The organism is Helicobacter valdiviensis (genome assembly GCF_003245365.1).
GTDB classification, from domain to species: domain Bacteria; phylum Campylobacterota; class Campylobacteria; order Campylobacterales; family Helicobacteraceae; genus Helicobacter_D; species Helicobacter_D valdiviensis.
In genome coordinates this window covers 1-57,671 of record NZ_NBIU01000010.1, presented here as the reverse complement: position 1 = coordinate 57,671, position 57,671 = coordinate 1, and the positions used below count along the sequence as shown (strand labels likewise).

General features: G+C 32.1%; 57 protein-coding genes (1 of these 57 running past the window's edge). 23 read left to right on the top strand and 34 right to left on the bottom strand.

The annotated features are described in order from the left end of the window. A protein-coding gene (gene cmoB / locus B6S12_RS04990) for a tRNA 5-methoxyuridine(34)/uridine 5-oxyacetic acid(34) synthase CmoB (protein ID WP_111229711.1) crosses the window boundary here: on the top strand, window positions 1-607 show its 3' portion. 311 nt of this gene lie to the left of the window's left edge; 607 of the gene's 918 nt are visible here — the last part of the coding sequence; its start codon lies beyond the left edge, outside the window; the stop codon is at window positions 605-607. Between the two features lie 3 nt (window positions 608-610). Here cmoB and B6S12_RS04985 read toward each other — a convergent pair whose 3' ends face one another. Next, complete coding sequence (locus tag B6S12_RS04985) at window positions 611-1,378, bottom strand: complement resistance protein TraT (RefSeq protein ID WP_111229710.1); 768 nt, start codon at window positions 1,376-1,378, stop codon at window positions 611-613. A gap of 86 nt (window positions 1,379-1,464) precedes the next feature. Between B6S12_RS04985 and B6S12_RS04980 the strand changes: the two genes are divergently transcribed. Next, window positions 1,465-1,866 (top strand): hypothetical protein, encoded by a 402-nt coding sequence (locus tag B6S12_RS04980; RefSeq protein WP_111229709.1) that lies wholly within the window; start codon window positions 1,465-1,467, stop codon window positions 1,864-1,866. 208 nt (window positions 1,867-2,074) lie between these two features. Here the strand turns inward: B6S12_RS04980 and ychF are convergent, their stop codons facing one another. The 16 genes from ychF to B6S12_RS04900 form a co-directional block, all read right to left on the bottom strand. Then, window positions 2,075-3,181: a redox-regulated ATPase YchF gene (gene ychF, locus B6S12_RS04975; protein ID WP_111229708.1), complete on the bottom strand. Its 1,107-nt coding sequence runs from the start codon at window positions 3,179-3,181 to the stop codon at window positions 2,075-2,077. Further along, window positions 3,181-4,605: a leucyl aminopeptidase gene (locus B6S12_RS04970; protein WP_111229707.1), complete on the bottom strand. Its 1,425-nt coding sequence runs from the start codon at window positions 4,603-4,605 to the stop codon at window positions 3,181-3,183. Before B6S12_RS04970 ends, ychF begins: the two co-directional genes overlap by 1 nt. Then, on the bottom strand, window positions 4,602-5,192 hold the full coding sequence (locus B6S12_RS04965) for a DedA family protein (protein ID WP_111229706.1): 591 nt from the start codon (window positions 5,190-5,192) through the stop codon (window positions 4,602-4,604). Before B6S12_RS04965 ends, B6S12_RS04970 begins: the two co-directional genes overlap by 4 nt. A 62-nt stretch (window positions 5,193-5,254) precedes the next feature. Next, window positions 5,255-5,608, bottom strand: coding sequence for a methionine-R-sulfoxide reductase (locus tag B6S12_RS04960; RefSeq protein WP_111229705.1), 354 nt, complete (start codon window positions 5,606-5,608; stop codon window positions 5,255-5,257). A 55-nt stretch (window positions 5,609-5,663) separates the two neighbouring features. Beyond that, window positions 5,664-6,335 carry a YggS family pyridoxal phosphate-dependent enzyme gene (locus B6S12_RS04955; RefSeq protein ID WP_111229704.1) on the bottom strand — a complete coding sequence of 224 codons (672 nt, stop codon included), beginning with the start codon at window positions 6,333-6,335 and terminating at the stop codon, window positions 5,664-5,666. A 9-nt stretch (window positions 6,336-6,344) separates the two neighbouring features. Then, the gene (gene rseP, locus B6S12_RS04950; RefSeq protein WP_111229703.1) at window positions 6,345-7,415 is read right to left on the bottom strand and encodes an RIP metalloprotease RseP; all 1,071 of its coding nucleotides are present in this window, start codon (window positions 7,413-7,415) and stop codon (window positions 6,345-6,347) included. Window positions 7,416-7,423: 8 nt separating this feature from the next. Beyond that, window positions 7,424-7,969, bottom strand: coding sequence for a CDP-diacylglycerol--glycerol-3-phosphate 3-phosphatidyltransferase (gene pgsA / locus B6S12_RS04945; RefSeq protein WP_111229702.1), 546 nt, complete (start codon window positions 7,967-7,969; stop codon window positions 7,424-7,426). Further along, entirely contained in the window at window positions 7,970-8,752 is a 783-nt protein-coding gene (locus B6S12_RS04940) for an enoyl-ACP reductase (RefSeq protein ID WP_111229701.1), read from the bottom strand. Beyond that, window positions 8,746-9,663: a 4-hydroxy-tetrahydrodipicolinate synthase gene (dapA, locus tag B6S12_RS04935; protein ID WP_111229700.1), complete on the bottom strand. Its 918-nt coding sequence runs from the start codon at window positions 9,661-9,663 to the stop codon at window positions 8,746-8,748. Before dapA ends, B6S12_RS04940 begins: the two co-directional genes overlap by 7 nt. A gap of 7 nt (window positions 9,664-9,670) precedes the next feature. Beyond that, window positions 9,671-10,942, bottom strand: coding sequence for a M16 family metallopeptidase (locus tag B6S12_RS04930; protein WP_111229713.1), 1,272 nt, complete (start codon window positions 10,940-10,942; stop codon window positions 9,671-9,673). Between the two features lie 41 nt (window positions 10,943-10,983). After that, a complete protein-coding gene (locus B6S12_RS04925) occupies window positions 10,984-12,039 on the bottom strand; it encodes a quinone-dependent dihydroorotate dehydrogenase (RefSeq protein ID WP_111229699.1) in 1,056 nt (351 codons plus the stop codon). A 765-nt stretch (window positions 12,040-12,804) separates the two neighbouring features. After that, on the bottom strand, window positions 12,805-13,227 hold the full coding sequence (gene nusB / locus B6S12_RS04920; RefSeq protein ID WP_111229698.1) for a transcription antitermination factor NusB: 423 nt from the start codon (window positions 13,225-13,227) through the stop codon (window positions 12,805-12,807). Then, window positions 13,228-13,698, bottom strand: coding sequence for a 6,7-dimethyl-8-ribityllumazine synthase (gene ribH / locus B6S12_RS04915; protein WP_111229697.1), 471 nt, complete (start codon window positions 13,696-13,698; stop codon window positions 13,228-13,230). It abuts the gene before it with no gap. Window positions 13,699-13,701: 3 nt separating this feature from the next. Further along, window positions 13,702-14,502 (bottom strand): 3-deoxy-8-phosphooctulonate synthase, encoded by an 801-nt coding sequence (gene kdsA, locus B6S12_RS04910; RefSeq protein WP_111229696.1) that lies wholly within the window; start codon window positions 14,500-14,502, stop codon window positions 13,702-13,704. Between the two features lie 3 nt (window positions 14,503-14,505). Then, window positions 14,506-15,126 (bottom strand): carbonic anhydrase, encoded by a 621-nt coding sequence (locus B6S12_RS04905; RefSeq protein ID WP_245892531.1) that lies wholly within the window; start codon window positions 15,124-15,126, stop codon window positions 14,506-14,508. Window positions 15,127-15,150: 24 nt separating this feature from the next. After that, window positions 15,151-15,924, bottom strand: a complete 774-nt coding sequence (locus B6S12_RS04900; RefSeq protein WP_111229694.1) for an OmpA/MotB family protein — start codon at window positions 15,922-15,924, stop codon at window positions 15,151-15,153. 91 nt (window positions 15,925-16,015) lie between these two features. Between B6S12_RS04900 and B6S12_RS04895 the strand changes: the two genes are divergently transcribed. After that, complete coding sequence (locus B6S12_RS04895) at window positions 16,016-16,615, top strand: DedA family protein (protein WP_111229693.1); 600 nt, start codon at window positions 16,016-16,018, stop codon at window positions 16,613-16,615. Here the strand turns inward: B6S12_RS04895 and asnB are convergent. The 7 genes from asnB to B6S12_RS04860 all read right to left on the bottom strand — a co-directional run bounded on the left by asnB (window position 16,608) and on the right by B6S12_RS04860 (window position 22,799). After that, the gene (gene asnB, locus B6S12_RS04890; RefSeq protein WP_111229692.1) at window positions 16,608-18,437 is read right to left on the bottom strand and encodes an asparagine synthase (glutamine-hydrolyzing); all 1,830 of its coding nucleotides are present in this window, start codon (window positions 18,435-18,437) and stop codon (window positions 16,608-16,610) included. The genes B6S12_RS04895 and asnB overlap by 8 nt on opposite strands. 1 nt (window position 18,438) lies before the next feature. Further along, the gene (locus tag B6S12_RS04885) at window positions 18,439-20,538 is read right to left on the bottom strand and encodes an STT3 domain-containing protein (RefSeq protein ID WP_181450956.1); all 2,100 of its coding nucleotides are present in this window, start codon (window positions 20,536-20,538) and stop codon (window positions 18,439-18,441) included. Continuing rightward, a complete protein-coding gene (gene rpsI, locus B6S12_RS04880; RefSeq protein ID WP_111229690.1) occupies window positions 20,477-20,866 on the bottom strand; it encodes a 30S ribosomal protein S9 in 390 nt (129 codons plus the stop codon). The genes B6S12_RS04885 and rpsI overlap by 62 nt, the downstream gene beginning before the upstream one ends. A gap of 9 nt (window positions 20,867-20,875) precedes the next feature. Further along, window positions 20,876-21,289 carry a 50S ribosomal protein L13 gene (gene rplM, locus B6S12_RS04875; RefSeq protein ID WP_181450958.1) on the bottom strand — a complete coding sequence of 138 codons (414 nt, stop codon included), beginning with the start codon at window positions 21,287-21,289 and terminating at the stop codon, window positions 20,876-20,878. Window positions 21,290-21,401: 112 nt separating this feature from the next. Continuing rightward, on the bottom strand, window positions 21,402-21,779 hold the full coding sequence (locus B6S12_RS04870) for a hypothetical protein (RefSeq protein ID WP_111229688.1): 378 nt from the start codon (window positions 21,777-21,779) through the stop codon (window positions 21,402-21,404). Continuing rightward, window positions 21,769-22,557 carry a hypothetical protein gene (locus B6S12_RS04865; protein WP_111229687.1) on the bottom strand — a complete coding sequence of 263 codons (789 nt, stop codon included), beginning with the start codon at window positions 22,555-22,557 and terminating at the stop codon, window positions 21,769-21,771. The genes B6S12_RS04870 and B6S12_RS04865 overlap by 11 nt, the downstream gene beginning before the upstream one ends. Continuing rightward, window positions 22,554-22,799, bottom strand: coding sequence for a prepilin-type N-terminal cleavage/methylation domain-containing protein (locus tag B6S12_RS04860; protein ID WP_111229686.1), 246 nt, complete (start codon window positions 22,797-22,799; stop codon window positions 22,554-22,556). Before B6S12_RS04860 ends, B6S12_RS04865 begins: the two co-directional genes overlap by 4 nt. Before the next feature lie 101 nt (window positions 22,800-22,900). Here B6S12_RS04860 and B6S12_RS04855 point away from each other — a divergent pair, with 101 nt between their 5' ends. Genes B6S12_RS04855 through B6S12_RS04825 form a run of 7 tightly spaced genes read left to right on the top strand, consistent with a single transcriptional unit; the run spans window position 22,901 to window position 29,432 of the window. After that, a complete protein-coding gene (locus B6S12_RS04855) occupies window positions 22,901-23,959 on the top strand; it encodes a hypothetical protein (protein WP_111229685.1) in 1,059 nt (352 codons plus the stop codon). After that, entirely contained in the window at window positions 23,956-24,510 is a 555-nt protein-coding gene (locus tag B6S12_RS04850; protein ID WP_111229684.1) for a hypothetical protein, read from the top strand. Before B6S12_RS04855 ends, B6S12_RS04850 begins: the two co-directional genes overlap by 4 nt. Next, the gene (locus tag B6S12_RS04845) at window positions 24,507-24,776 is read left to right on the top strand and encodes a hypothetical protein (protein WP_111229683.1); all 270 of its coding nucleotides are present in this window, start codon (window positions 24,507-24,509) and stop codon (window positions 24,774-24,776) included. Before B6S12_RS04850 ends, B6S12_RS04845 begins: the two co-directional genes overlap by 4 nt. Continuing rightward, complete coding sequence (locus tag B6S12_RS04840) at window positions 24,776-26,218, top strand: pilus (MSHA type) biogenesis protein MshL (RefSeq protein WP_111229682.1); 1,443 nt, start codon at window positions 24,776-24,778, stop codon at window positions 26,216-26,218. Before B6S12_RS04845 ends, B6S12_RS04840 begins: the two co-directional genes overlap by 1 nt. A 1-nt stretch (window position 26,219) precedes the next feature. Next, window positions 26,220-26,819: an SH3 domain-containing protein gene (locus tag B6S12_RS04835; protein WP_111229681.1), complete on the top strand. Its 600-nt coding sequence runs from the start codon at window positions 26,220-26,222 to the stop codon at window positions 26,817-26,819. A 9-nt stretch (window positions 26,820-26,828) separates the two neighbouring features. Beyond that, complete coding sequence (locus B6S12_RS04830) at window positions 26,829-28,238, top strand: GspE/PulE family protein (RefSeq protein WP_111229680.1); 1,410 nt, start codon at window positions 26,829-26,831, stop codon at window positions 28,236-28,238. Beyond that, complete coding sequence (locus tag B6S12_RS04825) at window positions 28,239-29,432, top strand: type II secretion system F family protein (protein WP_111229679.1); 1,194 nt, start codon at window positions 28,239-28,241, stop codon at window positions 29,430-29,432. Here the strand turns inward: B6S12_RS04825 and B6S12_RS04820 are convergent. Then, window positions 29,429-30,148: an MBL fold metallo-hydrolase gene (locus tag B6S12_RS04820; RefSeq protein WP_111229678.1), complete on the bottom strand. Its 720-nt coding sequence runs from the start codon at window positions 30,146-30,148 to the stop codon at window positions 29,429-29,431. The genes B6S12_RS04825 and B6S12_RS04820 overlap by 4 nt on opposite strands. Window positions 30,149-30,315: 167 nt before the next feature. Between B6S12_RS04820 and B6S12_RS04815 the strand changes: the two genes are divergently transcribed. Then, the gene (locus tag B6S12_RS04815) at window positions 30,316-32,502 is read left to right on the top strand and encodes an NADP-dependent isocitrate dehydrogenase (protein ID WP_111229677.1); all 2,187 of its coding nucleotides are present in this window, start codon (window positions 30,316-30,318) and stop codon (window positions 32,500-32,502) included. A 306-nt stretch (window positions 32,503-32,808) separates the two neighbouring features. On the opposite strand, the gene B6S12_RS04810 is transcribed toward B6S12_RS04815, so the two are convergent. The 9 genes from B6S12_RS04810 to selA form a co-directional block, all read right to left on the bottom strand. Then, complete coding sequence (locus B6S12_RS04810; protein WP_111229676.1) at window positions 32,809-33,636, bottom strand: hypothetical protein; 828 nt, start codon at window positions 33,634-33,636, stop codon at window positions 32,809-32,811. Beyond that, the gene (locus B6S12_RS04805; protein WP_111229675.1) at window positions 33,633-34,319 is read right to left on the bottom strand and encodes an ABC transporter ATP-binding protein; all 687 of its coding nucleotides are present in this window, start codon (window positions 34,317-34,319) and stop codon (window positions 33,633-33,635) included. Before B6S12_RS04805 ends, B6S12_RS04810 begins: the two co-directional genes overlap by 4 nt. Then, complete coding sequence (locus B6S12_RS04800) at window positions 34,306-35,895, bottom strand: hypothetical protein (protein WP_111229674.1); 1,590 nt, start codon at window positions 35,893-35,895, stop codon at window positions 34,306-34,308. Before B6S12_RS04800 ends, B6S12_RS04805 begins: the two co-directional genes overlap by 14 nt. Before the next feature lie 2 nt (window positions 35,896-35,897). Then, window positions 35,898-37,271, bottom strand: coding sequence for a YdgA family protein (locus B6S12_RS04795; protein ID WP_111229673.1), 1,374 nt, complete (start codon window positions 37,269-37,271; stop codon window positions 35,898-35,900). 241 nt (window positions 37,272-37,512) lie between these two features. Further along, window positions 37,513-37,929 (bottom strand): universal stress protein, encoded by a 417-nt coding sequence (locus B6S12_RS04790; protein ID WP_111229672.1) that lies wholly within the window; start codon window positions 37,927-37,929, stop codon window positions 37,513-37,515. Window positions 37,930-37,978: 49 nt separating this feature from the next. Continuing rightward, complete coding sequence (locus B6S12_RS04785; RefSeq protein ID WP_111229671.1) at window positions 37,979-39,196, bottom strand: molybdopterin molybdotransferase MoeA; 1,218 nt, start codon at window positions 39,194-39,196, stop codon at window positions 37,979-37,981. A gap of 9 nt (window positions 39,197-39,205) precedes the next feature. Next, the gene (locus tag B6S12_RS04780; protein WP_111229670.1) at window positions 39,206-40,210 is read right to left on the bottom strand and encodes a nitrogen fixation protein NifS; all 1,005 of its coding nucleotides are present in this window, start codon (window positions 40,208-40,210) and stop codon (window positions 39,206-39,208) included. Further along, entirely contained in the window at window positions 40,204-42,033 is a 1,830-nt protein-coding gene (selB, locus tag B6S12_RS04775) for a selenocysteine-specific translation elongation factor (protein ID WP_111229669.1), read from the bottom strand. Before selB ends, B6S12_RS04780 begins: the two co-directional genes overlap by 7 nt. A 2-nt stretch (window positions 42,034-42,035) precedes the next feature. Further along, complete coding sequence (selA, locus tag B6S12_RS04770; RefSeq protein ID WP_111229668.1) at window positions 42,036-43,376, bottom strand: L-seryl-tRNA(Sec) selenium transferase; 1,341 nt, start codon at window positions 43,374-43,376, stop codon at window positions 42,036-42,038. Between the two features lie 247 nt (window positions 43,377-43,623). Between selA and B6S12_RS04765 the strand changes: the two genes are divergently transcribed. The 12 genes from B6S12_RS04765 to B6S12_RS04710 all read left to right on the top strand — a co-directional run bounded on the left by B6S12_RS04765 (window position 43,624) and on the right by B6S12_RS04710 (window position 57,576). Then, the gene (locus B6S12_RS04765; RefSeq protein ID WP_111229667.1) at window positions 43,624-44,766 is read left to right on the top strand and encodes an MFS transporter; all 1,143 of its coding nucleotides are present in this window, start codon (window positions 43,624-43,626) and stop codon (window positions 44,764-44,766) included. 2 nt (window positions 44,767-44,768) lie between these two features. Beyond that, window positions 44,769-46,943, top strand: coding sequence for a dynamin family protein (locus B6S12_RS04760; protein WP_111229666.1), 2,175 nt, complete (start codon window positions 44,769-44,771; stop codon window positions 46,941-46,943). Further along, window positions 46,940-48,694 (top strand): dynamin family protein, encoded by a 1,755-nt coding sequence (locus B6S12_RS04755; protein WP_111229665.1) that lies wholly within the window; start codon window positions 46,940-46,942, stop codon window positions 48,692-48,694. Before B6S12_RS04760 ends, B6S12_RS04755 begins: the two co-directional genes overlap by 4 nt. A gap of 40 nt (window positions 48,695-48,734) precedes the next feature. Continuing rightward, the gene (locus B6S12_RS04750; RefSeq protein ID WP_111229664.1) at window positions 48,735-49,544 is read left to right on the top strand and encodes a J domain-containing protein; all 810 of its coding nucleotides are present in this window, start codon (window positions 48,735-48,737) and stop codon (window positions 49,542-49,544) included. A gap of 19 nt (window positions 49,545-49,563) precedes the next feature. Then, window positions 49,564-50,274: a hypothetical protein gene (locus B6S12_RS04745; RefSeq protein WP_111229663.1), complete on the top strand. Its 711-nt coding sequence runs from the start codon at window positions 49,564-49,566 to the stop codon at window positions 50,272-50,274. Window positions 50,275-50,277: 3 nt separating this feature from the next. Further along, window positions 50,278-51,141, top strand: coding sequence for an NAD(+)/NADH kinase (locus B6S12_RS04740; RefSeq protein WP_111229662.1), 864 nt, complete (start codon window positions 50,278-50,280; stop codon window positions 51,139-51,141). Next, window positions 51,141-52,679 carry an AAA family ATPase gene (locus tag B6S12_RS04735; protein ID WP_111229661.1) on the top strand — a complete coding sequence of 513 codons (1,539 nt, stop codon included), beginning with the start codon at window positions 51,141-51,143 and terminating at the stop codon, window positions 52,677-52,679. The genes B6S12_RS04740 and B6S12_RS04735 overlap by 1 nt, the downstream gene beginning before the upstream one ends. Before the next feature lies 1 nt (window position 52,680). Next, window positions 52,681-54,012 (top strand): NFACT family protein, encoded by a 1,332-nt coding sequence (locus tag B6S12_RS04730; RefSeq protein ID WP_111229660.1) that lies wholly within the window; start codon window positions 52,681-52,683, stop codon window positions 54,010-54,012. Window positions 54,013-54,014: 2 nt separating this feature from the next. Next, on the top strand, window positions 54,015-54,335 hold the full coding sequence (locus B6S12_RS04725) for a hypothetical protein (protein ID WP_111229659.1): 321 nt from the start codon (window positions 54,015-54,017) through the stop codon (window positions 54,333-54,335). A 550-nt stretch (window positions 54,336-54,885) separates the two neighbouring features. After that, on the top strand, window positions 54,886-56,088 hold the full coding sequence (locus B6S12_RS04720) for an HD domain-containing protein (protein ID WP_111229658.1): 1,203 nt from the start codon (window positions 54,886-54,888) through the stop codon (window positions 56,086-56,088). Further along, complete coding sequence (locus B6S12_RS04715) at window positions 56,089-56,721, top strand: trimeric intracellular cation channel family protein (protein ID WP_111229657.1); 633 nt, start codon at window positions 56,089-56,091, stop codon at window positions 56,719-56,721. Between the two features lie 657 nt (window positions 56,722-57,378). Continuing rightward, on the top strand, window positions 57,379-57,576 hold the full coding sequence (locus B6S12_RS04710; RefSeq protein WP_111229656.1) for a hypothetical protein: 198 nt from the start codon (window positions 57,379-57,381) through the stop codon (window positions 57,574-57,576). Window positions 57,577-57,671: the final 95 nt, after the last annotated feature.

The following is a 57,671-nucleotide window of genomic DNA, read 5'->3' as shown; positions in this document are numbered from 1 at the left end:
TAGGGATAAAGTAGTTGCAGATATTGGTGCTAATAATGGATATTATATGCTACAAATGCTTTCAAAACAACCTGCAAAAGTGATAGGGTTTGATCCTATGCCACTTTGTAAGTTGCAGTTTGAATTTTTAACCTCTCTTATAGGTGAAGTTCCTTTGGTGTTTGAAATGCTTGGCGTAGAGGATTTACCTTTTTATGAAGTGAAATTTGATGTAGCATTATGTCTTGGTGTGCTATACCATAGAAAAAGTCCCTTAGATTGCATTAAGCTTGTCTATAATTCTCTAAAAAAGGGAGGAGAGGCGATTTTTGATAGCATTATTATTCCAGGCAATGAGCTTGTGTGTCTTTGTCCGCAAGATAGATATGCAAAAATGCCTAATGTTTATTTTATTCCTACATTAGAAACTTTTAAAAATTGGCTTGTAAAATGTGGCTTTAGAGAGGTTTATCATATTGCTACATTAAAAACAGGAATAGAAGAGCAAAGAAAAACAGAGTGGAGCTCTAAAGAAAGTCTTGAAGATTTTTTAGATAGCACAAAAGAAAAGACGATTGAGGGTTATCCAGCACCCTTTCGGGCATATCTAAAGGCTAAAAAGCCCTAGATTTTAGAAAATTCCACTAATTTGGTTTGCGATTTTATCCTCCAACACAGGAATAGCTTCTTCTATGGTTAGATTTAGCTTTGTGGCTTCTGCAAAAAGAGTAGTTTGCTTTTCTGAATAGTCTGTTGTATAAATTTGTTCATTATAGTTTGTGCGGTTTTCGTTTAATCTTCCACCCCCTTGTGTATCTCTCACATCGCCTCCAAAGCTATTTAAAAATCCAGCTCTTCTGCCATCTTGAATACTAGCTTGGCGTGATGCGGAAGCGTTTGTGTTGATTGTCCCACCATCAACTTTTTGGCGAATATTAATATCTACTTGCATTTGATAGATGGTATCCTCTGTAAGTTTTCCAGCAATTCCACCTACTAATGCACCAGCAAGTCCTCCAACAACTGTTCCTGTCATGGAGCTATGGTTGTATGCACCCACGCCTGCACCTGCCATTCCACCAAGTGCAGCTGCTCCTGCTGCATTATTTTCTTGTTTGATATTGCAATAAAGCACATTGGCTTGTAGGATAAAGTTTGCCATTTTAGGATCATCTACGATGGTATATCCTTTAGCTTGTAGGCTACCTAAAACTTTTGGTAATAAATTAATATTTTGTCCGCTTGTATTACGCATAGCTACATAAATAGTTTGTTTGCTTTTAGCAACAGGATCTATAAAAATACTTTGGCTCATTGTAGCTTTGGTTTGCATAGTCGTTGTTACACAACCGCTTAAAAATAACACACATAAAAAACCTAAAAGATAAAAGCGTTTCATTTTATTTCCTTAGTAAAATAGTTAATTTAGGCAATTATATCTAAAAAATAGAAACAAACAAGAATAAATTTTGCAATTCTTTTATCTTGTATTTTTTAGTATTTTTGCATTGTGGATATTCTACTATTAGCATTGTGGTTGGATACAAAGTATTTGTGTGGCAATCTAAAAAGTTATCTCACAATGATAGAAGCGAAGCTTTCCCACAAGTGAAACGAAGTGGGACGGGGGCTTTTTGCACTGCACTGCGTTTGTGGATAACGCTTTGCTTGTATGGTGGGTGCAGGGAGTGGAACTCCCGCTCGCGTAAAGAGGAATTCATTTCCTCTGCGAAGTTAAAAAGCGAAGCTTTCCCACAAGTGAAACGAAGTGGCGCGGAGCCTTTAGGGGATTTGAAAGGACACTTGTGTCCTTCATCGCAAAGAGGGGCTTTGCTCCTCTGCGAAGTTAAAATAATGATTACTTCATTGCCTTGCTCCTTACAATGATACAGTGTGTGGCTTTATATGTCAGTGCAATAAAGGGTTTTTTTAGGAGTCATTGCGAGGCGATGTAATCGCCGTGGCAATCTAAAAGAATTATCAAGTGTCTAAATAAGTTCTTTAAGCTACCACAAGCTTGTAGCTCTTGTAGTGATAATGTAAGTTGTTTGCAAGGTATGGAAAAGAAATTTTCTTTTGCAAAATTAATAGAAAGTTAAACATTAAAACGGAAATGCATAATGTCCCCATCATTTACAATGTAGTCTTTACCCTCAACCCTCATAAGTCCAGCTTCTTTGCATTTTGCCTCTCCACCTTGTTGGATAAAATCGTTATAAGAGATAACCTCTGCTCTAATAAAGCCTTTTTCAAAATCTTTATGGATTACTCCAGCAGCACTTGGGGCTTTATCGCCTTTATGGATTGTCCAAGAACGCACTTCTTTAACGCCTGCTGTAAAATAGCTAATTAATCCAAGTTTTGCAAAACCAAGTTTGATAATCGCATCTAAACCACTTTCTTTTACGCCAAGTTCTGCTAAAAACTCTTTTTGTTCTGTTTCATCTAAACTTACTAATTCTTCTTCAATTTTGGAGCAAAGTTTAATCACTTCTGCATTGTTTTTTTGTGCATGGGTTTTTAAAGATTTTACAAAGTTATTATCTTCCAACAAAGAAGCTTCATCTACATTTGCACCATAAATAATGTCTTTATTGGTTAAAAAACGAAGCTCTTTATCTAAGAGTAAAAAGTTTTCATCATCTTTTTTGCTGAAATTTCTTACTGCTTCACCCGCTTCAATATGCACTAAAAGTTCTTTAGCGATTTCTAGCTGTGCTAGGGCTTCTTTGGAGGTGCCACTTTTAGTGTTTTTAGCTAACCTTTCTATTCTTTTTTGTAGAGTTTGCATATCAGCAATTAGAAGCTCTGTTTCTATAATCTCTACATCGCGTAAGGGATCAATACTGCCTTCAACATGAGTGATATTGCCATCTTCAAAGCATCTTACAATATGTAAAATAACTTCAGTTTCTTTGATGTTTGCTAAAAATTGATTGCCAAGCCCTTCTCCTTTGCTAGCACCCTTTACTAATCCTGCAATATCTACAAATTCCACTTGGGAATGCACAACTTTTTCAGGATTTACAATTTTTGATAATTCATCTAAGCGATTATCGGGCACAGGAACGATTGCTTTATTAGGTTCAATCGTGCAAAAAGGATAATTTGCAGATTGTGCATTTTGTGTTTTTGTAAGTGCATTAAAAGTGGTGGATTTTCCAACATTTGGCAAACCAACAATCCCAATAGATAAGCCCATTATTTTTCCTTTATATTATTTTTAATAAATTCTATACAAGCTCTAACTCCAGCACCGCTTGCACCAAAAGGATTGGAACCCCAGCTTTTTTCTACATAGGCAGGTCCAGCAATGTCTAAGTGTAGCCATTTATCTTGTAGGTTTTGTGGGATAAACTCTCCTAAAAACATTCCTGCACTTATAGCACTGCCATATCTTGATGAGGGGATATTGCAAAGATCTGCTACTTCAGATTTGTATAATTTTTGCAAATAGGGATTAAAAGGTAAAATCGCACTTAGCTCCCCAGCTTGATTAGCACTCTCTATAAAAGAATTTTTTAACTTAGAATTGTAACCCATAACTCCAGTTGTATATTCCCCAAGTGCTACCACACAAGCACCCGTTAGTGTTGCTAAGTCAAGTAAATAATGAGGTTCTAAATCGCTTGCATAGCTTAGGCAATCTGCTAAGACTAGACGCCCTTCTGCATCGGTATTTCTTACTTCTATGCTTTTACCACTGCGAGAAATTAGAATATCATCAGGTTTATAAGCATTTCCGCCAATCATATTTTCAGCCAAACCTAAAATCCCATGCACTTCAGCCTCTAAGCCTAGCTTTGCAACACTTTGCATAATTCCAAGCACCGCACAAGCACCGCTTTTGTCTGCTTTCATGGTTGTCATATAATCTCCAGGTTTTAGGCTTAATCCTCCGCTATCATAAGTTAGTCCTTTGCCTACAAATACAAATTTGGGTGCATTTTTAGAATTTTTAGGCTTGTAGCTTAAATGCACCAAAAAAGGAGGATTAGAACTTGCTTTGGCTACTGCCAAAAACGCTCCCATTTTTTCTTTTTCTAAGCCCTTGGTGTCTAAAATTTTACATTCAAGATTGAGTTCTTTGGCTAGTCTTTGTGCGTCTTTGGCGATAAAATCAGGAGTAGCTTGCATAGGGGGAGTATTAATAAGTTCGCGTGTATAATTTACGCTTGAGATGATTACATTAGCCTCTAAGATTACTTTTTCTAAATCTTTTTGGGAAACTTTTGTAGAATTTAAATAAATCTCTTCTAAAGTAGTTTCGCTTTTTTTCTCTTTAAAGGTTTCAAAGCTATAGTTTCCAAGTAAAATTCCCTCACAAATCTCTCTTGCTTCTTTTGTGTTTTCTATATTAATGCTTAAGGTTTTAATATTTAGTTTTTTAAGAGCATTGATTGCGTTAAAAAAGGCATCTCTTAAAGTGTTGCAAAAAGCATAAGAACTCTCTTCAATGCTTACAAAATATACATTTCCATATGGAATGAAAATATTTCCTTCTCCTTTATAGTTTTGGAGTTCTAAAAAAGCTTTTTGATCTTTTGTGAGAGTTTTTGGAAGTTTTTTGTTTTTGATAATGATAAGGCTTACATTGCCTTTTTTATTTCCTGCTAGAATTTTCATTTGGATTCTCCTATAATTTTCTTTTCTACTTTTTTGGTAACTCTATGGAGGTAATAATAAATTCCTCCGCCAACAATAATAGCAAAAGGAATTGCTACATAATAATGCTCTTTGCCATATTTTACGAGTGCTAAAAGTTCTTCACCAAAGAAATAAGCAAGTGTTATTGTGATACCTGCCCAAACCATTGCACTAATAAGATTGATAAAAGCAAAAGTTTTTGCACTATATCTTGTAACGCCAATACTCATAGGTATTACAGTTCTCATTCCATAAAGATAGCGTTGCACAAAAATAATAGGCCAGCCATATTTTTGCAACAATAAATGTGCAAAGGCAAATTTTCTACGCTGTGTTTTTAACCGTTTGTAGATAAATTGTTTGTTGTAACGCCCAATATAAAAATAAACTTGATCGCCTACAAAACCGCCAAGCCCCGCTACTATAATAGCGATTGCAACACTCATATGTCCTGTATGACACATAATTCCTGCCATAATAAGTCCAAGCTCACCTTCTAGTGTGCTCCAAATAAATAGAATGATGTAACCATATTCTTGTAACCAAGTCGTAAAAAGCTCTTCCATTTTTGCTTCTTTAAGTGATTTTTAAAGCCTTGCATTCTAGCAGAAAAATACTTACAAACATACTAATTTGGCTCAAATCTTAGAGAAATTGAATTGACACAATGGCGTGTGTTTTTTGCTGTAAAGCCCTCTCCTCTAAAAATATGTCCAAGGTGTCCGCCACATTTTGCACATACTATTTCCGTGCGTCTGCCATCTTTGTCTAATTGTTCTTTGATGGCGTTTTCTATGCAAGAATCAAAGCTAGGCCATCCACAGCCTGAATGGAATTTATCGCTAGAGTGATAAAGAGGGTTTAAGCATTGTTTGCATAAATAAACCCCCTTTTCAAAAAAGTTTTCATATTCTCCGCTAAAGGGTGCTTCTGTGCCTTTGTGGATAATGACTGCTTTTTCTTCTTCATTTAGAGGTTGCATTTTTAGCCTTTATAAAATTTAATAATATTTTATCTAAGTTTTGTAAATTAATAGCTTATCTTTTAAAAAGAGTGCTTCCCAAACGCACCAAATTGCTACCGCATTTGATAGCTAGAGTAAAATCATCGCTCATTCCCATACTTAAGATTTTAGCTCCTTCTTTTTCTAATTTCTCATAAATACTTCTTGTAAGTTCAAAACTTTTTTGGATAATTTTTAAATCTTGTGTGTGTGCTCCTATGCTCATAAGCCCACATAGTTTAAGATTTGGACATTCCTCTTTTATTTTTAAATAGGATTCATAAGCAATTTCTGGCATAAAACCACTTTTGCTTTCTTCTTTTGCACTATTAACTTGTAAGAGGGTATTGAGGGTTAGATTTTCTCTTTGTAGTCTTTTTTGCAAATTAGTGGCAAGCTCTAAAGAGTGCAAACTTTGTAGCATAAAAGGTTTAATTTTTAAAAGTGCATTGATTTTATTGGTTTGCAAAGTTCCTATAAAATGCCACTCTAGCGGTTTATCTTCTAATTCTTTGCTTTTAGTCTCTAAATCTTGCACTTTATTTTCGCCAAAAGCCCTTTGTCCGCATTGGTAAAGTTCTTGTATATCTTCTTTAGTAGAATATTTACTAACCGCAACAAGCTTAATAATTCTATGTCTATCTACACTAATTCTTGCTTTTTCAATTTTTTCAATTGCTTCTAATAAATTTTGTTCTAATTGCATGAGTTTCCTTTAAGGGATTATTGTGCCATTAATAAGTCTTATAATATCATTATAAAGCCCAAGCCCCATAAGTCCAATTAAAAAAACCCAGCCCATCATCGTAAGGCGATAGAGAGTGTTAAGAGAAGGGATTTTTTTAGTTACCATTTCATAAAGCGTAAAAATAATATGTCCTCCATCTAATGCAGGAATAGGAAGTAGGTTTAAAATTCCAAGATTTACAGAAATTAAAGCGCTAAAAGCAAAAAGTGTAATAATGCCAAGTTCGCTTGCATGTTTGGTGATAGATACAATAGAAACTACCCCACCTACTTCACTTGCAGGCACAACACCAGTGATTAATTTTTCAATCCCTTTGATAATTAAATAGCTAGCTTCAAGAGTTTTTGAAAATGCTACACCAAAGCTTTCTGTAAGAGAATAAGAAACAACTTTAGCTTCCCCTTTTGCAGTAATGCCAACAAGAGGGCGGGAGATTTCTTCTTTAAAAATATTTTGGGATTTGCCTATTTGTGGAGTGAGAGTTACCTCATATTCTTTTCCCTCTCGCAAGATTACAAGCTCTATTGAGCCTTTAGAATTTAAAATGCCTTGATTTAGAGATTCCCAAGTTTTAATGGGTGTGTTGTTTAGTCTAATTACTTCGTCATTAGGTTTTAAATTAGCAATTTGCGCAGGAGAGTTAGGGACAATTTTCCCAATTATAGGTGCAAGTTCCTTTTGTCCTACAAGGGCAATAATCATATAAAGCAAAAAAGCAAGTAAGATATTAAAAAACGAACCTGCTGCTAAAATTACTAAGCGTTTCCAGCTAGAAATTCCATAAAGACTATCTTTATCATAGTTGCGATTCTTTGGATCTAAATCACTTTGTCCTTTGAGTTCTACAAAGCCTCCAAGGGGAATAGGACGCAGAGAGTATTCTGTGTCTCCAATTTGTTTTTTCCAAATTTTTTGCTTGCCAAAGCCTATGCTAAAAGCATTTACTCTAACTCCAAAAAGCCTTGCTGCTAAAAAATGTCCCAATTCATGAAAGAAAACTAAAAAGGATAAAACTAAAAGTGAAGTGATAAAACCCATAAAAAACCTTAACGCGATTTAGAATATAATTTTACATAATCATAGCCAGAATATAGCGTAATCGCTACTGCTATCCAAAGCACAAAAGGAGCAAAAGAATAATCCATAAGCAAAAAAGCAATGGCGGTAATTTGCACTCCAGTTTTATATTTGCCAAGATTAGAAGCAGCAACTTTAATTCCTTTAGAGGCTGCTACAACTCTTAATCCTGTGATAAAAAATTCTCTACTTAAAATCAAAAATACCGCCCATGCGTCGGCTCTATTCCATACTAAAAGCCCAATAAGCGCACTAAGCATCAAAAGCTTATCTGCTAGAGGGTCAAAAATCTCTCCAAATACGCTCATACCACCAAAATTTCTTGCGATGAAACCATCAAAAAAATCCGTTGCACTCGCAATGCAAAAAGTTAGTGTTGCAAAGTAATTAATCCAAGTAGGATGGATAGGAGGAGGCAATAAAATCCCTCCATACAAAATAATACACAAAAGCAAAAATGCCAAAAAGATACGCAAAAGAGTTAATATATTAGGTAAATTTTTTAGCTCTAGCATTTATTTAAAGCTTGTTCCTCCATCAATTACAATTGTTTGTCCTGTAAGCCAAGCACTTGAGTTACTATCACATAAGAACAAGCAAGCTCCTGCGATGTCTTTAGGGTCGCCCATACGATTTAGAGGGCTTTGCTCCTGCACTGCGGCTTTGATTTGTTCATAATCTGGAAATGCTTTTAGTGCATCTGTATCAATAGGGCCACCACTTACAGCATTTACGCGGATATTAAATTCTCCTAGCTCCATTGCAGCATATTTTACCATGGTTTCAACGGCATTTTTAGAGTTTCCATGTCCTGCATAGTTTGGCATATAGACTAAATTTCCAGTAGAGCTTAGAGAAATAATGCTTCCTCCGCCTACTTTTTGCATTCTTTTTGCAGCTTCTTGAGCACCTACTACAAAGGCCAAAACCGTTGCTGTATAGATGTTATTTAGTCCTTTGGGCTTAAGACGCATAAAAGGGGCAAATCCACCTACAACGCTTTTGCCATAAATAATAGCATTGCTAATAAAAAAATCCACTCTAGGAAAATCTTCATCAATTTTTAAAAATAACTCTTTGTAGGTTTCTGGCTCTAGCACATTAAGCGGGTAAGCTTTGGCTTTGATTCCATATTTTTCTTCTACATCTACAATGATTTTTTGAGCTTCTTCTTCATTTTTGTTGTAAGTAAAAGCAATATTGGCTCCATTTTGTGCAAAATGATAAAGTATAGCTTTTCCTATACCTCGTGTTGCACCACTAATTACAAGTGTTTTACCTTTGATAGTTTCTAGCATTTTTTCACCTCATACTTTGTTAAGATACTTTCTAGATAACGCATGCTCTCATTGCTTGGTGGCACAAGAGGCAAGCGGTATTCTAATGTCTGCAATAATCCACATAAATACATTGCTGCTTTTATGGGAATAGGGTTGCTTTCAATAAAGAGTGCTTTATTGATTAAATAAAGCTCATTATTGATTTCTTGAGATTTTTTATAATCGCCCTCTTTTAAGATTGCATGCGTAAGCTGTGAAATTTTATCAGGAAGTAGGTTGGAAGTAACTGAAATCACTCCTACACCTCCACAGCATAAAATGGGATAGTTAATCGCATCATCTCCGCTTAAAATGGCTAAATTTTTTTCTTGTGTGTTTAAATCAATGATTTTTTCAATATTTCCACTCGCTTCTTTAACGCCATAGATATTTTGAACTTCTCTAAAAAGTCTTAAAATCGTAGCAGTTTCTAGGCTAACTCCAGTGCGTGAGGGGACATTATAAAGCATTAGGGGAATGTCAATAGAACTTGCAATAGTTTTATAATGTTGGAATAATCCCTCTTGTGTGGGTTTATTATAATAAGGAGTAACGCATAAAATTGCATCTGCTCCATATTTTTGTGCAAATTTGGCAAGCTCTATGGCCTCGTTTGTTGAGTTGCTTCCTGCACCTGCTAAAACTTTAACATCTATACCTTTCTCTCTATTTTTTTTGCAAACACTCAAAGCGACTTCAATACATTCTTTATGTTCATCATGGCTTAAAGTGGCTGATTCCCCAGTTGTTCCAACAGGAACGATCGCATCTATTCCATTATCAATTTGTCTTTGGATTAAGCACTCATAAGTGTTTAAATCTAATTTTCCATTTTTAAAAGGGGTAACAAGAGCTGTCATTGCCCCTACAACTTCGTTTGTTAATTGCATTCTTTCCTCACTTTTGCAAAGTTAAAATAGAGGCTTGTTGTAAATTAAAATATTCTTTAGCAACTCTAGTAATATCTTCTAATTTCAAAGCTTCAAAGTTCTTTTCAAAATTTAGCAAGACTTCTAAATCTCCCCTTGCAGCATAACTTCCAAAAAGATTGGCTACACTGCTGGAGCTTTCAAGCTCATTTAGAAAACTTGCTTTCATATTTAACTTTACTTTATCCAGCTCTTTTTGTGTGATTTTGCCTTGTTGGATTTTATCAATTTGGGCTAACAATTCTTTTTCTAGTTTTGCAAGACTAACTCCAGAATTCGCTAAAGCCATAAACATAAACATGCCCTCATCAATTAAATCCATATTATAAGCATAAACTTCGGCTGCAAGGCGTTTTTTATCTACAAGCTCACTAACAAGCTTAGCACTTCTTCCGCCACTTAAAATTTCTCCTAATGCACTAAGGGCAATTTGATCTTTGTGGTTAAAGGGTGGGATTTTAAAGCCTAGAGCCAAGATTTCTACTTCTGTGCTTTTATGGATAGCACTGCGTCTTAATCCATCTTGTTTGGGTTCTTTTGCATAAACCTGTGGAATTAAATCTTGAGTGTTTTTGATTTTTTCAAAATGTTTTTTTACTTCTTTTAAAGCCTCTTTTTCATCTACATCTCCAGCAATTACAATGATAGCATTTTTAGGTTGGTAGTAGGTTTTATGAAATTCTTTGATTTCTTCAATTTTCCAATTTCTAATATCATCCATGAAGCCAATAGGTGTCCAATGATAAGGGTGATATACATACGCAGTGTTAAAGAGCCTAAAATATAAATACCCCATAGGATTATTGTCTGTTCTCCATAATCTTTCTTCAGCAACTACATTGCGTTCAGGTTGGAATTCCTCATCTTTTAAACTAAGATTTTGCATAAGTTCAGAAAAGAGCTCTAAAGATTTTCCTAGATTTTGCGTGCTTGATTTAATATAATAATGTGTATAATCAAAACCCGTAGAAGCATTTGTAGAGCCTCCAAAGCCTTTAACGATTTTATCAAATTCTCCTGCTTTTAGGTTTTTACTAGATTTAAAATTTAAATGTTCTAGCATATGGGCTATTCCACTTTTTCCCATAGTTTCGTTGCGACTCCCTACTTTATAAAAAATATCTGTAGTGATTACATTGCTTTTATTTTTAAGGGGGATAATAATCACTTCTAAGCCATTTTGTAAAACATTTTTATAATGTTTTGGCAAAGATGATTGAAAAGATGTCTCTTGTGCCATTAAAACTCCTACAAAAAATATCAATAAACTAAAAATTTTTCTCATAATTTTGCACCTACTGCTAAAGCTATATTATCAAAGCCATCTTGTTGTAATAAACTTAGCAACTCTTGATTAATTGTTTGAACTACAAAAGGACCTTCATAAATAAAAGCGGTATAAATTTGCACCAAGGAAGCTCCATATAAAATCCGCTCATACGCATCTTTGGCATTGAAAATACCGCCTACACTAATTAAAGTTGCTTTGTTTTTTAGTATTTTACCTAATTCTTTTGTAATTTCTAAACTTTTTTGTTTTAAAACTGCTCCACTTAATCCACCTATTTCTTTAGGATTTGGCACAAGCGAATAATCTAGTGTTGTGTTTGTGGCAATAATTCCTTTAGCCCCATTATTAATTGCTTCATCGGTTAATTCTAAAATATCTTGCATAGGTAAATCAGGAGCAAGTTTTAAATAGATGGGTTTTTGATAAACCTTGCAGAGCTCTACAATAAGTTCTTTTACAAAGCTTTTATTTTGTAAAGCTCTTAAATTAGGAGTATTTGGAGAGGAGATATTGATACTTAAATAGTTGCTAAGATTTGCAAAATCTTTTGCAAGTTTTAAATAGTCGTTTAAAGCGTCTGCTTCAGGGGTGGTTTTGTTTTTGCCAATGTTAATTCCTAAAGGAATGGCAAAAGGATAGAGTTTTTGCACTCTTTTGGAGATTGTTAAAGAGCCTTCATTATTAAACCCCATAGCATTTTGAATGCTTTCTTCTTGAATATGTCTCCATACTCTAGGTTTTGGATTTCCGCTTTGTGGTTGTGGAGTAACTGCACCAAGCTCTAAATGTGAAAAACCTAATGCACAAAGTGGTCTTATCATCGTGGCATTTTTGTCAAATCCAGCTGCAAGTCCAATAGGGTTGTGAAATTGCATTCCATCAATGTTTTGTGTCAATGTTTTGTTTTCTACCTCTGTTTTTTTAGATAAGTAGGACAAAATAGGAGGAAAAAAGTCAGCAATTTGGCACATTATATTGGCTAATGTGTGAGCTTTTTCGCAATCTAATTTAAAAATATAGGGGCGTATAGATTTGTAATAAGACATTCATACCTCTTTTGCATAACAATTGCTTAAATTGTAGCATTTTTTATTTAATGTAGCATAAAGCTTTTTGGATTTTTGTTCTTAAATAAAAAACTTAAAGTGATTGGATAGATTTAATTTTTTATACAAGAAGAGAAGCTGTATTTAAATAGGTGGCTTGCAATGCTTTCTAAAATGTGCGTGAATTTGATTTTGATAATACTTTGCATAAAAATTGGTAACATGCTAAATGATAGATTTTTTATGGTTTATCATAAATTTTATAGGAGTATTAATAGTTTGAAAACTTAACAAAAATTTTATAATTTTCAAAAAGAATAATCTTGGCTATCAGTATCTTTCTTGTATGGATTTGGCGACAATCATTAGTCTTATTTAAGATGGACTATAAATTTTTAATGAATTTAAATAAAAATCATTGAAGAGATATTTAAAAGCAATGGAAGAATTAAATAAAACATTTAATGAAAAGTTTTTTGGGAGATTGTTAAAGATTAAGGGAGTTACTAGGAAGTCTATTGCAATTAATCACAATTATAATAGCAAAATACCAAAAAAGATAAAGTTATCTAGAATTTATAGAAGCTTTTAAAAGTTCAAGAGGAGGTATTTTGTGGAAGCTTGTAAAGAATATTGCAAGAGATAAAAACCAAAAGAAAAGTTTTTAGTTTTTAGTCTCTTGATTTTATTTTTTTTGTTAAAAGATATTGTTTATGTGGTTTTTATATTGAAAATTTTGCTTAAATAAGAGTTTAAATGGAAAAGCTATTTTATATCCTCTAAAGGAATATGGAGGTTTTTGGCAATCCCATCTAAAACACCGTTGATGAATTTTTTAGAATTTTCTGTGCCAAAATTTTTGGCAATTTCTATAGCTTCGTTAATAACAATAGCTCTATCTTGCTTAGCACATACAATCTCATAGGCCCCAAGGCGTAAAATTGCTCTTTCCATATCGCCAATTTTTGCAAAATCCCAACTTTTTAGTTGGTGGGCTATTCTTAAATCTAGCATGGACAAATTTTCAAGAACGCCTAAAAAAAGCCCTCTAGCAAACTCTTTTTGGGCATTTTTGATTTTTTGTTCTTCTAAAATCTCATCAAAAAATTTTCCTATTTCTTCATTTCCGCTTCCATAAGCATATAAAAGCTGGACTACTGCTCCTCTAGCTTGAGTTCTTGTTGCCATTTATGCTCCAATCTTGCGGTAAAGATTAACAAGCTCAATAAGCCCACTCATCGCTTCAAAACCTTTATTTCCTGCTTTGGTTCCTGCACGCTCAATAGCTTGTTCAATGCTATCAGTTGTTAAAACACCAAAAGTTACTGCTGCACCATAGCGGATTGTAACATTTGCAATCCCTTTAGTAGCTTCTGCGCTTACATAATCAAAGTGGGGAGTAGAACCTCTAATCACTGCCCCTAAACAACAAACCCCATCATAATCTCCTTGTGCTAAAACTTTTTCTAAAACAAAGGGGATTTCAAATGCTCCTGGCACTAAAATATGAGAGAGATTTTCCTCCTCGCCCCCATGACGCAAAAAGCAATCTCTAGCACCCTCAACTAAACGGTCTGTGATGAGGTGGTTAAAACGGCTTGAAATAATAGCAATTTTCTCATCGCCTAGTAATGATAAATGTCCTTCTATAATTTGCATCTTTTATCCTTTAATGATGTGATTGATTTCTAAAATCTGTGAAAGTAAGGTTTTTAGCTCGCTAGGAGTTAGCATATTAGGTCCATCGCTTAGAGCGTTTTTAGGATTTGTATGCACTTCGCTAAAAAGTCCATCAATCCCTACCGCACTTGCAGCCCTAGCTAAAAGAGGGGCAAATCTCGCATCTCCTCCACTTTTGCCTTTTGCACCTCCTGGCATTTGCACCGCATGTGTGGCATCAAAAATAACAGGTGCAAATTCCCTCATAATTGCAAGAGAACGCATATCTACCACTAAATTTCCATAGCCAAAGGTGCTTCCACGCTCACTTAGGTAAATTCCATATTCTAAAGATTGTTTAAAAGTAGCTTCCTCTCCACCTCTTGTTTTTATGGCTTTTAAAACAGAATATTGCATATCAAGAGGATTCATAAATTGTCCTTTTTTGATATTGAGCTTGCAAGAGCTTTTTGCAGCTTCTACAATCAAATCGGTTTGGCGACAAAGAAAAGCAGGAATTTGCAAAACATCTACAACCTTGGCTACTTCCTGAACCTGTGTGGTTTCATGGATGTCAGTTAGGAGTTTGTAGCCAAATTTTTGCTTGATTTTTGCTAGGCTCTCTAAGCCTTTTTCTAAACCTGGTCCGCGATAAGATTCTAAACTTGTGCGGTTTGCTTTATCAAAACTTGCTTTAAAATAAAAATCCACTTCTTTATTTTGGCTAATAGGTTTTAATGCTTCTGCAATTTCTTCTAAAATTTCATCATTTTCAATAACGCAAGGTCCTGCTATTATAATCATTATTTATCCTTTAATTAAATTAAATTCATGTTTTTTAAAATCATAACTATACACTTCTCCACTTTCAATAATATAGTGCCAACCATAAATATTGAGTGTGCGTGCTAGGTATTTTTCTTTAACTTGTGGATAGGTAAATAAGTTTGCAATTTGTTGTTCAATATTGAGTTGTTCTGTAAGGTAGGAACGCATAGTTTTGGTTTTGGGCTTTAGAGCTAGAACTTGTTCTTTTACTTTGTCTAGCAGTTTAAGCCAATTGCTGACATTTGGCATTTTGGTAAAATGCTCTTCTTCATAAAGGGCAGAGCAACCCCCACAATGAGAATGTCCGCAAATGATAATGTTTTCAACTTGCAACTCTAAAAGTGCATATTCAATAGCAGAAGTGGTGGCTAGGTATTCATCAGCTTTGCGATAGGGGGGGACGATATTTGCGATATTTCTTACTACAAAAAGTTCCCCTGGAAGCGTATTTGTAATGAGGTTTGGAACGACACGAGAATCTGCACAGCCCACAAAAAGCGTGTGTGGATTTTGCCCTTCTTTTAGGTTTTCAAAAAGAGTTTTGTAATTTTCAAAATCTTCTTCTTTGAATTTAACCGCACCTTCAAATAACATATCAATAGAATGTTGTGCCACAGATTTCCTTTATGGTTTTAAATTTGTAATATTTCCTAATTTTTCAGAAACATCTTGCCCTATGCTATAAAGATAGAGTTCTACGCGACGATTTTTGGCTTTTAAATTTGGGATTTGATTGCTTACAACAGGGGAAAATTCTCCCTCGCCTCCTCCACTAATTCTCTCTTTTGCAACCCCTTCTGCTTTTAAAAAATCAGCAACATTAATCCCTCTTGCAATAGAAAGCTCTAAATTGTCTTTAAATTGTGCGCCTTGTCTCATAGGTGTATCATCAGTATGTCCGATAGCTTTTATTAAAACTTCTTTTGGAAGTTTATTGAGTTCAACACTTAAGCGTTTTAAGAAAGAGATTCCACTATTTTGTGTAAGCACAGCACTTCCATTTTCAAACAATAAAGCATCAGGAATGCGGATAATTACTCCTTTTTCAGACTCTTCTAATTCTACAGCAGGACCCTTTGCAAGACGATTAACCTCATTATAATCAGTAATTAAACTTGCAAAAATATTTACAACATTATCCATTTCAATGTCGGTTTCAATGGGGGTTGCTTTTACAATGGAGGGGGGATTAATTTGTGTCATAGAGCCTTTTTCTAAAACTGATAGAGAGCCTTCTAGAGAGCCGATAGCTTGTGCTATTCTTTCTTTATCAAAGCTAGCCATTGAAAGCAAAAGGATAAAAAATGTAAGAATTAAAGTAACCATATCTCCATAGGTTCCAAGCCAAAGAGGAACACCATTTGGACAATCACAAGGCGGACATTTTTTTTCTGCCATTTTTATCCCTTTCTTAGAAAATTTATTTCTTATTATAGCTTTTAATTGGTTATAATAAAATTTAAAATTCAATAATTTTGAAGGAAAATTTTTGAGTAGCATTATTGATTTTATTGTGAATTTAGTAGGCGATCTTGGTTATTTTGGTATTTTTTTTATGATGTTTTTAGAGAGTAGTTTTATCCCTTTTCCTAGTGAAGTGGTGATGATACCTGCTGGATATTTAGCACATAAAGGCGAGATGAACTTGTTTTTGGCTATTGTAAGTGGTGTGCTTGGCTCTCTTGTGGGGGCATTGCTAAATTATTTTTTAGCACTTTTTTTAGGAAGGGCATTTTTAATTCGCTATGGAAGATATTTCTTTTTTAAAGAAGAAACGATGCAAAAAATGGAAAGCTTTTTTAAAAAGCACGGACATATTTCTACATTTAGTGGGCGTTTAATACCTGTTATTAGACAATATATTTCTTTGCCTGCTGGAATTGCAAAAATGAATTTGGCACTTTTTTGTTTTTATACGAGTTTGGGGGCTGGAATTTGGGTAGTTATTTTGGCATTTCTTGGATATTTTCTGGGGCAAAATGAAGAGTTAATCAAAGAGTATTTGCATTTAATTACGCTTGGGCTATTAGTTTGCATTACGCTTTTAGTAGCTTTTTATGTTTGGTGGCAAAAAAGAAGAGCTATTTAGCTTTTAGGTAGTAATCATACCATTCTTCTAGCGTGTAGAGACTCCATAACATCTTTGCTCTTTTTTCTTCACCATATTTTTGTGTATTAAAGCAAAGATTATGGATTTCCTCTTTGCTAAGAAAATCGTATGCAATTTTACTATTGTTTAAGCGTTCTAAAATAATGTCTTTTAAATCGTGATTTACCCAATCTTTTAAAGGAACTTCAAAACCTCTTTTTGGAGCATTTATTATTTCTTTATCTAGGTGGATTTGTGCAAGTTGCCTTAAAAGATATTTTGTGGTTTTGCCTTTTATTTTAAGTGTATCACTTAAGCGTGGTGCAAATTCTATCATTTCTTTAGATAAAAAGGGAGAACGCCCTTCTAAAGAATTTGCCATGGTAGCAATATCCATTTTAGGCAATAAATCACTAAGCAATAAATTTTTAGAATCTAAATAAAGCATTTGTGAGAGCTTAGAGAGAGGCGAGTTAAAAACCTCTTCTAATTCTTTTTGAAATTCTTTGTTATAGGCATTTTCAAAATTAAAATATCCGCAAAAAATATCTGTTGTGGCATGAAGATAGTAGGATAAAAAATCATTTTGGTAAGTTTTTGCCATTTGCAAAAGGCGGTAAAAATAATTATAGAGCGACTTTTTTTCTTTGGGAGAAGGGAGGATATTGGATAAGAAGCCAAAAGGCTTGATTTTTGAAACTAATAAATGTCCCACATAGCGTCTATATCCACCAAAAAGCTCATCAGCTCCATCTCCATTTAAAATAACACTTAAATGCTTTTTGGCTTCTTTGGCAACATAAAAGCTTGGGATTGCAGAGCTATCTGCAAAAGGGCGTCCATAGTTTTGTAAGATTTTATGTATGTCGTTTTTAAGGTGGGGGGTGATTTTTAGTGTGGTGTGGTTTGTGTGAAAGGTTTTGGCTGTAATTTCTGCAAGATGGGATTCATCATAACTTCCGCTAAATGAGATAGTAAAGGTGCGTAAATTTGGTTTAATTTTAGAAGCTAGTGCAACAATTAAAGAGCTATCAATCCCGCCACTTAAGAATGCTCCTACTTCTAAATCTGAAGATTCTATGCGGTTTTGCAAACTGCGTATTAAAATTTCTTCACAAAGTTTAAGAGCCTCTTTTTCATCGGTAATTTTTGGTTTTAGATAATAATCTAAAAGATTGAAATAAGGCTTTATGCTAAAGTGATGCGAAGATAAATCATATTCTCCATAAGTTCCATTAGGCAAGGAATGGCAGTTAAGATAAGGGGTGCCATCATGGAAGAAAAATCCGCTTTGTAGAAAGAATTTTAAACTTTCATAATCTATTTGTGGTTGTTTAAAGCATAAAAGTGTGTTTAGCTCACTACCAAAGGCTAAAGAATCTTTATCTTGATAGAAAAAAAGAGGCTTTTTTCCCATTCTATCGCGTGCAAAGAAGATTTTTTGTTTTTGTCTATCATAAATAGCAAAAGCAAACATTCCATCTAGTTTTTCTAAAAAGTTCATTCCGTATTTTAAATAGAGTGCTAAAAGGGTTTCTGTGTCGCTACTGCTTATAAAATTGTCCGCCAGTTCTTTTCTTAGCTCTTTGTGATTATAGATTTCTCCATTAAAAACAATGATAGCGTGATCTTTTTGCATAGGTTGGTGTCCGCTTGGGCTTAAATCTTGAATAGAAAGCCTTGCATGGAAAAAAGAGATTAACCCCCCTTTGCTTTCCTCATAAAAGCAACCGCTATCATTAGGCCCACGGTGTGCCATAAGGGGATAGATTGTTTCAAGAGAAATTTTGTTTAAATTAATACTGCCTGCAATGCCACACATTTTATTCCTTTTTGACTTTGTAGATTAAAAGATTGGGTTCATCTTTTATAAGTTCCATAGTTTTATTTTCTTTGAAAATTATCCATGAGATGATATTACTATAAAAATAATCATTGTCTAACAAAAGAGTAAAATTTTGCCAATGGATTTTATTTAGATTTAGTCCTGTTTGTGTTTGCAGGGTATAAAAATTCTCATAAATAGAATAAGTTTTGTGGGTAGTGGGGAGATTTTTAGAATCTGTTTGCAATAAAAAGAATTTATCTTTATGTTTTTTGCCATTGATGATATTAAGCGAGGAAAAAGAATCAATATTTTTAGTTAAAGCAAGCATTTGTGTAGGTAAAATCCAATAGACATCTTTTTTGGGGATTAATAAAGCTTCCTTTTGGTTTAGGATTTCTTTAAAAGAGTTGGGATTTGCTTTGTAGTCTTGTAATAAATTTTCATAAAGAAAGTTCCATTGAGATTTTGGAAGATTTTCCATTTTGCTAGCTAGAGCTAAAGAGAGATTTTTGGCTAGATTGCTTGATGGGCTAAGCAAGATTAGTGAGAGAGGATAGTTGATATTTCCAGAGTGTCTTCCACCATCTAAAAGCAAAGTTCCTTTAGTAAAATAGGAGAGTGCATAGCCATAATCCCACCAAGAAAATAAAATATCCCCTTCTTTTAAGTCTTTATCCAATGCTTTAAAGCTTGAAAGCGTGGCATTGTCTAAGATGGGTTTTGGAAGAGTATAGGAGAGATTAGACACAATTAGAACAAAGAAAATGGCACTAAGTGGGAGGGTAGTGCTTTTAAAAAATCTTTCTAAAAAGGCACAGGAAACAACAAATCCTAAAGATAAAATAGGGGCTAAAAACATACTAAAACGCACGCCAAGCTTTAAAGAGGCAAAACCTAAAAGACAAAAGGGGAGCAAAAGCAAAAAAGGATAAAAAGATTTCTTACTAAAAAAATAAGCTCCTAAGAGTAAAAATCCAAACATTCCCAAAATAAAGCCTAATAAACCATTAGAACGCACAATAAGATTTATAAGATTAGTAGGAGTTGTTTCTAAAATACTAAAAACAACAGAAGCATAAATATAGTGCTTAGAATATTGTGTTTGTGAAAAAAAATAAGCCTTAATTTGTGAAAAAATGGGATTAAAAAGTCCAAAATAAAAACTAAAGATAAGAGCAATTAAAAAGCTTAAGAGAATAAGGTTTTTGTGGTTGCTTTTTTGAAGAAGAAGTAAAACAAAAAGCATAAGAAAGCCAAAATAAGAAGGAGTTAAAACAATTAAAAATAGGGAAGAAATTTGTAAAATCTGAAAGAAAGAATAAGATTTTTTAAAAAATAAGAAAAAAGAAACACACAAATAAAGCAAAAAAGACAAAAAAAGAATGTTTTGGATACCATTATGCCAAAGTGTAGCTAGTAGTCCAAAAAGTGCAAAAAACACAAGAAATTTAAAATTTTCTCTTAAGAGATGTAAATATAAAAACAAAAGACTGAGCAAAGGTAAGGAAAGGATAAGCATATCTGTATCAAAGTATCCTGCACCTACGCGTTGGTAAAAATGGGGCGAAGTAAGAGCTAAAAAGGATCCTAAGAATGCTAGGATTTTTGAAGATAGCAAAGAGAGATTAGAATGGATTTTTAAAATCACAAAGCACCAAATATAAATAATAATCCCAAAACTACAAGAAGCAATAATGCTTAAAAAACTAAGTGTAAAAGATAGTCCAAAAAACTTTGCAAAAATTCCCGCAAATAAGGAAAGGAGAGGAATATTAAAATTAAAAGATTCTAAAAATTCTTTTGTGCCTTTTGCGTAAAAATATGAATCATAAGAGGTTAAAATCAGGCTATTTTCAAAAAAATTTCTAGAATCTTGTAAAAATTCTTGATAATCTAAAATATGAAAAAAAATATGAAAAAAAATAAGAAGACAAATAAGAAGAAAGTGTTGGTAAAAGGATTTGTCAGAAAAAGAAAGTAATTTTTGCAAATTCTTAAAAAGTCCAAAATCTCCCAAAAAGGAGAAAGAGAAATTATCTCTTTGAGAATTGTGGGCTTCTTCTTGCTTTGCGTTTTCCGTATTTTTTACGCTCAACAACTCTTGAATCTCTAGTAAGTAAGCCTTTTGGCTTTAAAATGCTTCTAAAGTTTGTATCGTAAGCTACAAGAGCTTTAGAAATACCATGTCTTAATGCTTCTGCTTGTGCAGAATAGCCACTACCCATTGTAACTGCTACAATATCTACACTCTTTTCTTGTTTGGTAAGTAGAAGGGGTTGCATTACTTTCATTTTAATAGCTTCATGTCCGCCTAACCAACTGTTTAAATTTGTGTCATTAATGCTTAGCTTTCCAGTTCCAGGAGTTAGCCATACTTTTGCGATAGCTGTTTTTCTTTTTCCGGTTGCATAAATTTTTGCCATTTTGTTTCCTTACTTTGTTACTTGTGCGGTGTGAGGATGGTTTGCATCACAATAAACTTTTAGCTTTTTAATCATAGCTCTACCAAGTTTTGTTTTAGGAAGCATACCGCGAACTGCTAATTTATAAAGCTTTTCTGGATGCTTTTCTAACATTTCTTTAAGAGTTTTTGATTTTGTGCTACCAAAGTAACCTGAATGCGTAAAATACTCTTTGTCTTCAAGCTTCATACCGCTAAATTTTGCTTTAGGAGCATTGATTACAATTACAAAATCTCCACAATCTACATTGGGTGTGTAGTTTGGCTTGTGCTTACCTCTTAGAAGAGTTGCGATTTCTGTGATAAGACGACCAAAAGTCTTGCCTTCTGCATCAAGAACAACCCAGTCGCGTTTGATTTCAGTGGCTTTTGCCATTTTGGTAATATTCATAATTTTACCTTTCCTAATTAAATTTGCTTAAATTTCTAAAAAATGGAGCTAGAATTATAACCAATAATCATTAAATATAGCTTAATTTAAGCTTTTTTTATGGTTTTTACAAGGAAATAAAAAAGTGCAAATTGTTGCTAAAATCTTGTGAATTATAGTGTAAAGTAGCAAAAATTTCTATAAAAAATAAATCCACACCATAAGGATTTGGAAGTTCAAAAATTATAGCTTTATAACCAAAAGAGCTAAATTGGTATTCAAACTCTCCTTTGTGATTGTTAAAAGTGATTTTTTTAAGCTTTAGATTGTCTTTTATAAGTTCAAGGAAGCTTTTTGTATGCAAGTTTAACCAAATTTGTTGTTGGTGCAAAGAGATTAAATGATTGTTGTGAGATTTTGTTTTAAAAGAGAGAAGCAATAAAGCACCTCCAATGATTAAAAGAACAAGCACAGGCAATAACACAAGAGCCTTTTTAAAGGACATAGGAAAATTCCTCAAAAAGCAAAAGATCGCTTAGGCATAATGTTTTGTCTTTTGTAGAGTTGTTTGTGCTACAAAGTGTGATGATAAAACCTAATTTGTGAGTTTTAATATTAAAACTTAGAATATTTGGGGCTAGAATTTCTATGTTTTGGTGGGTTTTTAAGAGCAGTTGGTTATCTTTTAGGAAGATTTTTGTTTGTGAGTTTTTGCCAAGAAGATAGATTTTTGGCGAAATTTTAATTTTTTCATTATTTTTTAGAGCATCTTTTATAAAAATGGGTAGATTTAAAGAAATATGCCTAGAATCTAAATCTAAAATTTTAGCTCTAAAGGTTTGTTTGTAAAAACTTTGAGAGTTTTGGTTTTCGTAAGTAAAAAGGGCATAATCTGCTCTTTTAAAAATACTGTTACAAGTATTGTGTCCTACAGTTTGTGGGAATGCTAAGATTTTTGCTTCTAATGCTTGATTTTTTAAATTTACAGATTCTAAAAAGCCACTAAAACAAGGATAGGAGTAACCATCAACAAGGGCAAAATCATTAAGTGGGATTAAAAATTCTAAAGAATTTTGCATAGATTGGATACTATTTGCCAAACCTAATCGTAAATGGTTTTTGAAAATTTGCAGAGAAGTTTTGGTTTGCAAGGTTAAAAAATAGTTTTCATCCTCTAAGTTTTTAAATTTTTGTATTTCTAAAAAGCTTGTGCTAAAAATTCCTATAAAAAGCCCAAAAATAAAGAGAACAATCAATGCTTCTAAGAGGCTAAAGGCTTTCATTGTAACTCTAAAACAAGAGGGGGTAGAGGTGTGGAAAAAGAAGAAAGATAAATACAATCTTTCCCTAAACTGTTACATAAAGAAACATTTTCCAAAAGCTTAAAATGGGGAATTGCAAGCTCTTGTGTATTTTTGTATTCCTTAAAATAGGAATTTTGCAAAAAGTTAGCCAATACAATACCGAGCAATACAAGAGCTAATAATAATTCTAATAGACTAAAGGCTTTTTTAAAACGAGACATTCACATTCCTTGCAAAATGAGTTTATTTAAAATAAATCATATTTAAGTTTATTAGGATAGTATATCTTAAAAAAGCACAAATGCAAGAAAGGTTTTAGGATTTGGTAAGCTATTTTCCACTGAGTGAAATTGTATTTTATTCTTTAGAATTAGAGGTAAAACAAGAAAATTTGCAAGACTTGCTTGAAGAAAAAATTTGTCTTATTTTGGGATTAGATAGAGAATGTGAATATTTTTTGTCTTATTGTTATGTAAATCAAAAATACCATTGCATATTAATAAACAAAGATAAGCTTAAAAACTTTAATCAAAAAAGTAGTTTTCTTACAAGTCCTATTTTTGTGCTACAAGCTTTGTATGCTAAAGAGGGGCTTTGTGGTTTTATTTTGCAAGATTTAAAAGATTTGGCATTTGTGTGGATAGAAAATGCAAAAATTATTTTTTATGAGCTTTTAAAACAAGAAGAGATTTGTGATTTTATAAAAATGCAAAATAAAGATTTTAAACTCTATTATTTTTCATGCAATATAGAAGAAAATGAGAAAATTTTGGAGTTTAAAAAAGAGTTACAAAAAGAAATTACTTTAATAGAAAATTGTTTTAAAAAAGAAGAATTAGAGAAGAAAAATGTGCCAAATTTTATCCCCAAAAAAGACACAATAAATCTTTTTAAAAATCTATCTTTTAGGTATTTGTCAATCTTTTGTATCAGTTTTTTATTATTTTTGATTTATCCTTTGTATTTGTGGTTTTTAGGAATGACTTTAGAGGATAAAAATCAAAAAATAAGACAAAATTTAGAAGAATTAAATTTGCAATTAAAATTAAAAAATGAGAAAAAGAGCAAAGAAGAAAAGGAGTTACTAAGAGCTAAAGAAGAATTGCAAAATCTAGAGAAGATTTATTTGCAAAATAAAAATTATCTTTCTTTAATTAATCCGCAGAAAAAATATTTTCTTCCCATTTTTGCCGAGATAAATACTCTTCTTTTGCAAAATAATCTAAAGATTGTATATCTTTTTTATGAGGATGGACAATTTTATTTATTGCTTTTTGGAGGGGATTTTTATTCCTTATTTCCGCAAATTGAAAAATATGTCAAAGTGTTAAGTTTTAGCGATTTAAATCCTTATTACTCTTTGCAATTGGAAGCTAAATGAAAAAAGTAAAATTTACAATTTTGGAAGATTTTTTACAAGAACGCACTAAAAGAGAGCTTGTTCTTTTAGCATTTTTGGTGTTGGTTGTGAGTGCTTATTTGAGTTTTTTTATCATTTATCCAAAGGTTAGGCAAAGTTATGAAAAGACATTAAATAATTATCAAAGCTTAAATGCAAGAGTGCAAGAGTTGCAAGGGAAGCTAGAGTTTGGCGAAGAATTAGATTATGCAAAATTAAAAACTAATTTACAAGAAATAAAAGAAAAAATAAAGGATCAAGATGAGCAAATACAAACTTACAAAAATGGCTATTCTTCTTTAAATGTTTTACTTTTTGAATTAAACAATAGAAAGCTTTCGCAAATTGCTTTTTCTTTTGAAGGGAGGAAAATTGTGCTTAGTGGGGATTTGGCATTTGAAGAGCTTTTTAGTTTTATAGAAGAGATTGATAGAGATTTTAATTTTACACAAATTCACTCACTTAGTGTTTATCCAAGTGCGTCAGTGCTTACATTTTATATGACTTTATTGGATTTAAAGGAAGAAAAATGAGGCTTGTAGTATTTTATGTTCTAGCAGTAGGGCTTCTAGAGGCAAAGATTGTAGATAATTTTCTTTATTTTAAAGAATTTTCACAAGCCAATCTTAAACTAGAGGCAATCTTGGGAGAAAGCGTAAAAATTAATGGGAGTTGGCTAAAAAAAGAGGAAGAAATTTTAGATTACAAAATAGTTTTGATTGTTTATCCTTGCGTGCAATTACAAAAAGAGAGTAAATCTAAAACATTATGTTTTGAGGATAGTTTTAAAGGCAAATAATGAAAGTGATTTGGCTATTTTTTAGTTTTTTAGGATTAATTTTTGCATGTGAGAATAGATCTTTTGATTTGTATTTGGAAGAAGCACAAGTTAGCATTCAAGAGGTTTTAGCTCATCTTGCTAAGGAATGTTCTTTTAGTGTGGTTTATGATGACGAAGAGATTGGGGAGAGATTAAGTAGAAAGTTGCCCATTATTAATATCAAAAAAGGGGGTTTGGATGATATTTTTGAATTGCTCTTTGAAGTGGCAAATTTACATTATTCTTATGCGAACAAAAAGTTAAATCTTAGCATTTTGCAAACCCAAACTTTTAAAATCAATTATCTTGGAACAAATAGAGAAGGTAGCTCTAGCACTTCAGTGCTTATCAATAAAGATACTAAAGAGCAATCCTTTGAGGGAGGAACGCAAGGATTTAGTAAATCTGGTGTGGATATTGTAAGCTATGATGGGTTTAATTTTTGGGAGAATATTAAGCAAGAGCTAGAAGAGCTTTTAGGAGAAGATGTAGGAATTGTTATCAACAAAGGAGCAGGGCTTATTAGCATAAAGGGGGATCAAAAACAGCTAAAACTTGCTAAGACTTATATGGATACTTTACATAAAAGGCTTCAAGCACAAGTGATGATTGATGTGAAAATTTTAAGTGTTTTGCATAGCAATACAAACACTACTGGGATTAATTGGGAGGGGCTTTATGGATTGCAAAATATTAACATTTTAGGAGCAAGTGAAAATTCTAACTTAGGGGGAGAGGGGAATTTAGGAAATAGTAGTGGGATTAATATCATAGGAGGCACTAAAGCTAGTAGGACTTATGGGCTAAATATTGTCCATCAAGGATTAAGCTTGAATGAGATAGTAAAATATCTAAAAACCTATGGAGAGGTAAAGTCTATCTCAAATCCTAAAATTTTAACCCTTAATAACCAACCTGCAATGATTAGTGTAGGAGATATTTTGCGTTATAAAAAAAGCACGATTTATCAAAATACGAACGCACAGACTACGCTAACCAATAAAGATAGTGAATATCCAAGTATTTTTGCAGGAGTTTTACTAGACATTACACCTTTAATTTTTGGTAATGAAGTGATTTTAAAAATCAATCCTTCTATTACTAAGACCAAAGAGAATAGAATAAATCTTCCTGCTCTTGCATTTGAAACTCCGCCAAATCTTACGACAAATCAGCTTTCTTCTATAATTAGGGTTCAAGATAAAGAAAAGATAATTTTAGGGGGATTAATTTCAAATACTTCAAGCAAAAAGGAGAGTAAAATTCCATTGCTTGGAGATTTGCCTTTGCTTTCTTATGTTTTTTCTTATTCTCAAACTTTAGAGAGCAAAGAAGAAATTATTTTTATTATAGAGCCTAAAATTATCCATAAAAAACCACCTACATTAAAATCATTAGGTTATGAAATGCTAAAGGATTAAAATGTTAAAGATTGCTGTTTGTTTGCTGGGGTGCGGTGTTTTGTTTATGGTTTTACCTTTATTTGTAAAGATGGAGCAACCCTCTAAAGAGGTCTTTAAAGCTCCGCTAAAAATCGCAAAGCCATGTTATTATGTGAGTGTGCAAAATCTTCATTTAAGACAAGCTCCGCATTTGGATTCTCCAATTCTTGCAAAATTACCTAAAAATACAGAAATTTGTAAATATGAGGGTATGGAAAATGATTTTTTAAAAACATCAAAAGGGTATGTGTATTTTGAATATCTTTCGCTTATGCCTGTAAAAGAGGATAAGCAAGTGCAAAAAGCTAAAATTGTGCTAAGAAGCTATCCAAAAGAGCTAGATTGGTTTAAAAAAGCTAGTAGGGCTTTGGAAACAAAAGATTATAAGTTAGCCAAAATCCTAGCTTATAAGCAAAATTTAAAAGATCCGCTAGATTTTAGAAGTTATGAGATTTATGCTAAAACTCTCTACGAAGAAGGAGACAAAGAGGGTGCTAAAAGGCTTTTGCAAGCAGTTTTAAACTATGAATACAACACAAATTTACAAAATTTACTAAAGAGTTTTAAAGAGAAAATTTAGGGATAAAAGATGGTAGAAGAAATAGAGTTTTGTAGTGTGGATTTAAAAGTTGCTAGTCTTTTAAATTTAGAGCAAATGCAACATTTTGGGGCAATTTGTATAGATTTTAAAGAAGAAGTTTTACGCATTGCTTTGTTGGAGTTTAAAGAAGAGAGTGCAAAAATTCTACCTAAAATCTTAAGTTCTTATAAAATCCATTTTTGCAAAATTTCTAAAGAAAACTTTCAAGAAGTATTGCGTTTTTTGCAGATAGAGCAAAACATCGCCCATCTTTTAAATGAAATACCAAAACAAGGAATTGATAGCGAGGATTCTAAGATTGTTTTGTTGCTTGAAAATATTTTGCAAGATGCAATTTATAAAGGAGCAAGTGATATTCATATTGAGCAAACTATAAAAGAATGCAAGATTAGGTTTAGATTAGATTCTGTTTTAGTGGATAGATTGGTCTTGCCAAGTTATTTGAATGCTTCTTTGGTGCTTTGTTTAAAGCTTTTTTCTAATTTGAACATCGCTGAAGTTTCTTTGCCTCAAGATGGGAGATTTTCTTATGGGCTAAAAAATATCAAAGGAGAGGTTGTAAGCTATGATTTTAGGATTTCTACGCTTCCTTTAGTGGAGGGCGAATCTGTGGTATTAAGAGTGTTAGATCCCACAAGTGTAGCACTTCCCTTAAAAGAGCTTGGATTTTTAGAAAAGGAGCTACAAGAAATTTTAAAATTAGCAAATTTGCCTTATGGATTTGTGCTTGTCAGTGGCCCAACTGGGAGTGGCAAAAGCACAACTTTGCATGCAATTTTAAAACAAATCCAGCATAAAAATTTAAAAATCATTAGCCTTGAAGATCCCGTAGAATACCGCCTAGAAAATATTACACAAGTTGCCATTCATAAAGAAATGAGTTTTGCTTCTGTGTTAAAAAGTATTTTACGCCAAGATCCTGATGTGATTATGGTGGGAGAAATCCGCGATAAAGAAACACTAAAAGTAGCTTTGAGGGCTGCATTTACAGGGCATTTGGTATTTTCTACTTTACACACAAATGATGCACTAGAAACAATTCCAAGACTTATAGATATGGGGGTAGAGCCTTATTTTTTAAAAGAGGCATTAAGCGGAGTGATTGCTCAAAGGCTTTTAAGAAGATTATGTCCTATGTGTAAAAACAAAGAAGGTGAATTTTATAGTGCTAAAGGTTGTATGCGGTGTAACTTTACAGGCTTTAAAGATAGAATTGTGGTTGCAGAAATTTTAATAATGGATAGCAATTTAAAAAGTTTTATTGATGGAAAGATTACAAAAGATAAATTGCTAGAAATTTTACAAAAAGAGGGTTCTTATACTCTTTTGCAAAAGGCATTGGATAAAGCTAAAAGTGGCATAACTTCACTTAAAGAAGTGTATAGGGTAGTAAAGTGAATGCAAAAATTTGAAGTATTTTATAAGTATAATGGCAAAAAATTTCGCATTTTAAAAAGAGCGAAAAATAAAGAAGAAATTGAAGACTGGCTTTTAGTAAATCATTTTACTCTTTTAAAGATTGTTCCAAAAACATCTACTTTATTTTTAAGTAAAAATCCCTCTTATAAAGATATTTTAAACGCATTTTATCAATTAAGCTTATCTCTTAGGGCAAAAATCCCTCTTGAAGCTTCTTTGCAAAGCATTATAGAGCATACAAATAATAAAAAATTACAGCAAAGATTTTTACAAATTCTTTATCAATTAAAGGGTGGTAAAAATTTATCCAATGCTTTTAGGGAGGTAGGTTTTGAAGCATTTATTTGTGCGCTTATGGAAGTGGGGGAGCAAAATGGAAAAATAGAGGAGATGTTAAACTATGCTATTTTGTCTTTAAAAATGCAAAATAAAAATAAGAAAGCACTCTTTAGGGCACTTTTTTATCCTCTTTTTGTTGTGGTTGTTATGATTTTTGTATTTTTAGGGATTGTGCTTTTTGTGTTGCCTCAATTTGAAAATCTTTTTATAGATTTGGGGGCAAATTTGCCTTTTGCCACACTTAGTCTTTTATTTATTAAAGCTTTAGTGCTAGATTATGGCTTATTAAGCTTGGCTTTGGTTGGTGGAGGTATTTTTTTAATCACAAGTGCATATAAGAAGCTAGAAAAATTTGCAAATTTGATAGATTGTTATTTGCTTAAAATTCCTTTTTTAGGAGAAATGATTTATTATTCTCAAATTCATACTTTTTTTGTATTGTTTTTTTATTTAAGCAAGAGCGAAGTTCCTATAAAAAAGCGTCTAGAATGTGCCAGTGGAGCGATTTTAAACAAAGAATTAAAAAGGCGTTTAAAGTTAGTGTATTTGGAGATAGAAAAAGGGGTTTCACTTTCTTTAGCATTTAAAAAATCAAAGGTTTTAAATTTGCAAGGAGAATCGCTTATGCAATCCATTAAAGATGGCGAGGGCTTATTAAGTGCGCTTAGTATCATTAATGAGCTTTATGGAGAGATTTTAGAGGATAAGACAAGTCTAGTAATTGCAAGTTTAGAGCCTCTTGCTATTTTGTTTTTAGGGGTTTTGGTGTTGTGGCTTGGGCTTGGGATTTTCTTGCCACTTTGGGAATTGCCTATGCAACTTAAGAGCTTTTAGGCAATTTTGCTTAATCTTTTTATGAAGTATTCTATGCTTTCTATTTCGCTTTTGGTGCTTGTTTTTTCTCCATGTCCTGGGAAGATAGGAGTATCTTTGCATTTTTGAATATTTTCTAAAAAGCTTTGCAAACTTTCAAGCATTACTTGATGAGAGGAGTAAGGAAAATCACTCCTGCCTATGCAGTTTAAAAAAATAAAATCCCCACTAAAAATGATTTCTTCCTCGGGGTTTTTTTGATGGCTTAGGGTAATAATACTACAACCAGGAGTGTGTCCTGGATATGTGCTAAATTTAACATTAAATGCACCAAAATTAAAGGTATTTTGGCGATTAATATTATGAGATTGTGAAGTTTTTGTGTTAATTTCTTCTTTTTCTTTTGCTCCCACTAAAATATCAGGGGTTGAACTAGGAAGTCCTGTGCTAAAGCAGTCATTAACAAGCATAAAAGCATCTTCATAGGGACAAAGCAAAGGAATCTTTAGTTTTTCTTTTAATTCTTGATTGCTCCATACATGATCAAAATGCCCGTGTGTGTTTAAAATACATAAAGGATTTTTGGCATTTGATAAAACCCATTCTGTTGCATTAATTCCCGGATCAATAATAAGAGAGGTTTCATCCTCTTTATTACAAGCTAAATAGCAGTTTGTTTGGTATTCGCCAAAAGGCTCTCTTAGGATATAAAAATATTCATTTTCATAAATTTTCATTATTTTGCCTTTTATTTTTTAAAATCTTAGCATAAAGTCTCTTGTTAATATTTTACTGTTGTTACTTTTATATAAAAGTAAAAAGATTCTTGTCTAAAATTATTTAAAAATGTGCTTTTCTTTGTTATACTCTTTGAAATTATATCTAAAATCTTAAGGAAGAAATTATGAAAATTACCTACACTCTTACAGATGAATCACCCGCACTTGCGACTTATTCCTTTTTGCCTATTGCAAAAGCTTTTTTAAATCAAGCAGGAATTAGCATAGAAACTTCTGATATTTCTTTATCGGCTAGAGTTTTAGCACAATTTACTGATGCCAAAGATGAATTAAGTTATTTAGGAGAATTGGTGCAAAAAGAAGATGCAAATTTAATCAAAACTCCTAATATTTCAGCATCTATTCCGCAGTTAAAAGCAACTATTAAAGAGCTTCAAGAAAAGGGATATGTATTGCCAGATTTTCCAGACAATCCAAGCACACAAGAAGAACAAGAAATTAAAGAGAAATACCAAAAAGTATTAGGTTCTGCAGTAAATCCAGTTTTAAGGGCGGGAAATTCTGATAGGCGTTGCACAAAAGCAGTTAAAGAATATGCAAAGAAAAACCCTTATCGTGTTGTGCCTTTTTTGGATACTTGCAAAAGCAAAGTTTCCTATATGAAAGAGGGGGATTTTTTCTCTAATGAAAAAGCAGTATTAATAAAAGAAGATACCGAAGCTAGGATTGAATTTGTAGGTAGCAAAGGTGTAGAGGTGCTAAAAAAGGGGCTAAAATTAGAAAAAAATGAGATTTTAGACGCAACTTTTATGAGTGTAAATGCGCTTAGTTCTTTTTATAAAGAGCAAATTGAAGTTTGTAAAAAAGAGGATTTATTGCTTTCATTGCATTTAAAAGCTACAATGATGAAAGTGAGTGATCCTGTGATTTTTGGATATGCTATTAAGGCTTATTTTAGTGAATTATTTGATACATTTAAGGAAGAATTTGAAGCTTTAGCTATTAATCCAAACAATGGTGTGAGCGAGCTTTTAGCAAAGATAGAAAATTCCCCTAAAAAAGAAGCAATCTTAAAAAAATATAATGAAATTTTAGCAACAAGTGCGCCTTTATCTATGGTAAATTCTGATAAAGGTATCACAAATTTACATGTGCCAAGTGATGTGATTGTAGATGCTTCTATGCCTGCAATGCTTAAAAATGGTGCAAGATTATGGGATAAAGATGGAAAAGAAAAAGATACCAATGCACTAATTCCTGATAAAACTTATGCAACCATTTATGAGGCTGTGATTGAGGATTTACGCAAATTTGGCACATTAGATCCAACAAAATTAGGAAGCGTGTCTAATGTGGGCTTAATGGCTAAAAAAGCACAAGAATATGGTTCTCATGATAAAACCTTTATGGCAAAAGAAGATGGAATTTTTAGAATTGTAGATGCAAACAATCAAGTATTGTTAGAACACAAGGTGCAAAAAGGAGATATTTATAGAGCAAATGAAGCTAAATATGATGCGGTGTTGAATTGGATTGATTTAGGGATACAAAGGGCAGATATTACAGGAAGTGAGGCGATTTTTTGGCTAGATTCTAAACGCCCTAGCAATAAAATTATGATAGATTTTGTGGAGAAAAGACTGCAAGAGCTAGGTAAAAAAATTGCTATTTTACCTCCAAAAGAGGCGTGTTTGAGAAGTTTGGAGCTAATCCGTGCTGGAAAAGATGCGATTTCAATTAGTGGAAATGTATTAAGAGATTATTTGACAGATCTTTTTCCTATTTTAGAGCTTGGAACAAGTGCAAAAATGCTCTCTATTGTGCCTATGCTAAAGGGTGGGGCGATGTTTGAAACAGGTGCAGGAGGTTCAGCTCCTAAGCAAGTAGAGCAGTTGGTGGAAGAAAACCATTTGCGTTGGGATAGTTTGGGTGAGTTTTTAGCGCTTCAAGCAAGTTTGGAATTTTTTGCACAAAAAAACAAACACAACAAAGCTAAAGTTTTAGCAAATGCTTTAGATATTGCAATAGGAAAATGGCTAGAAAATAATAAAGCACCTTCACGCAAAGTAGGTGAAGATGATAATAGAACAAGCCATTTTTATTTAGCAATGTATTTTGCAGAGGCATTAAGTAAGCAAAATGAGGAAAAAGCCACACAAGAATTTTTTGTGAGTATTTTTGAAGAGTTCAAGCAAAATGAAGAAAAAATCCATAAAGAATATTTAAATGTACAAGGAAGCAAGGTAGATTTAGGTGGATATTATAAGCTAGATGATGCTAAATGTGATAAAATTATGCGTCCTAGTGCTACTTTTAATGCAATTATAGAAAGAATTTCTAGGGGCAATTAATTTTTGCCCTTTCTCTTTTTGCTTCTTTTTTGATTTTTTAAAAATATGATAGAGTTATGCTTTTTGTATGTGTTTCAAAGCTGGTAAAGTCTAGTTAATAGCAATAGCCCCTATAAACTTTAGTATAAAACTTCCTAAAAAGTTGCTTTGCTTTAAAATAAAATCCATTTTAAACTTAAAGAAAGTCAAAGTATTATCTATTTTTCTATGAAATTGCAAAATATTGGAGCTTTAAGCTTTAAATGTGAAGTAAAATTTTGGATAGAGATATGGAGCAATAGTGCCTAAAGCACTATTTATTGTTTGCTATGAAAGCTCCATTTTTCTTAGGATTAAAAATCTAGAAAGTAGATAAATTAAAATACATAAAATAAAAGCCTTAAAACCTTGATAGAATAGATAGACATTTAAGGCGTCTCCATCATAATATGAATTTGTATTTTCTAAGATATTTGCATTTGTAGAAGAGAGAAGAGTTACATCAATAATTGAAGTAAGAAAGCCTATAGCAAAACTAAGACAAAAATAAATCAAAAGCCCAATAGGAAAAACAAAAGAATTAATGTGCCAAATATTAAGAAGTGTAAGTGTAAGGAGTATCATCATTAAAAAATTCCCAATATTTGCAAACCAATAAAAACAAAATAACAAAACATTGCCTACACTTAATTCATTTACAGTTTTAAAAAGCTCAGAATAAAATTCTGCTAATGAATTATCGCTAAAAGAGGAGAATACTTGTATCAAGCAAAAAATATAAAATAAAGTTGCACAAGCTATGCAGATAACATTACTTAGAATTTTAGAGAGCAAAATATAATCTAGTTTTATAGGCAAAGATAAAAGCAAACTTCCATAAGAACCAAAAAAATATTTAGAAAAAGAATTAATAACACTCACAACAATCACAATAAATAAGCCCAAAAATGCTAGTATAGCTCCAAAAATAGCAAGAAAAAAAGGCGTCATTATAAAAAAGCTTGTTGTTGCTCCTAGATTATCAGAAAATATGTTCTCATATCCTTTTAATTCTCCATAGATAGAAATAATAAGCATACAAGCTAGATATAGCACACTCACAATCACATAGGGTAAATACATATTTTTGAGTTCATATTTTAATAGCTTAATCATCCAAAATACTCCTTAAAAGCTTCGTTTAGATTTTTAGTAGGACTTGTAATTTCACTTAGAGGTTTATGTAAAAAAGCATTTCCATAGCTTATAAAAATCACTTCATCTAAAATGTGTTCCACATCTAAAAGTAGATGTGTAGAAATTAAAGTTGTGCTATCGCTTCTATGGTTTTGCAAGATAAGTTTAAAAATTTCTTCTCTAGCAAGCGGATCCACCCCAGCAATAGGCTCATCTAAAATATAAAGCAAAGCATTTCTGCTAAGTGTTAAAATTAAAGAAACTTTTTCTTGGTTTCCTTTAGAGAGAGATTTTAATCTAGCTTGTAAAGGAAGATTAAAATCTTTAAAAAGCCTATGTGCTTTTTGTATATCAAAATCGCTAAAAAAATCTGCATAAAACTCGCAAGCTCTTTGCAAGCTCCACTCAGGTGGAATGTGATTTTTGTCGGGTAAATAAGCAATGAAATTGCGTGAAGAATCGCTAATTTTTTCTCCATTAATAAGCACTTCTCCACTTTTTAGTTGTTTTAAAAGTCCTAAAATCACTTTCATAAGAGTGGTTTTACCACTTCCGTTGGGTCCTAAAAGCCCTATGATTTTACCTTTTTGTAAATGTAGATTAACATTATCTAGTGCAATGCTGTCTCCATAAGCTTTGGTTAGGTTTTTAATATCTACCATTAATGCCTCCTATTTCTTTTAAGTTTTTTCCATTGATTGTAATGGTTGGTTCTAAAAAGGTAGATCCATTATTTTTTATACTAAAATCTACATTCACTTCGCTTTTGCCATTATTTTTTAGAGCCATTGCATTAAGATTATCTAGCATATTTTTAAAAGCTGGAATGTTTAAAGCACTAAAATCATCTTCGCTTGTAATTTTAGAATTTAGCTTAATGCCATCTTCTGCGGTTTTTAAGTTGGTGGTTAGGCTAAAATCTTTTTGGTTGATAATGGCATTAAAATCCAAATTTGCACCTATATTGCTTTTTAACATTTGCATGAATATTTCTTCATTTTGTGTTTTTGCAAGTAAAAAAAGCGATTCTGTAGGAACATCTTGTATTCCAAAGCTTAAATGAATATCTTTTAGATGAGTTTTTAGTAGATCTTTTAAATCTAAAAACTCTATATAGGTGTTGGTTTTTAAAGAGAGTTTAGAATCTTTTGAAATCACATTTGCAAAGAAGTTGATTTTTGTTTGATTGAATGTAGCACTCATATCCAAATCCGCCTCTAATCCTTCAGGCAAGAAATTTTCTAAATGGATAGGGTTGGATAAATTTCTCCAAGCTTCTATATCAAGATTTTTAATAGAGGTGTTAGAAAGGATATTTTTTAACTCTATTTTTGATGAGTTTTGAAGACTCATATATTCTATACTATCTTTAGAACGGATAGATAGTTTATTGTCGGTTATAAGGGTTTCTTTATTAGAATGGAGATTGTGCCATTGAATTTTAATGGGTTTATGACTAAAGTAATCATAGAAATTAAATTCCATTTCTTTATAAAAAGCTCTAAAAGTATTATTTGTAGGATTAGAACTAAAAAGATGTGTGGGTGTTTGAAAATCTTGCATTATAGAAAAATTATTAATAGTAAGCGTTTCTTTCGTATCCATTTGTAATTTAAAATAGGGCAAATCCATTTTAGAGTTTTTTACCATTAGGGGATTTTTGGAGTCAGATAACAAAATAAAGTTAATAGAGTGAAGATTTACTTTGTCTTGATATGAAATCTCTGCACTTTTTATTCTAACTTCCCAATCAAAGAAAGTTTTAAAGCCTTCAATCTCTAAAAGATTTGCATTTTTAATGGCATTGGCTAATTCTTTATCTACTTTCTCTAAGCCCTCTTTTTTAAAGACTGCTTTAAAGCGTTTGGATAAGGGAAGATTATAATAAGTAATTTCTCCTTTTAAAAGTGCTATCTCTTGAGAAACTTCTTCATTGTTTGTGTGATTTTTTGTCATTAGTGAGAATTTAGCACTAGAGCTTAGAAAACCTTTTTGGTAGTCTTCAAAATTTAAATAATAATACCTATCATAGTAATTTGCAAAATGTTGATTTCTTTTTAAAAATTCCTGCAACAAAAAATCATTATTATAAATATCTTTAAATTCATGCAATGTATGCGGAATAGAAGTTAGTTTTTCAAGCTCCTTATGTGCTTTAAAATTTAGCCCCTCAATATAAAAACTAGAGCCAAAAAAGCCCATAGCAATTATTGTAATAAGAGCAATGAGCTTTTTCATTTCTAATATCCTTGATATTCGCTTAAAGATTTACCATTAATCTTAACATCTGGGAAAAGATCATTTTTGGGATTGTAATCAAGAATAACTTCAAGTTTATATTCTTTGCCATCTACTTTAGCCATAGAATCTAGGGATTCCAAATCACTTTTTATGTAGCTAGGAAGAACTGCCAACTCACTAAATTTTCCCTCACTCAAAATTGTGGCATTTACTTTTAGATTTTCTTTTTGTGCTTGCATAGAAGCTTTGATATCTAAATCTTTTTTGTTAATTTTGGTAGAAAATTCTAGATTTGCATTAATGGTTTGGTTAAGCATTGTTTCTAATGCGCCAAAATCTTGATAATTTAAAACCTTATTTAAAGCTTCTACATCAAGATCTTTAATGTTGAAAACTAAATTAGGAGCTTTTAGTTCTATATCCACTTCTTTTTCTGTATCTTTGAAGTTTAGAAGTTCTGCACTGCTCTTAGTATCTATTGACATTTTATTGTCTTTTATAAGAGTTTTTGCACTAGATTTTATATCTTGAAATTTGAAATAACTATTTGTTTGGTAGTATTCATCATTATTGTTAAATTCCAATTTTTTTAAAAACATTTTAGCATCGCCCTCTATAAAATTATTATCAAAAATTGGTGTAGGCTCTGCATTGTTTTGTGTGATTTGAAGTTTTTCTATAAGAAATTTATTATTTGAGTTTTCCCCGTTCTCCCACTTTTTGTTTTCTGTGATGTTGATGTAGGGAATATCTGCATTTGCACTTTTTAATAGCATAGGATTTTTTCCATCTAGCAATAAAGTTAGGCTAGTAGGTTTAACTTCTATGTGTTGTTCTCTTGTGCTATAGCTACCCTCGCGTTTTTCTTCAAGTAAAATATCAGCACTCGTCATTCTAACTTCCCAATCAAAGAAAGTTTTAAAGCCTTCAAACACTAATAGATTTTCATCTTTAATTGCGTTAGCTAATTTTTGATTTTCTTTTTCTATCCCTTCCTTTTTAAGGACTGCTTTAAAGCGTTTAGATAAGGGAAGATTATAATAAGTAATATTTCCTTCTAAAAGTTTTGTTGGTTTATCATGGAATTGACTTTTTGACATTAACGAAAATTTAGCATTAGAGCTTAAAAAACCCTTTTGATAGTCTTCAAACTCTAAAAAAAGTTCAGAGCTATAATATAATAAGCCTGCCATTTGTTCGCGTAAAGCCCTATTATTTTCTGCTTGCTTTATTAATAATTCTTGCCACATTTTAGGATCTGAAGCAATTTTTTTAAACTCCTCATGTGCTTTAGAGTTTAGCCCCTCAATATAAAAACTAGAGCCAAAAAAGCCCGCTACTAAAATCACAATTATTGCAATAAGTTTTTTCATTTCTTTCCTTTTTTAAGTTAAATTTATAAATTTATCAAATGGTTTTTTGATAAAAGCTTCTAAAACTTCAAGTTTTAAAGTTAATGTTTTCTTGCCTCCTTGTTATTAGGGATATTAAGAGTAAAAGCTATAAAGTCATTTGAGGCTTTTTGGGTTGGTTTTAAAAATCTAATGCAAAAAAGAACCCAAAAGCAATGCGACAATCAAGCTACCTAGCAATTTTTAAAGCTATCTAAAAGCATTATTTTACAATCAAAATCGGAATGGGCGATTTTTCAGAAAAGCTATTTTGGTTGCTTGAAAATACTTTATTCCAAAAGCTATCCTCGCTTTGCCCTATGGCTAGCAAATCAAAATCTTTTGCATAATTTAGCACTTCTGTTACAGCCTCGCCCTCTAAGAGCTTTTGCTCAATATTTACACCTTTATCTAAAAAGATTTTACTAAAATCCTCTAATAATTTATCGCTAACCTCTGCTTCTTTTTTCTCTATTTCTTCATAAGCAGCAAGTGCGGCTTCTCCATAGAGCATAATAGGGGTTTTTACATGGATTAGAGTGATAGAGCAATCCTCTCTATCTCCAAAAAAATTTACAATAAATTCAGCAGCCTTTTGGCAAGCTTTGGTATCATCAATGGCAAAAAGAATCTTTTTCATTTCTACTCCTTTTTAAGCAAAAATTTATTTTATAAAAATAAACTTAAATTTAGTTTATAAAGTTGCATTTTTTATCGCCCCAAATGAGCTTAAAGGGGAGTGCTTGGATTTCTTCGCCTGCTTTTCCAAGGGTAAAATTTTCACTAAAAATTCCAAGAGCATTACTAAGGTGGAGTGGCAAGGTGCAAGAGGAGCCATATTTGCCTTTTTGTGTTAGTTTAAAGCCCTCATGATTAGCTATTCCTAGCATAGCATCCATTCTGTTTTTTAGGCTAAATTCTTCGCAAATCTTTATAGGAATGCTTTGTAAAAAATGTGCCCTAGCACCACTAAGTTTGCGTAAAAATGGCAAAATCAAGAATCTTAAAAGCACAGCTCCTGCAAGTGGATTTCCAGGAAGTGCAATGATGAATTTATTTTGCATTTTGGCTACCATTATGGGTTTTCCAGGACGGATTTTAAGGCTTGGAATTAAGAGCGTGGCATTATTTTGTAAAATCTCACGCATAAAATCTGCCTCTCCCTTGCTTGCTCCCCCGCTAGTAATGATTATATCATAAGGGCTTTGTAGGACTTTTGCAATTGTTTCTTTATTGTCTTTTAAGATCCCACCATAATGGGCGCTAAAATGAAAGCTTTTAAGGGTAGAGATAATCATTGTAGCATTAGAATTATGGATTTGATGAGGGCTTGAAGTTTCCCAAGGCTCTTTTAGCTCATCACCACTTGCAAATACACCTATTTTTAGCTTTTCATACACATCTACATAGCTAATTCCTTGAGTGGCAAGTAGCATAAGAGCATTTTCATCTAGCTCTTCCCCCTCTTTTAATAAGGTTTCTCCTTTTGTGATTTCCTCACCTTCTTGTCTAATGTTGTTCCAAATTTTCCCCTCTTCTTTTACAAAAATTGAATCTTTATTAGAAAATCCTCCTTCAATTTCTTCAAAAGGTGTGAGGCTATCAGCTCCTTTTGGAATTTTTGCACCTGTCATAATCTTAACACACTCTCCATTTTGCAAAATAATTTCTTTTTTATCTCCTGCAAAAAGGGTTTCTTTTATTTTTAGCTCTCCTTTATTGGTATGGTTAAAGGCAAAGCCGTCCATTGCAGCACTATTAAAAGAGGGTAAAGATTTTTGGCAAATTTGTGTAGAGGCTAAAAAGCGGTTTTGTGCTTCTAGGAGGGGTAAAATTTCTACATTAGGTTTGAAACTAGCATTATTTTCTAAAACCTCTAAGGCTTCTTGCAAACTTAAACTTTCCATAATTTCTCCTTATAATTGCATAGCTTGAAGTTGCTTGTATTTGAAAGCAATTTTTTTAGCCATGCTTGTAATATTGTTAAAATCCTTGCAAAAACTAAGACTTAAAAACTCTCTTGCTTCATTTGTGCTATATCCCATAAGTCTTAGCACAAAAGAGGGTTGCATAAAACCCAAAAGACATTCTTGCCCATTGATGCAAGAAATATCCTCTAGCATTAAGGCTTGAATGAGATTTCTTGCTTTATTGTTTTTTAATCTTATGGCAAGTGTGTTTTTGGGGGTTTTATAAAGAAGAGTGAGGCAATCTTGCAAATCTTCTTTTAAAAGATTAAAAAATTCTAGTGCATAATCTTTTTTAGGAGGTTTGCATTCTTGAATACCTTTTAAAAAGACTTGATAAATTCCAAAAATCTCCTGATAAATTTCACTAAAATCCCCAAAATCACTGCAGGAGTGTGCCATAATCCCAAAAGGATGTAAAAGCCCTAAACTTTCGCCATTTATTAAATAAGCTTCTGCATTTTTGGGTAGAGGCAAGGAGAGGGCAAGTGCATAGCTAATATCCCAAATACAAACTTTATCTTTTAGAAATTCTTGCAAATGCAGGTTTGAAGTTAAAATATCCTCATTTAAGCTTGGTAAAACAAAACATTCTGCACCTAGACTTAATGCTTCTTGAATGGAGATTTCTCCATTTTCATAAGAGGGGATTAAAGGGATAATTTGATCTTTTTCTTCTAAAAGCAAATAAGCCTCATATAAAAAGCGATGAGAGGAGAGAGCTAGGGCAACTTTGTATTTTTTAGTAAGTTTTTTTAAAAGAAAATAAAAAGATTCCACGCTAAAACTAAAAGGCTTTGCTATTTTCATTCCAAGTTCTTTGCAAAGTTCTAAGTTTTGGGTTTTTATTTGTTCTTTAATATTAGGATTTAGAAGTTTTGGTTGCACAAACTCACCGCCTAAATGCTGCATAAGCTCTCTATTAAGGGGTGGATTTTGTAAAAAGTCTAGCATATTTTTCCTTTAAAAGTGCGTTTGCCATTAGTGTTGCAAATATCTTCAAAACTGTCTAAATAATCCAAATAAGTGATGAGGTATTTTCGGCTAAGATTGAAATGATTTTTAAAATTGTTTAAATCCAAATAGCCCTCATCTTTGATGATTTGTCGCATTTTTTCTAAAAGTTTAGAAAGCGTATGGGTTTCAATAAATAGTTTATGGCTTAAACGCAGGATTTTTTTCTCTTTGGTAAGTCTTTTATATACTTCATCGCCACTTTGTCTATCAATATCTAGCATATCATATAAATTATAAGGAGCAATAGGCTCATAGCCTTGATTTTTGATTTTTTCAAAGATTTGCTCATACAAATAATCTTTGACATTCTTAGCTAAGAAATCTTTGCCTACATAAAAGGAATCTGCTTTTCTTAGAATCCCTTTTTTTTCTAAAATATCTAAAATGCTTTGTGCAAAACTTTTAGAAATCCAAGATTGTTTTTGAGAAAGGAGAGAAGCAGAAAGCAAGGCGTTTTTGTTTTTTTCTAAGATTTTTAAAACAATATTTTCTACAATTTTTTTAGTAACGCTTGGATAGAGAATAAGTTCTTTAGGATCAATAAAAATATCTTCTAATTTCTCTGCAATTTTAAGTGCTTGGTTTTGTGAAATGCCAAAGCGTTGCATTGAGCTAATAATCCCAAAACCTTTTTTATGTGCTTGTAGTAAAATCTTAAAAGCACCCTCTAAATCATTTTGGTTTAGTGCGTTTAAAAAATCTAGTTTTTGGGATTTTTTCAAAGGATCAGCAATGGGTGCTAGAATGCTCCCACCCCCTAGAGTTTGCTTATCATCGCGTAAAATAAATTTTTGTGAAAATACGCTAAAAATAGGTTTATCAAGTTTTAGTGTGGCAAAATTCTTTTCTTTATCTAAAAAAAGCACTCTGCATTCACAACGCAATGCACCAATATAGAGTTGCACGCTAGAATTATGCTCTAAAGGCGCAAAAAGTTCTAATTTAGCTTCTATAATATCAAAGCTCCTTAAATAACCTTTTTTGCTAAGTAAATCGCCCCTTTTTAGTTCGTTTGCATTTACTCCGCTTAAATTGAGTGCAATTCTTTGTCCTGCCTTTGCACTTGTAACATTTTGATTGTGGTTTTGGATTGATTTTATCCCTAAAGCTCTATTTAAATTACAGCACCATATCTTATCTTCTAGGTTTAAACTTCCATCTAGCAAAGTTCCGCTAACTACGCAACCTGCACCCTTAATGCTAAAAGCCCTATCAATATAGTATCTAAAATATTCTAGTTCTTTTTTTTCTACTTTTTTGAGATTATAGAGGGTTTCTTTTAGAATTTGCACGCTTTGTTTATCGTAAATAGAAAAATAAAGTATGCTAAAAGTTGCATTTTTAAAATCTAAAAAAAGTTTTTCAACTTCTTTTTCTAAGGAATTTAGGGTTTTTTGATCTATTAAATCTACTTTTGTAAGCACGACTAAAAATTTTTGAATACCTAAAATTTTAGCAATTTTAAAGTGCTCCAAAGTTTGTGGCATAATGCCTTCATTTGCAGCAATTACGAGCATTGCATAATCAATCCCAAATGCTCCTGCTATCATATTTTTAATCAGTTTTTCATGTCCTGGAACATCAATAAAAGCAATATTTCTATCTCCTAGAGTAAGATTTGAAAAACTTAAATCAAGCGTGATACCTCTTTCTTTTTCTTCTTTAAGCTCATCGCCAAAAAATCCATTAAGAGCGGCTATAAGACTGGTTTTGCCATGATCAATATGTCCCATTGTGCCTATGATTAGATGATCTTGCATTTTTAGCCCTTTATTTCTTTTAAAAGTGCATTTTGGATTTTAAGCTCATCGCCACAAAGGAGTGTTCTAGCTTCTAAAATCACCCTTTCTTTTTCAATTCTTGCGATAATCCCACAGCTTCTTAAATGTGCTTCAAGAAGACTTGCTTTTTTATAGTGAAGTGCTACTCCATAGGAAGCAAAAGGCTTGTTGGGTAATGCACCTCCGCCGCTATAAGTTTGCGTAGCTATGATTTGTGGATTAAAATCACTAGGGATAAAATTTAAAAGATTTTCACATTTTTGCTTGAGTTCCTCTTGGCTTAGAGTTAGCATGTGGAGTGTGGGGATTTTTTCGTATTTTTCTTCCAAATAAGCACTAAAAATCGCTTCAAGCAAACTAAGAGTTACTTTATCTACCCGTAGCATTCTTAAAAGTTGGTTTTTCTTTAGAATGTCTATGTATTTTTTCTTTCCAAAGATAATTCCTGCTTGCACGCCACCTAGAAGCTTATCTCCGCTAAAGCTAACTAAAGAAGGCTTGAGTGCTGCGATTTCTTCTAAAGGGGGTTCATAGGTGGATAATTCTTTACAGGCTTTAAAAAACCCACTTCCTAAATCATAATAATCTATTAAGTTTTTTTCTTTTGCTAGAGTGATTAAATCCTTATAGGCAACTTCTTGGCTAAAGCCCACAATTTCATAATTGGATTTATGTGCTTTAAAAAGCATAGCTGAATTTTCAGTGATGGCTTCTGTATAATCTTTTAAATGTGTTTTGTTGGTTGTGCCTACTTCTTTTAAAATTGCTCCTGAATCTTCCATAACTTTTGGGATTCTAAAGCTTCCACCAATTTCTATAAGCTCTCCACGCGAGATAATCACCTCTTTATTTTTTGCAAAAGTATTGAGAATTAAAAACACTGCTGCAGCATTATTATTGACAATAAGCACATCTTCTGCATCTAGCAAGTTTTTTAAAAGCTCTCTTAGATGTGTGTAGCGTTCGCCTCTTGAGCCTTCTAGTTGGTTGTATTCTAAATTGTTGTAAGAGGTTAGGAGGGGCTGAACCTCTTCTAAAATTTTAGGGGAGAGGATACTGCGTCCTAAATTGGTATGCACGACAATTCCTGTGGCATTTACAAGGGGCTTTAATGATTTTTGCAATTTGTTTTGTATAATTTTTTGGATACATTTTACACATTCTTCTAGGCTTTTTGCCTTTTGTGTAGCAAGCAGTTCTTGTTTATAGCTTTCTAAAAATTCATGGATTGTTTTTTTTAAAAGAGAAGTATTGAAATGATTTAAATCCTTATGTGTCAAAAGTTTATCCACTTTTGGGATTAATCGTAAGATTTCTTGCATATTTTGCCTTCTATAATTATAAATGCAAAACAATAGCAAACAAAGCCTTTGAAACTATTAAAATCATTGGAATATTATTGTTTGGGAGTTTTTAGATGTAATTAGTTTGGTGAGATTTTCAAATAGGGTTAGAGTTTTTAAAGAGATTTATAGGTTTTCAAATTTGTAAAATGCAATAATTTTTTTACTTTTAAAAGATTATTTACCTTAAAAATTCTACAATGTAAAGAAAAAAACTAGGTGAGAAATGAAGCGCTATACTCTATGGATTGTAATGCTAAGTTCTATGCTAACAATCTCTAGTCTTTATATAACACAGCCTGCACAACCACTTTTTGTAAAAGAGTTTGGAATTTCAGTGGCAGAGGTTACCTTATTTACTTCAGTAGTATTGTTTTTTTTAGCGATTGCACCCATCTTTTATGGGTATTGGCTAGAAAAGTTTGAAGCAAGAAAGATTTTATTTGTATCATTGGGGATTGTTGGGGTTTTGCAATGTTTAATTGCTTTTACGCAAAATTTTGAGAGTTTTTTATTTGTCCGTTTTTTAGAGGCTTTAGTGATACCAGCAGCACTGACTTCTACACTAACAGCACTTACAAGAGAGGGTGGAGGCAAAAAGTATGTGAATATTTATGTGGCTTCTACGGTGTTTGGGGGTGTATTTTCAAGAGTTATAGGGGGATTTTTAATTACTTTAACCTCTTGGCAAGTTACTTTCTTTTTGCTTGGGCTTAGCACACTTTTGGTAGCATTTGGGGCTTATAAAATGCCAAAAAGTGATGTGAAAATGCAAGCTAATAAAATTAAGCCCAAAGATATTTTGGAACTTTTTGCATTGCCACATTATCGTTTGTTGTTTTTTGGTGCTTTTATCGTGTTGTTTTGTTTCCATGGGGTTTTGAATTTTTTGCCCTTTGAAATTGAGAAAATAGAGCAAAATACCACAACAGCACAAATTGGCTTTTTATATCTTGGATATATGATAGGTATTGCTGCTGCTTTGCTTTCTCCTAGGGTTTCTAAGTTTTTTGGCGGGGAGGTTCAAGCAATTGTATTTGGGTTTTTGGTGTTTGCACTAGCACCACTTTTAATGCTTGCCCCTTCTTTTTGGTGGATGTTCTTTTCTGTTTTTGTAATTTGTGTGGGTATGTTTATTTGCCATTCTCTTTTATCTACGCTTACAAATTCTTTATCACAGGAGAAAAAGGGTATTACAAATGGCTTATATCTTGCTTTTTATTATACAGGAGGGACAATGGGTGCAACGGTGCCAAGTTCTCTTTATGTTTTAGGCTGGGAGGTGCTTTGTGTGTTTATGAGTGGGGTGCTTTTAGTGAGTGCTTTTTTATTTTGGTATTTTAGAAATTTATTAGTAAAGTTGGGATAAATATGCAGATAAATAGTGATATTTTAGCATTACTGCTAAGCGTGCAATCTTCAAATTTTTCCATAAGTGGAAAAACAAAAATTTTAAAAGAAATTTGCAAAGAGCTTAATATTGAGTTAAGTTTTGATGTGATTTTGCAAAAAAGTAAGCAAATTTTGGAAAACTTTAAAGAAGAACTAGAAAAAGGAAAGCAAGAGGGTAAAAAAACTTTAAATGAAGCTATAGATAAGCTCTTTAAATTACAGCAAGCAAGAATTTTAAAAGAAGAGGAGTTTTTGACTTTAAAGAAGCAAATAGAAGAGATTTTAAGCACAAAAGTTAAAATTGGTCAAAGGGAAGTAAAAAATTTTAGCGAAGATTTTTTTGCTAATTTTTTTAGCAACTCTTTAGAAGTTTTAGACAAAGAAGCAAGAAGTTTAGTAGCTTTAAAGCAAGATGACAATAAAGAATTAGAGCTTAAATTACAAAAGGTTTTAAAAAATGCTAGAGAGCAAAAATTTTCCATTGGAGTAAGCGGGGTTTTAAGTGCAGGGAAAAGCACATTTTTAAACGCATTGCTCCAAAGAGAAGTTTTGGGGAGTTCAAGCATACCAGAAACTGCAAGTTTAACAATTTTAAAATATGGCAAAGAGAGTGCTAAGGTGCATTTTTGGAATATGCAAGAATGGGAGATTATGCGAGCATTTTTAGATGTAGAGATTTTAAACAAGCTTGAGAAAGAAAGTGAGGATAAAATCACAAAAGAAGGCAAAAGTTTAGAGATTTTATTAAGCGATTTAAAAAGTTATACTTCTGCTAATCATAATTCCAAACTTTCTTCTTTAGTGAAATTTAATGAGATTTTTTTGCCTCTAGAGTTTTTAAAAAACAATGTGGAGATTGTGGATACTCCAGGGCTTGATGATCCTGTGCTTCAAAGAGAGCAAATTACTAAGCAATATTTAGAGCATTGTGATTTGTTAATCCATGTGATGAATGTTTCTCAAAGTGCTACGCAAGTAGATGTGGATTTTTTGCTAGAAGCATTAGAGTATGGAAATCTTGCTAGAATTTTGGTGGTTTTAACACATATTGATTTGGTAAAAGAAGAGGAGTTTCAAGAAGTTTTAGAATATACAAAAAGCACTCTAAAAAGTAAAATTGCAAAAAGCAAAGAAGAGTTGCTAGAACGCATTGTATTTGTAGGGGTTGCAAGCTATCCTGCTTTGCTTTATGCGACAAACCCCAATAAAGCAAAGGAGTTAGGGTTAAAAGAAGCAAATATGCAAGAAATAGAGCAATATTTGCAAACTATTCTTTTAGGGGAAAATTCTCTAAAATCTAAAGATGTTATTTATCTTTGTGCCAATGCTATTTTAAAAATTGCAAAACAAATGGAGGGGGGTTTGGAATTGCAAGAAAAAATGCTCTTTAGTAGCGAGGAAAAAATTTTAGAATTTATTCAAAATTTACAAAACAAAAAGATGAAATTGCAAGAAGAGCTGGAAGACTATAAAATAAAAATCAATCAAGCCAAAGAAGAGTTAGAAAACTATCTTTCAACACAGGAAAAATTCCTAGAATTAAAACTCTTAGAAGCACAAGAAGTTTTGGTTAAAAGAGTGTGCGATGAGATTATTTACCACAAAGGAAAAGCACTCAATGAAGATTTTTTAAAAGAAAAAATTTTACAAGGTTTGAAAGATTTCTTAATAGATATTTTAAGGGAATTTTACCAAAAGCTAGAGCAGAAAATTTTGCAAATTAGCACTCCTTTGGAAAAATTAAAATTAAAACCAAGAGCTTATCGTTTTGCGGATGTAGAGGTTATTTATGGTGTATATGGAGAAATTAGCCAAGGGGTTTTAAGGCAAATGGGTGCAAAAGATTTGCAAAACTCCATTGCTCAATGCTTCAATAAAGGCATGGAAAAGTTTAAAGAAAATGTGTTTGCAAAAAGTGAAGAGATTAAAAAGATGCTTATAGATGATTTTACAGAAGCAAAAGAAGAGCTGTTTAAAGAGTTAGAAAATCAAGCAATCCAAGAAGAAAAAATCCTAAATCAAGCATTATTGGATAAAGAGCAAAGCAAACAAGAAAAGTATAAAAAACAAGAAGAGCTTTTAGGTAAATTAGAAAGTATCCAAAAAAGCATTGATATTTTGGAAGAATTGAAGATGTTGGGGGGCTGTGTATGATTTTTAGATACATTCAAGAATATAATACAATTTTAGAAGAAAATAAAAGCAAAAGCAAGTTGGAGCAGTTTTTAATAGAGTGTGAAAACTCTTTACCTCTTTGTAGTGCTTTGAATGAATTTTTTGAAAATTTGATTAAAGAAATAGATAAGCCTATGGAAATTGCTATTGTAGGGCAGTTTTCAAGTGGGAAAAGTAGTTTTTTAAATGTAATTTTAGATGAGGAACTTTTGCCTACAGGTATTACCCCTATTACTTCTAAAGTTTGTAAAATCCTCTATGGAGAGGAAAGGATTTTAGAGATTCATTATAAAAATAAAACTAAAGTGTTAAAAGATGTAGAGTATTTGCAAAAGTTAAACAGAGAAGCTGCAAAAGAAATAAGCCATTTTTGTCTTTATTTGAAAAATCCACTTTTAAAAGAAATTACCTTTATGGATACTCCTGGATTTAACTCTCAAAATCAAGAGGATACAGAGGTTACAACAAATATTTTACAAAAAGTAGATGGGATTATTTGGCTCACTTTAATTGATAATGCAGGAAAGAAAAGCGAAAAAGAATTGCTTGAAAAATATATGCAAAATTATTCCCATAAAAGCTTATGTGTTTTAAACCAAAAAGACCGTTTAGAAGAAGAAGAGGTGCTTTTAAGTGTAGAATATGCTAAAAAGGCATTTAATGGAATCTTTGCTGAAATTTTGCCTATCTCTGCTAAAAATGCACTAAAAGGAGTCAAAGAAGGGGATAAAAAACTTTTAGAAGAATCTAATTTTAAAAAGGTGCATAGCTTTTTAGAAGAAGTAATTAAACCACAAGCAAAAGTAGCTAAAGAATTTAGTATTTTAAAAAAATTACGCCTTAAACTTTTGACTATGGAATGTAGTATTCATACAAAAAATAAAGAAACCCTAAGAATAAAAAAACAAATTTTGGATTTTTTAGGGCAAAATACAAGTGAGCTCAAAGCATTTTATTTGCACCAGCAAAAAGAGTTTAATGCTTTTTATGGGGAGTTAGATTCTCTTTTAGAGGAAATCTCACAAAAGATTTTTTCTAAATTAAACAAGCAAAAAATAGAAATCTCTCAAGATAAATGGGGAGGATTTTTAAAGCAAAAGTATGAAAAAGAAGTTTTAATTTTACAAAAAGAAACTTTAAACATTGACTTTTTTGGAGAAAATAGTCTTTATTTAAAAAGAATAAAAAGTCTTAGTGCAAAAATGAGACAATTTGCAGAGAGTTTTACTATCTTAGAAGATAGAGTATTAAAGTTTTATGCAATGCTTGGAGATTTTGTGTCTCAAGAAGAAATTTGTAAAATGCAACAACAAGAAAGCGAAGGGTTGTGTTATTTTAAAAGAGAGTTGAACGCAATTGCGTTTTTATTAAGTCTAACTTATAAACAAGCAGTATTGGGTAGCATAGAAAAGCTAGATTTAAAAATAAAAGAAGCCATTAAAAAACATCAAGAAAATCCTTTGGAATTTCCAACTTTTACACCCACTTTAGAGAATATTAGGGATTATTTAAATGAAGGATTGGGCTATGAGCATATTTCCCCTATGCTTTTTGGTCCTATGAATCTTTTGAAAAAAGCACATTCAAAGTATTTTGAAAATTTTGGGCAAAATGTGAGTTTGATAAGTGATAAAATTTGTGCTAATATACAAGAATCTAAAGAAGAAATAGATACAATAAGAAAGATATTTAAAAGAGCTAAAAACAAGAGTGGAACTCTAATTGCTTAAGTAATTTAAAGTTGTCATAAAGTTAAGGAAGGAACCTATAATGAAAGTGGAGCTCTTAGAGCCTTATATTCAGATAAGCATTGAAAAGGAATCACAATTTTTAACGCGTGCTATTAATTTTGCATACAAGCATTTTTCAAAAGCTTATAGACTTTCAAGCTCTGTTTTAATTTTAGATGATGGGGAGCGTTATAAAAAAGATTATTTTTTAAATTGGGCTTATCATGTGGCAATGCAAGAGGAAGATAAAGGCAAAAGTGAGAATTTTAATACAATTGTTGATAATAGCCACCTTCCTATCCGTATCAAAATGGTAGAAAATCAAGCAATTTTAGAGTTTGTGGAAATCTCGTTGCAAATGGTGCATACTTCTTTTGAAAATGCACAGGTTTGTCTAAAGCTTGATCGCCCAAATCGTCTTGCTAGGCGTTATCTTACTTCCAAATTTAGAGATTTTGTTCTCTCTTATACCAAACAAGAAGTGTTTTTGGATTCTAGTAAGCCTATTTTTTGGGAGAAGCTTATAGAGGCACTTTCACAAAAAATAGTGCATAATGTTGTGTTGGATTTTGATTATGAAACTTTTAAGACTTATAATAGTTTTGAATGTTTTGAAAATTATCTAACCAAAGAGGAGAAAGCTCTTAAAAAAAGCTATAAAATTTTAGGCTGTGGATATAATGATGATTTTGAACAAGTAAAAAGTCGCTATATTGAGCTTGCTAAAATTTATCATCCTGATAATGTTTATGGGCAGGATAAGAAGATTATAGAAGGCTATGCAGAGAAGTTTAGAATTATTAAAGAGGCTTATGAAAATATTAAGACTAACTTTAAGAGAGTAGCTTAAATTTTAAAAAGGAGAGAAAATGGCACAAGAAGAAATTGAAGTATCTTTTGAAAAAGAGCCTAAAAAGAATTTTGGTTTAATATTGCTTATTTTGGTGGTAATTATTTTGGCTATATTTGGATTGGTTTATTATGTTTTAAATCAACCTTATGGAAAAAATATATTGGTAAATATACAAAATACTTTTGGAATGCAACAGAGTGCAAATGTAGCTACTACGCCTACACTTAGTATGGATGCCAAAGATGAAGAAATTAAGAGATTGCAAGAGGCTTTAAGGCAAAAAGAGCAAGATCTTTTAAAACTTTCTGCTTCGGTTAAAGGCTTAGGAGATTCTGTAGAGCAAATGAAAAAAGATCAAAACACTATTGCAAATAATTTACGCTATTCTATTAAGCCTAAAAAACAAATCATTGCAGAATGCTATTCTATGGAAATCGGTAGATGGGATATTCCTAAGGGTTGTTTGCTCTCTATTGCTACAAAAGTGGGCAATGAATTAGAAAGTGATAATCGTGTGGTAGCATTTGAGGTGCAAGGTATTGTAGATACTAGGCCTTATGCAGGAAGTTCTCCAGAGTTAAAGCAAGAAGGTTTGGCAAGTTTTAGAGCAAGAGAAGCTATAAGAGAAATTAATAAAAAACTTCCTAATGCCACTGCATTTGAGGGGCCTAGTATTCAAGTAGAGAATAAACGCGGTTATAGCATTAAGGCTTATTTTGTTAATTAGAAAATGAAAGAAAATAAAATTTTGGGGGTGTGTCTTCGCCCATCTACTCCAGAGCTTAAGGGGTATTTTTTAGAATTTCAAAGTTTAGCTAAAAAGTTTGGCTTTGAAGTGCTTTTAGATTCTTTAAGTGCAGGCATGATAGGAATGCATGGGGTGAATTTTAAAGAAATGTCTAAAGAGTGTGATATTTTAGTATCCATAGGAGGAGATGGCACGCTTATATCTACTGCTAGGCGTTCTTTTTCTTTTGGTAAGCCTATTTTGGGAATTAATATGGGGAATCTTGGTTTTTTAACCGATTTGCAAAAGCATGAAGTGGAAACTTTTTTGCCATATTTAAAAAGAGGGGAATACCATATTGCTAATCATATGATGCTAGAGGGGAAAATTGTAGGAGAAAATGGAGAATGCACCAAAAGTTTTTTTGCACTCAATGATATTTTGATTAGCCGTTTGTCAAACTCATCTATGATACATATTAAAGCTTATGTAGATGGAGAGTATTTTAATTCTTACTATGGAGATGGTTTGATTGTGGCTACTCCTACGGGTTCTACAGCATATAATATCAGTGCAGGGGGAGCAGTGGTGTATCCCTTTTCTTATAATTTGCTCTTGACGCCTATTTGTGCGCATTCTTTAACACAGCGTCCTTTGATACTTCCAGGAGAATTTAATGTGCAAGCAGCACTAGGAGAGGAAGGGAATTGCAATATTATTATTGATGGGCAGGAAAATAAGACTTTGCGTTTTAAAGAAAAGCTAGAAATCCGTGCTTTAAAAGATGGTGTAAAGTTGATACACAATTTTGAGTGGAATTATTTTAAAATTTTAAAAGAAAAATTTCATTGGGGAGATTATGAGTAATGCAAGAGCTTATCATTCATAGAATCTTAATTAAAAACTCTCTAAGTTTTAAAGAAGAAAGCTTTGAGCCAAGTAAGCATTTTAATGTAATAAGTGGTGCAAGTGGAGCAGGAAAATCGGTGCTTATGCAGAGTATTTTGGCACTTTTTGGATTAAAAGAAGCCAATGCAGAGCTTATAGAAGCAACTTTAAGCATTAAAGGGATTAGCGAAGATTTTGTGGGTTTGATAGAAGAAGGAGAGCTCATTTTAACGCTTAGCAAAAAAGATAAAGTGCGTTATTTTCTAGGAGGACAAAATGTTCCTAAAAAACGCATACAAGAACTTTTTGCACCTTTTTTGAAGCATCTTGGGGCCAAGGGAGATTTAAGCAGTGAAGATATTTTGAAAGTTTTAGATAGCTTTATTGTGGGTATTGAAGTAGGATTTTTAAAACAGCTAAAAAAATATGAAGAGAGTTTTTTGAATTATCAAAAGAGTCAAACAGAGCTAAAAGAGCTACAAGAGAAGAACTTGAAAGTAAATGAATTAAAAGAATTTGTAACTTTTGAGATTAAAAAACTAGAAGAATTGTCTCCTAAAAAGGGGGAGTATGAAGAGCTTTTGGAGCTTAAAAAGCAAATTTCTAAGAAAGAAAAAATTGCCCAAAGTTTAAACGAAGTAATGCAAATCCTCTCCCAAAGCCATAAAATTTCTAGCTTCTTGACACTTATTAACAAAGAAAATGAAAGTATTTTAAATGCTTTTAATGAACTTGAAATTCTTTGTGAGCAAGAGGGAAATTATTTAGAAGAATTAGAAGAGAGTAATATTGAAGAGATATTAAATAGAATTGAAGCATTGAGTGCATTGAAGCATAGATATGGAGGGGTAGAAGAGGCCTTAGAATATCTTGATAAAAAGAAAAAAGAATTGCAAGAATATGAAAATCTTGATAATCTTTTAAAAGAGGCACAAAGTTGTTTTGATGAAAATAAAAAAGAATTAGAAAGAGAAGCTAAAGAGCTAAGCCTTGTGCGTCATAAATATTTAGAAAAATTTTCTAAGAGCCTCAATCAAACGCTAGGACTTTTGAAAATGCCAAATGCTTTAGTGGAATTAAAAGAGATTGATTTTATGCAAAATGGGAAAGATTTGTGTAATCTTAGCTTCCAAAATAATGCTTCTATTAAAAATTTAAGTTCAGGAGAGTTTAATCGTTTGCGTCTAGCTTTGCTCCTCACTAAAGGAAAAGAGGCTAAAAATGAAGCTATTATTCTTCTAGATGAAGTAGATGCAAATTTAAGCGGTGAGGAATCTAGTGGAGTGGCAGAAATTTTAAAAAAGCTTTCAGAAAATTATCAAGTATTTGCAATCTCACACCAACCTCATATGCCAAGTTTAGCAGATAGACATTATTTGGTGCAAAAGCAAAAAGAAAGTTCTAAGATTATAGAGCTTGACAAAAAGGGCAGAATAGAGGAAATTGCACGGATGATTAGTGGCAAGGAAATCACTAAAGAAGCCTTAGAGTTTGCCACAAAGTGCTTGAAGATTTAGTATGAATTTAGCACATTTAAAAAAGTTTGCAGAGTTTTTAAACCAAAACCTTCCTTTAAAACTTAGAAGCATTAGGAGGGTGGGGGATAATCTTTTTAAATTAGAGCTTGATAAATTTATTTTTTATTTGGATTTAAGCAGAGGCAAAAGCACTATTTTTACGACAAATGAGCTTTTGAGTTCGCCCAAGCAATACAATGCTCCTTTTGATAATAGTTTGCAAAAATATTGTTTTAATGCAAATCTTATGCAAGCAAGTATAGATGGTGAAAATCGGATTTTAAAGCTAAATTTGCAAACTAGCAATGCTTATAAAAAGATAGAAGTAATTTTACAAGCAGAATTTACAGGTAAAAATACCAATTTAATTTTGCTAAATCCAAAAGAAGTGGTTTTAGATGCGCTAAGGCATATTGCAGTCTATCAGTCTTTTAGAGAAGTTAAAATTGGAAGAGTTTTATTAAAGCTCCCACAGCCAAAAAACGCACCTAAGATAGAAGAAGACAAAGAAGAGATATTAAAAATCTTAGAGAGGAATTTTATTCAGCTCCAAAACCAAAATTTAGAGCAAAAAATCACACAAGTTCTCCAAAGAATCTCCAAAAAAAAGCAAATTTTAGAGGAGATTTTGCAAAATTTAGAAGACAAAGAAGAGCTAGAAAAAAGTGCAAAAACACAGCTAGAATATGGAAAGAAGATTTTAGAACATCTCTATAAATTTGAAAATTTTAAAGGAGAGAGTATAGAGATAGAAGGTATGGCAATACAATTGCCTAAAAAAGCAAATAATCTTTCTAGTGCAGCACAGATTTTTTTTGAAAATTCTAAAAAACTTAGTAAAAAAGCACAAAATATTTATATACAAAAAGAAAATTTGCAAGATAAGATTTACTTTTTTACACAGCTTTCAAAAATGGTGCAAAATGTGAAGAATTTAGGAGATTTACAGATACTTGCATCTAATCTACAAAAAGATAAAGAAAATAATAAAAAAGAAGAAATAAAATCTTATGAAAGCTTTTTTATAGAGGGGTTTAAAGTGTCCATTGGTAAAAATCAAAAAGAGAATATTATGCTTTTAAAAGAGGCTAGAGCAGAAGACATTTGGGGGCATATTAGAGATGTTCCAAGTTCGCATTTGATTATCCATAGTGGAAAAGGCAAAATTCCTGCTATAATATTGCAAAAGGCTGCTAAGATTTTAGTGGATTTTGTAAAAAGTGGAAGTGGGGTTTATGAGGTGGATTATACAAAGAGAAAATTTGTAAAAATCACCCAAGGGGCAAAAGTTGTGTATGCAAAATACGAGACTTTGAGAGTTTTAAAGGAATAAAAATGGCAATGACACCTGTTGGGAATGTTACTTACATTAACCAAAATGCACAAGTTGGATCTACCCAACATGCTAATACGCAAGTAAAGCTTGATTTTGCTGCAATGGTGAATTTAGAGAGTATGCAAGAACAGCAAGATGAGATTAGAGAGGTGCGTCCAGCAGAAGAAACTCTAAAAACCGATGAAGATGCTAAAGGTTCTAAAGGGGAGCAAGAACAACAAGAGGGCAAAAGCAAAGAAGAAAGTAAAGAAGAACAAGAAAAAGATGAGATACAAACAAGAGAAGATGGAACAATCAAGCATTTAAATATCTCTATTTAACTTTTAGAACACTACAATATCGCATTAAATTTATTATTAAGAGTTTTAATTTATTTATTAGGAAAAAACAATTTATCATTAAGCTTTATAGGTCTAATAGTGCTTAATGGTTAGATATGGTTTTATTTGGGGAAATCAAAACCATGTGGGATGTGGGAGGAAACTAACCATCAAGCCACTATAATATCTCTACTATAGTAATTAGCAGGGTCTATTAAACCTACCGCTAAAGCCTAAACTTAGCGAACTGTGATTATATCTTTTAGAAAATAAAATAGCTATTAAACCTTTTAAATTTATAAAAATATTTTGTAAGTTTTCTTTATTGTGTAAATTAATTTGATAATTTAAGAAAATAATGAAAGATTTTAAGCTTTTGATTAAATATTTCTTTTTTAGAAAATGTGTATTATAATTTCAAAAAATAATTTTAAGGATAATTTTGGCATTTTATGGAAAGAATAATTATGGCTTGCATAAGCCTATATTAACTTTTTTAATTGATTAAAATAAAGATTATTTTTAAAAAATCTTAAAACTTGGGAATTTAATGAGAAAACCACGACTTAGCCACTCACTTTTGCAAAAAATTTTTATGGCAGCAAGCATTAGAAGATGGAACGATCAAGCTACGCCGGTGGAATTTTGGGAGCTTGATAAGCAAGCACATAAGATTTTTATTGCTTATTTGCTTGCACATTTTGAAAAGATAGAGCATAAAAAGGAAGTGGATTTTGAACGCCTTATTTTGCAGTTTTGCTATGAGTTTTTTGAACGCATTATTTTAACCGATATTAAACCGCCAGTTTTCCATCAACTTGTAAAAAATCATAATGAGGCTTTGGTGGATTTTGTTTGTGAAGAACTCAAAGAAGAATTAGAAGTTTTTCCTTTTTTTGAAGATATGCGAATCTATCTTTATGGGGGCGTTAATAATTTAGAAAAAGAGATTTTAAAAGCAGCGCATTATTATGCTTCAAAATGGGAGTTTGATATTATTTATCATTTTAATCCTAAAATGTATGATGTGCAAAATATTAAAAACATCATTGATAAGCAGGTAGAAGAACACTACCATCTAGCAGGAATTAGGCAGATTAAGCTTTATAATGATTTAAAAGAGCTTGTGAATATGTTTGGGCAGCTAAGATTTCAGAAGCGTTGGAGTCAAACTCCTAGGGTTCCAGCTACTTCAGTTTTGGGACATACGCTTGTAGTGGGACTTTGTGCGTTTTTGCTAGGATATGATTTAAAAGCAGGACGCCAAATGCAGATTAACCACTTTTTATGTGGGCTTTTTCATGATTTGCCAGAGATTTTAACGCGTGATATTATATCTCCTATCAAGCGTAGTGTAGAGGGGCTAGATACTTTTATTAAGCAGATTGAAGAAGAAGCAGTAAGAGAGAAGATTTTTTCTAAAGTGCCAAAAGAAATTGAAGAAGATATTTACTACTATATTCAAGAGGAATTTTCTAATCGCTATAAAGATGAAAAAGGGCAGGTGTGCTATTTAAAAAAAGGCGAGGAGATTTTACATGAATTTGGAGGGGATTGCTATTCTCCTATTTATGGAGAGTTTTTAAAGTATTGTGATCATTTAAGTGCATTCTTAGAAGCTAAGATTTCCATAAGGCATGGAATTTCAAGTAAAGAATTAGAAGATGGAGCTAAGAATTTAGAATATATGTATAACAATAAAGTAATTAATGGTGTGGATCTTGGGTATCTTTATAGGGAGTTTAGGGGATAGATGCTACTTACAAGTCTTTATATTATAGGAATTACAGCAGAGGGGATGACAGGTGCGCTTGCAGCAGGGCGACATAATATGGATTGGTTTGGAGTGATTTTCATCGCTTGTGTTACGGCTATTGGTGGGGGTTCTATTAGGGATATTTTGTTTGGGCATTATCCGCTTACTTGGGTAAAGCACCCAGAATATCTAGCAATCGTATGTGCAGCAGCACTTTTAACCACTAGAATCCCTTTTTTAGTAGAAAGGTTTGAAAAAGCATTTTTGATTTTAGATGCTTTAGGTTTGGCAGTTTTTAGCATTATTGGTGCAAGAATTGGAATGGAGTTTCACCCAAGTGGTGCTATGGCAGTAGCGGGAGCTGTGATTACAGGAGTATTTGGGGGGATTTTGAGGGATATTTTTTGTGCGAGGATTCCTCTAGTTTTTCAAAAAGAACTTTATGCAAGCATTTCTTTGATTATTGGAAGTTTGTATGTGATTTTAGAATTTATTAGCCAAAATTATTTTCATCTCAATGAAGATTTTATACTCGTGGGATCTTTGCTGGTGGGATTTGTGATTAGGCTTATTGCTATTAGGTATCATTTGGGATTGCCAAAGTTTAAATACACACCTAAAAACTCTTAAAATTTTCTATTAATTTTTTGCTTCTTTTCTGATTTTTAGGGCATTGCCCTTTATGGAACAATAAAATTATAATCGGCATTGTAAAAATTAACTTACATAATTAAATAGCTTAATATGAAAACTTTCATTATAAATACAATCTTCTATTCTTTTTGATGACATAACCTGTCAAAGTGCTAATTTATAATTCTTTGAAATTTAAAACAAAGGAGAAAAAATGAATAAATTATCATTAATTTTGGTGGTATTGCACTAGGTGCTTGTGGATATGGATTTAAGAAGTGGTGTGATAAAACAAAGGAAGAAAATGCTTATTGGATTGATAATCCAAAGGATATATTATGTGAAATAGCAAGTGAAGCAACCTATAAAGTTTATGAGGGCACATAGTGGCTAGAGAAAAGGTGTTAAGGGAAGAAAGTGGTTGTGGCTAATTTATATGGCAGTAAAGAAGTTATAAAAAAATCCAGAATTAAAAGCATAGTACAAAAAGTATTGCCAAAACATAGAAGATTGTTTTTGAGGCAATCAAAAAAACAAAATAATTGCGAAATTTCTAAATAAATTTTCCATTTAGAAAAGATGTGCTTTTTAATAAGCAAGAGATATGGAAATTACTTATTCTTAATAAAATATAAAACTATGAAAAGGATATTAATGAGTCTTTTATTTGCAATAGTATTTTTGCTTTTTCCTATTATGGTAATGGTAGCAGTATTTACTCCATTGATAATTATAACTTTTGGACTTATGGCATTATTTGCGATATTGAAATATGTGCCAGAACCATTGAATTATATTGTTGTTTTAGGAATGATTGTTTATGGAATTTATAAATTTTTTATAAAAGCGTAGTCTTAAAAAGAATAATTTAGAAGTTTAGGTTATTTATAGATATTTATTGAATTATTTTTGAAAAGTATCTAGGATAATCTAAGGCAATATTAGGA

Coding starts and splice junctions, on each gene's coding strand:
- B6S12_RS04985 (WP_111229710.1), bottom strand. CDS start 1,378: ATGAAACGCTTTTATCTTTTAGGTTTTTTATGTGTGTTATTTTTAAGC.
- ychF (WP_111229708.1), bottom strand. CDS start 3,181: ATGGGCTTATCTATTGGGATTGTTGGTTTGCCAAATGTTGGAAAATCC.
- B6S12_RS04970 (WP_111229707.1), bottom strand. CDS start 4,605: ATGAAAATTCTAGCAGGAAATAAAAAAGGCAATGTAAGCCTTATCATT.
- B6S12_RS04965 (WP_111229706.1), bottom strand. CDS start 5,192: ATGGAAGAGCTTTTTACGACTTGGTTACAAGAATATGGTTACATCATT.
- B6S12_RS04960 (WP_111229705.1), bottom strand. CDS start 5,608: ATGCAACCTCTAAATGAAGAAGAAAAAGCAGTCATTATCCACAAAGGC.
- B6S12_RS04955 (WP_111229704.1), bottom strand. CDS start 6,335: ATGCAATTAGAACAAAATTTATTAGAAGCAATTGAAAAAATTGAAAAA.
- rseP (WP_111229703.1), bottom strand. CDS start 7,415: ATGGGTTTTATCACTTCACTTTTAGTTTTATCCTTTTTAGTTTTCTTT.
- pgsA (WP_111229702.1), bottom strand. CDS start 7,969: ATGCTAGAGCTAAAAAATTTACCTAATATATTAACTCTTTTGCGTATC.
- B6S12_RS04940 (WP_111229701.1), bottom strand. CDS start 8,752: ATGCTAGAAACTATCAAAGGTAAAACACTTGTAATTAGTGGTGCAACA.
- dapA (WP_111229700.1), bottom strand. CDS start 9,663: ATGCAATTAACAAACGAAGTTGTAGGGGCAATGACAGCTCTTGTTACC.
- B6S12_RS04930 (WP_111229713.1), bottom strand. CDS start 10,942: ATGGCACAAGAGACATCTTTTCAATCATCTTTGCCAAAACATTATAAA.
- B6S12_RS04925 (WP_111229699.1), bottom strand. CDS start 12,039: ATGTCTTATTACAAATCTATACGCCCCTATATTTTTAAATTAGATTGC.
- nusB (WP_111229698.1), bottom strand. CDS start 13,227: ATGGCAACAAGAACTCAAGCTAGAGGAGCAGTAGTCCAGCTTTTATAT.
- ribH (WP_111229697.1), bottom strand. CDS start 13,698: ATGCAAATTATAGAAGGACATTTATCATTACTAGGCGATGAGAAAATT.
- kdsA (WP_111229696.1), bottom strand. CDS start 14,502: ATGATTATAATAGCAGGACCTTGCGTTATTGAAAATGATGAAATTTTA.
- B6S12_RS04900 (WP_111229694.1), bottom strand. CDS start 15,924: ATGGCAGAAAAAAAATGTCCGCCTTGTGATTGTCCAAATGGTGTTCCT.
- asnB (WP_111229692.1), bottom strand. CDS start 18,437: ATGTGTGGCATTGCAGGCAGTATTAATTTAAACAAAATTTCTCTTGAA.
- rpsI (WP_111229690.1), bottom strand. CDS start 20,866: ATGGCAAAAATTTATGCAACCGGAAAAAGAAAAACAGCTATCGCAAAA.
- B6S12_RS04870 (WP_111229688.1), bottom strand. CDS start 21,779: ATGTCCTTTAAAAAGGCTCTTGTGTTATTGCCTGTGCTTGTTCTTTTA.
- B6S12_RS04865 (WP_111229687.1), bottom strand. CDS start 22,557: ATGAAAGCCTTTAGCCTCTTAGAAGCATTGATTGTTCTCTTTATTTTT.
- B6S12_RS04860 (WP_111229686.1), bottom strand. CDS start 22,799: ATGTCTCGTTTTAAAAAAGCCTTTAGTCTATTAGAATTATTATTAGCT.
- B6S12_RS04850 (WP_111229684.1), top strand. CDS start 23,956: ATGAAAAAAGTAAAATTTACAATTTTGGAAGATTTTTTACAAGAACGC.
- B6S12_RS04845 (WP_111229683.1), top strand. CDS start 24,507: ATGAGGCTTGTAGTATTTTATGTTCTAGCAGTAGGGCTTCTAGAGGCA.
- B6S12_RS04840 (WP_111229682.1), top strand. CDS start 24,776: ATGAAAGTGATTTGGCTATTTTTTAGTTTTTTAGGATTAATTTTTGCA.
- B6S12_RS04835 (WP_111229681.1), top strand. CDS start 26,220: ATGTTAAAGATTGCTGTTTGTTTGCTGGGGTGCGGTGTTTTGTTTATG.
- B6S12_RS04830 (WP_111229680.1), top strand. CDS start 26,829: ATGGTAGAAGAAATAGAGTTTTGTAGTGTGGATTTAAAAGTTGCTAGT.
- B6S12_RS04825 (WP_111229679.1), top strand. CDS start 28,239: ATGCAAAAATTTGAAGTATTTTATAAGTATAATGGCAAAAAATTTCGC.
- B6S12_RS04820 (WP_111229678.1), bottom strand. CDS start 30,148: ATGAAAATTTATGAAAATGAATATTTTTATATCCTAAGAGAGCCTTTT.
- B6S12_RS04815 (WP_111229677.1), top strand. CDS start 30,316: ATGAAAATTACCTACACTCTTACAGATGAATCACCCGCACTTGCGACT.
- B6S12_RS04810 (WP_111229676.1), bottom strand. CDS start 33,636: ATGATTAAGCTATTAAAATATGAACTCAAAAATATGTATTTACCCTAT.
- B6S12_RS04805 (WP_111229675.1), bottom strand. CDS start 34,319: ATGGTAGATATTAAAAACCTAACCAAAGCTTATGGAGACAGCATTGCA.
- B6S12_RS04800 (WP_111229674.1), bottom strand. CDS start 35,895: ATGAAAAAGCTCATTGCTCTTATTACAATAATTGCTATGGGCTTTTTT.
- B6S12_RS04795 (WP_111229673.1), bottom strand. CDS start 37,271: ATGAAAAAACTTATTGCAATAATTGTGATTTTAGTAGCGGGCTTTTTT.
- B6S12_RS04790 (WP_111229672.1), bottom strand. CDS start 37,929: ATGAAAAAGATTCTTTTTGCCATTGATGATACCAAAGCTTGCCAAAAG.
- B6S12_RS04785 (WP_111229671.1), bottom strand. CDS start 39,196: ATGGAAAGTTTAAGTTTGCAAGAAGCCTTAGAGGTTTTAGAAAATAAT.
- B6S12_RS04780 (WP_111229670.1), bottom strand. CDS start 40,210: ATGCTAGACTTTTTACAAAATCCACCCCTTAATAGAGAGCTTATGCAG.
- selB (WP_111229669.1), bottom strand. CDS start 42,033: ATGCAAGATCATCTAATCATAGGCACAATGGGACATATTGATCATGGC.
- selA (WP_111229668.1), bottom strand. CDS start 43,376: ATGCAAGAAATCTTACGATTAATCCCAAAAGTGGATAAACTTTTGACA.
- B6S12_RS04765 (WP_111229667.1), top strand. CDS start 43,624: ATGAAGCGCTATACTCTATGGATTGTAATGCTAAGTTCTATGCTAACA.
- B6S12_RS04760 (WP_111229666.1), top strand. CDS start 44,769: ATGCAGATAAATAGTGATATTTTAGCATTACTGCTAAGCGTGCAATCT.
- B6S12_RS04755 (WP_111229665.1), top strand. CDS start 46,940: ATGATTTTTAGATACATTCAAGAATATAATACAATTTTAGAAGAAAAT.
- B6S12_RS04750 (WP_111229664.1), top strand. CDS start 48,735: ATGAAAGTGGAGCTCTTAGAGCCTTATATTCAGATAAGCATTGAAAAG.
- B6S12_RS04745 (WP_111229663.1), top strand. CDS start 49,564: ATGGCACAAGAAGAAATTGAAGTATCTTTTGAAAAAGAGCCTAAAAAG.
- B6S12_RS04740 (WP_111229662.1), top strand. CDS start 50,278: ATGAAAGAAAATAAAATTTTGGGGGTGTGTCTTCGCCCATCTACTCCA.
- B6S12_RS04735 (WP_111229661.1), top strand. CDS start 51,141: ATGCAAGAGCTTATCATTCATAGAATCTTAATTAAAAACTCTCTAAGT.
- B6S12_RS04730 (WP_111229660.1), top strand. CDS start 52,681: ATGAATTTAGCACATTTAAAAAAGTTTGCAGAGTTTTTAAACCAAAAC.
- B6S12_RS04725 (WP_111229659.1), top strand. CDS start 54,015: ATGGCAATGACACCTGTTGGGAATGTTACTTACATTAACCAAAATGCA.
- B6S12_RS04720 (WP_111229658.1), top strand. CDS start 54,886: ATGAGAAAACCACGACTTAGCCACTCACTTTTGCAAAAAATTTTTATG.
- B6S12_RS04715 (WP_111229657.1), top strand. CDS start 56,089: ATGCTACTTACAAGTCTTTATATTATAGGAATTACAGCAGAGGGGATG.
- B6S12_RS04710 (WP_111229656.1), top strand. CDS start 57,379: ATGAGTCTTTTATTTGCAATAGTATTTTTGCTTTTTCCTATTATGGTA.